At 65.9% G+C, this 57,531-nt stretch carries 50 protein-coding genes (1 of these 50 only partly in view); 22 read left to right on the top strand and 28 right to left on the bottom strand.

Annotated elements, in window-relative coordinates; genetic code table 11:
• The 3 genes from paaI to D3I60_RS06325 form a co-directional block, all read left to right on the top strand.
• Positions 1-473 (top strand): hydroxyphenylacetyl-CoA thioesterase PaaI (gene paaI, locus D3I60_RS06315; RefSeq protein WP_262775291.1); only part of this gene is annotated, 473 nt, incomplete at its 5' end.
• A 174-nt stretch (positions 474-647) separates the two neighbouring features.
• Positions 648-1,943, top strand: coding sequence for a phenylacetate--CoA ligase PaaK (gene paaK, locus D3I60_RS06320; protein ID WP_262775292.1), 1,296 nt, complete (start codon positions 648-650; stop codon positions 1,941-1,943).
• A 107-nt stretch (positions 1,944-2,050) separates the two neighbouring features.
• Entirely contained in the window at positions 2,051-2,752 is a 702-nt protein-coding gene (locus tag D3I60_RS06325; protein ID WP_262775293.1) for a TetR/AcrR family transcriptional regulator, read from the top strand.
• 31 nt (positions 2,753-2,783) lie between these two features.
• Here the strand turns inward: D3I60_RS06325 and D3I60_RS06330 are convergent, their stop codons facing one another.
• Positions 2,784-3,527 (bottom strand): TetR/AcrR family transcriptional regulator, encoded by a 744-nt coding sequence (locus tag D3I60_RS06330; protein WP_262775294.1) that lies wholly within the window; start codon positions 3,525-3,527, stop codon positions 2,784-2,786.
• Positions 3,528-3,594: 67 nt separating this feature from the next.
• On the opposite strand from D3I60_RS06330, the gene D3I60_RS06335 reads away from it, so the two are divergent.
• The 3 genes from D3I60_RS06335 to D3I60_RS06345 are packed head-to-tail and all read left to right on the top strand — an operon-like array spanning position 3,595 to position 7,813.
• Positions 3,595-5,199, top strand: a complete 1,605-nt coding sequence (locus D3I60_RS06335) for a glycerol-3-phosphate dehydrogenase/oxidase (protein ID WP_262775295.1) — start codon at positions 3,595-3,597, stop codon at positions 5,197-5,199.
• A gap of 5 nt (positions 5,200-5,204) precedes the next feature.
• A complete protein-coding gene (locus D3I60_RS06340; protein WP_262775296.1) occupies positions 5,205-6,851 on the top strand; it encodes an FAD-binding oxidoreductase in 1,647 nt (548 codons plus the stop codon).
• The gene (locus D3I60_RS06345) at positions 6,848-7,813 is read left to right on the top strand and encodes a diacylglycerol/lipid kinase family protein (RefSeq protein WP_262775297.1); all 966 of its coding nucleotides are present in this window, start codon (positions 6,848-6,850) and stop codon (positions 7,811-7,813) included. Before D3I60_RS06340 ends, D3I60_RS06345 begins: the two co-directional genes overlap by 4 nt.
• Positions 7,814-7,908: 95 nt before the next feature.
• Here D3I60_RS06345 and paaZ read toward each other — a convergent pair whose 3' ends face one another.
• Positions 7,909-9,945, bottom strand: coding sequence for a phenylacetic acid degradation bifunctional protein PaaZ (paaZ, locus tag D3I60_RS06350; RefSeq protein ID WP_262775298.1), 2,037 nt, complete (start codon positions 9,943-9,945; stop codon positions 7,909-7,911).
• Positions 9,946-10,299: 354 nt separating this feature from the next.
• Between paaZ and D3I60_RS06355 the strand changes: the two genes are divergently transcribed.
• Entirely contained in the window at positions 10,300-11,664 is a 1,365-nt protein-coding gene (locus D3I60_RS06355) for an MFS transporter (RefSeq protein WP_262775299.1), read from the top strand.
• Between the two features lie 145 nt (positions 11,665-11,809).
• The gene (locus D3I60_RS06360; RefSeq protein ID WP_262775300.1) at positions 11,810-12,757 is read left to right on the top strand and encodes a threonine/serine dehydratase; all 948 of its coding nucleotides are present in this window, start codon (positions 11,810-11,812) and stop codon (positions 12,755-12,757) included.
• 7 nt (positions 12,758-12,764) lie between these two features.
• Here the strand turns inward: D3I60_RS06360 and D3I60_RS06365 are convergent, their stop codons facing one another.
• From D3I60_RS06365 to D3I60_RS06375, 3 genes are all read right to left on the bottom strand, one after another.
• Positions 12,765-12,956, bottom strand: coding sequence for a hypothetical protein (locus D3I60_RS06365; protein WP_039211572.1), 192 nt, complete (start codon positions 12,954-12,956; stop codon positions 12,765-12,767).
• An 82-nt stretch (positions 12,957-13,038) separates the two neighbouring features.
• Positions 13,039-13,836 (bottom strand): ABC transporter ATP-binding protein, encoded by a 798-nt coding sequence (locus D3I60_RS06370; RefSeq protein WP_262775301.1) that lies wholly within the window; start codon positions 13,834-13,836, stop codon positions 13,039-13,041.
• A 193-nt stretch (positions 13,837-14,029) separates the two neighbouring features.
• Positions 14,030-14,611, bottom strand: a complete 582-nt coding sequence (locus D3I60_RS06375; RefSeq protein WP_262775302.1) for a dihydrofolate reductase family protein — start codon at positions 14,609-14,611, stop codon at positions 14,030-14,032.
• Positions 14,612-14,725: 114 nt separating this feature from the next.
• On the opposite strand from D3I60_RS06375, the gene D3I60_RS06380 reads away from it, so the two are divergent.
• The 5 genes from D3I60_RS06380 to D3I60_RS06400 all read left to right on the top strand — a co-directional run bounded on the left by D3I60_RS06380 (position 14,726) and on the right by D3I60_RS06400 (position 19,230).
• Complete coding sequence (locus tag D3I60_RS06380) at positions 14,726-15,649, top strand: IclR family transcriptional regulator (RefSeq protein ID WP_262775303.1); 924 nt, start codon at positions 14,726-14,728, stop codon at positions 15,647-15,649.
• 171 nt (positions 15,650-15,820) lie between these two features.
• On the top strand, positions 15,821-16,393 hold the full coding sequence (locus D3I60_RS06385; protein WP_262775304.1) for a TetR/AcrR family transcriptional regulator: 573 nt from the start codon (positions 15,821-15,823) through the stop codon (positions 16,391-16,393).
• Entirely contained in the window at positions 16,390-17,775 is a 1,386-nt protein-coding gene (locus D3I60_RS06390) for an MFS transporter (protein WP_262775305.1), read from the top strand. The genes D3I60_RS06385 and D3I60_RS06390 overlap by 4 nt, the downstream gene beginning before the upstream one ends.
• Before the next feature lie 184 nt (positions 17,776-17,959).
• Positions 17,960-18,160: a hypothetical protein gene (locus tag D3I60_RS06395; protein WP_262775306.1), complete on the top strand. Its 201-nt coding sequence runs from the start codon at positions 17,960-17,962 to the stop codon at positions 18,158-18,160.
• Between the two features lie 80 nt (positions 18,161-18,240).
• Entirely contained in the window at positions 18,241-19,230 is a 990-nt protein-coding gene (locus tag D3I60_RS06400) for an Ldh family oxidoreductase (protein WP_262775307.1), read from the top strand.
• A 76-nt stretch (positions 19,231-19,306) separates the two neighbouring features.
• Here the strand turns inward: D3I60_RS06400 and D3I60_RS06405 are convergent, their stop codons facing one another.
• From D3I60_RS06405 to glyA, 10 genes are all read right to left on the bottom strand, one after another.
• On the bottom strand, positions 19,307-19,594 hold the full coding sequence (locus D3I60_RS06405; protein WP_262775308.1) for a hypothetical protein: 288 nt from the start codon (positions 19,592-19,594) through the stop codon (positions 19,307-19,309).
• A gap of 9 nt (positions 19,595-19,603) precedes the next feature.
• Positions 19,604-19,981, bottom strand: coding sequence for an FAD-dependent oxidoreductase (locus D3I60_RS06410; protein ID WP_262775309.1), 378 nt, complete (start codon positions 19,979-19,981; stop codon positions 19,604-19,606).
• A gap of 397 nt (positions 19,982-20,378) precedes the next feature.
• Entirely contained in the window at positions 20,379-21,047 is a 669-nt protein-coding gene (locus D3I60_RS06415) for a GntR family transcriptional regulator (protein ID WP_262775310.1), read from the bottom strand.
• A 157-nt stretch (positions 21,048-21,204) separates the two neighbouring features.
• Positions 21,205-22,059 carry a formyltetrahydrofolate deformylase gene (gene purU, locus D3I60_RS06420; protein ID WP_262775311.1) on the bottom strand — a complete coding sequence of 285 codons (855 nt, stop codon included), beginning with the start codon at positions 22,057-22,059 and terminating at the stop codon, positions 21,205-21,207.
• Positions 22,060-22,141: 82 nt separating this feature from the next.
• The gene (locus D3I60_RS06425) at positions 22,142-23,650 is read right to left on the bottom strand and encodes an L-serine ammonia-lyase, iron-sulfur-dependent, subunit alpha (protein ID WP_262775312.1); all 1,509 of its coding nucleotides are present in this window, start codon (positions 23,648-23,650) and stop codon (positions 22,142-22,144) included.
• Positions 23,650-24,372, bottom strand: coding sequence for a sarcosine oxidase subunit gamma (locus D3I60_RS06430; protein WP_262775313.1), 723 nt, complete (start codon positions 24,370-24,372; stop codon positions 23,650-23,652). The genes D3I60_RS06425 and D3I60_RS06430 overlap by 1 nt, the downstream gene beginning before the upstream one ends.
• On the bottom strand, positions 24,365-27,292 hold the full coding sequence (locus tag D3I60_RS06435; protein WP_262775314.1) for a glycine cleavage T C-terminal barrel domain-containing protein: 2,928 nt from the start codon (positions 27,290-27,292) through the stop codon (positions 24,365-24,367). The genes D3I60_RS06430 and D3I60_RS06435 overlap by 8 nt, the downstream gene beginning before the upstream one ends.
• Positions 27,289-27,579, bottom strand: a complete 291-nt coding sequence (locus D3I60_RS06440; RefSeq protein WP_262775316.1) for a sarcosine oxidase subunit delta — start codon at positions 27,577-27,579, stop codon at positions 27,289-27,291. Before D3I60_RS06440 ends, D3I60_RS06435 begins: the two co-directional genes overlap by 4 nt.
• A gap of 22 nt (positions 27,580-27,601) precedes the next feature.
• Positions 27,602-28,819, bottom strand: coding sequence for a sarcosine oxidase subunit beta family protein (locus D3I60_RS06445; RefSeq protein WP_262775317.1), 1,218 nt, complete (start codon positions 28,817-28,819; stop codon positions 27,602-27,604).
• Positions 28,819-30,210 (bottom strand): serine hydroxymethyltransferase, encoded by a 1,392-nt coding sequence (gene glyA, locus D3I60_RS06450; RefSeq protein WP_276584436.1) that lies wholly within the window; start codon positions 30,208-30,210, stop codon positions 28,819-28,821. The genes D3I60_RS06445 and glyA overlap by 1 nt, the downstream gene beginning before the upstream one ends.
• Before the next feature lie 136 nt (positions 30,211-30,346).
• Here glyA and D3I60_RS06455 point away from each other — a divergent pair, with 136 nt between their 5' ends.
• Positions 30,347-31,009 (top strand): GntR family transcriptional regulator, encoded by a 663-nt coding sequence (locus tag D3I60_RS06455; protein ID WP_262775318.1) that lies wholly within the window; start codon positions 30,347-30,349, stop codon positions 31,007-31,009.
• 186 nt (positions 31,010-31,195) lie between these two features.
• A complete protein-coding gene (locus D3I60_RS06460; RefSeq protein WP_262775319.1) occupies positions 31,196-32,317 on the top strand; it encodes a YkvI family membrane protein in 1,122 nt (373 codons plus the stop codon).
• Between the two features lie 18 nt (positions 32,318-32,335).
• Here the strand turns inward: D3I60_RS06460 and D3I60_RS06465 are convergent, their stop codons facing one another.
• From D3I60_RS06465 to D3I60_RS06490, 6 genes are all read right to left on the bottom strand, one after another.
• Positions 32,336-33,034, bottom strand: a complete 699-nt coding sequence (locus tag D3I60_RS06465) for an IclR family transcriptional regulator (RefSeq protein WP_262775320.1) — start codon at positions 33,032-33,034, stop codon at positions 32,336-32,338.
• 28 nt (positions 33,035-33,062) lie between these two features.
• Entirely contained in the window at positions 33,063-34,316 is a 1,254-nt protein-coding gene (locus D3I60_RS06470; RefSeq protein ID WP_262775321.1) for an aminopeptidase P family protein, read from the bottom strand.
• Positions 34,317-34,384: 68 nt separating this feature from the next.
• Positions 34,385-35,734: an MFS transporter gene (locus tag D3I60_RS06475; RefSeq protein ID WP_262775322.1), complete on the bottom strand. Its 1,350-nt coding sequence runs from the start codon at positions 35,732-35,734 to the stop codon at positions 34,385-34,387.
• A 255-nt stretch (positions 35,735-35,989) separates the two neighbouring features.
• The gene (locus D3I60_RS06480; RefSeq protein ID WP_262775323.1) at positions 35,990-38,467 is read right to left on the bottom strand and encodes a cytochrome b/b6 domain-containing protein; all 2,478 of its coding nucleotides are present in this window, start codon (positions 38,465-38,467) and stop codon (positions 35,990-35,992) included.
• 1 nt (position 38,468) lies between these two features.
• A complete protein-coding gene (locus tag D3I60_RS06485; RefSeq protein ID WP_139906505.1) occupies positions 38,469-39,446 on the bottom strand; it encodes an electron transfer flavoprotein subunit alpha/FixB family protein in 978 nt (325 codons plus the stop codon).
• Positions 39,447-39,457: 11 nt separating this feature from the next.
• Positions 39,458-40,234, bottom strand: a complete 777-nt coding sequence (locus D3I60_RS06490; RefSeq protein ID WP_262775324.1) for an electron transfer flavoprotein subunit beta/FixA family protein — start codon at positions 40,232-40,234, stop codon at positions 39,458-39,460.
• A gap of 418 nt (positions 40,235-40,652) precedes the next feature.
• On the opposite strand from D3I60_RS06490, the gene D3I60_RS06495 reads away from it, so the two are divergent.
• Positions 40,653-41,108, top strand: coding sequence for an Lrp/AsnC family transcriptional regulator (locus tag D3I60_RS06495; RefSeq protein WP_009883814.1), 456 nt, complete (start codon positions 40,653-40,655; stop codon positions 41,106-41,108).
• Positions 41,109-41,118: 10 nt separating this feature from the next.
• Here D3I60_RS06495 and D3I60_RS06500 read toward each other — a convergent pair whose 3' ends face one another.
• The 4 genes from D3I60_RS06500 to D3I60_RS06515 all read right to left on the bottom strand — a co-directional run bounded on the left by D3I60_RS06500 (position 41,119) and on the right by D3I60_RS06515 (position 47,046).
• Positions 41,119-42,132 carry an ABC transporter substrate-binding protein gene (locus D3I60_RS06500; RefSeq protein ID WP_262775325.1) on the bottom strand — a complete coding sequence of 338 codons (1,014 nt, stop codon included), beginning with the start codon at positions 42,130-42,132 and terminating at the stop codon, positions 41,119-41,121.
• 69 nt (positions 42,133-42,201) lie between these two features.
• Complete coding sequence (locus tag D3I60_RS06505) at positions 42,202-44,094, bottom strand: siderophore-interacting protein (protein WP_262775326.1); 1,893 nt, start codon at positions 44,092-44,094, stop codon at positions 42,202-42,204.
• Positions 44,095-44,316: 222 nt separating this feature from the next.
• Positions 44,317-46,266, bottom strand: a complete 1,950-nt coding sequence (locus D3I60_RS06510; protein ID WP_262775327.1) for a hypothetical protein — start codon at positions 46,264-46,266, stop codon at positions 44,317-44,319.
• A 165-nt stretch (positions 46,267-46,431) separates the two neighbouring features.
• On the bottom strand, positions 46,432-47,046 hold the full coding sequence (locus D3I60_RS06515; protein ID WP_262775328.1) for a TetR/AcrR family transcriptional regulator: 615 nt from the start codon (positions 47,044-47,046) through the stop codon (positions 46,432-46,434).
• 110 nt (positions 47,047-47,156) lie between these two features.
• Here D3I60_RS06515 and D3I60_RS06520 point away from each other — a divergent pair, with 110 nt between their 5' ends.
• The 4 genes from D3I60_RS06520 (at position 47,157) to D3I60_RS06535 (ending at position 51,409) form a co-directional block, all read left to right on the top strand.
• The gene (locus tag D3I60_RS06520) at positions 47,157-47,672 is read left to right on the top strand and encodes a YqeB family protein (RefSeq protein ID WP_262775381.1); all 516 of its coding nucleotides are present in this window, start codon (positions 47,157-47,159) and stop codon (positions 47,670-47,672) included.
• Positions 47,673-47,835: 163 nt separating this feature from the next.
• Complete coding sequence (gene pdhA, locus D3I60_RS06525; RefSeq protein WP_262775329.1) at positions 47,836-48,942, top strand: pyruvate dehydrogenase (acetyl-transferring) E1 component subunit alpha; 1,107 nt, start codon at positions 47,836-47,838, stop codon at positions 48,940-48,942.
• On the top strand, positions 48,939-50,057 hold the full coding sequence (locus D3I60_RS06530; protein WP_440588565.1) for an alpha-ketoacid dehydrogenase subunit beta: 1,119 nt from the start codon (positions 48,939-48,941) through the stop codon (positions 50,055-50,057). The genes pdhA and D3I60_RS06530 overlap by 4 nt, the downstream gene beginning before the upstream one ends.
• Complete coding sequence (locus tag D3I60_RS06535; RefSeq protein ID WP_262775330.1) at positions 50,057-51,409, top strand: dihydrolipoamide acetyltransferase family protein; 1,353 nt, start codon at positions 50,057-50,059, stop codon at positions 51,407-51,409. The genes D3I60_RS06530 and D3I60_RS06535 overlap by 1 nt, the downstream gene beginning before the upstream one ends.
• Before the next feature lie 128 nt (positions 51,410-51,537).
• Here D3I60_RS06535 and D3I60_RS06540 read toward each other — a convergent pair whose 3' ends face one another.
• Positions 51,538-53,229 carry an ABC-F family ATP-binding cassette domain-containing protein gene (locus D3I60_RS06540; RefSeq protein ID WP_262775331.1) on the bottom strand — a complete coding sequence of 564 codons (1,692 nt, stop codon included), beginning with the start codon at positions 53,227-53,229 and terminating at the stop codon, positions 51,538-51,540.
• Between the two features lie 382 nt (positions 53,230-53,611).
• Between D3I60_RS06540 and D3I60_RS06545 the strand changes: the two genes are divergently transcribed.
• Complete coding sequence (locus D3I60_RS06545) at positions 53,612-53,845, top strand: DUF3311 domain-containing protein (RefSeq protein ID WP_262775383.1); 234 nt, start codon at positions 53,612-53,614, stop codon at positions 53,843-53,845.
• Entirely contained in the window at positions 53,842-55,356 is a 1,515-nt protein-coding gene (locus D3I60_RS06550; protein WP_262775332.1) for a sodium:solute symporter family protein, read from the top strand. The genes D3I60_RS06545 and D3I60_RS06550 overlap by 4 nt, the downstream gene beginning before the upstream one ends.
• Positions 55,357-55,382: 26 nt before the next feature.
• On the opposite strand, the gene D3I60_RS06555 is transcribed toward D3I60_RS06550, so the two are convergent.
• Positions 55,383-56,588, bottom strand: a complete 1,206-nt coding sequence (locus D3I60_RS06555) for an acyl-CoA dehydrogenase family protein (RefSeq protein WP_262775333.1) — start codon at positions 56,586-56,588, stop codon at positions 55,383-55,385.
• A protein-coding gene (locus tag D3I60_RS06560) for a beta-ketoacyl-[acyl-carrier-protein] synthase family protein (protein WP_262775334.1) crosses the window boundary here: on the bottom strand, positions 56,585-57,531 show its 3' portion. It continues 457 nt past the right edge of the window; 947 of the gene's 1,404 nt are visible here — the last part of the coding sequence; its start codon lies off the right edge, out of view; its stop codon occupies positions 56,585-56,587. Before D3I60_RS06560 ends, D3I60_RS06555 begins: the two co-directional genes overlap by 4 nt.

Consider the following 57,531-nt stretch of genomic DNA (forward strand, 5'->3'; position numbering starts at 1 on the left):
CCCCCGCCGAGGCCGCTCCCCAGCCCGGTCCCACAGGATCCACCGAGGCATCCACCGCCGGGGCAGTCCCACAGACGGAACTCACCGGTGCGGCCGCGATGTTCGCCAATGATCGCGCCTCCCAGCACCTGGGCATCACCGTCGATGACCACGGACCCGGGTGGGCGCAGTGCTCGATGACGGTCACCGACATCATGACCAACGGCCACGACATCACCCACGGCGGCTACGTCTTCCTCTTCGCCGACACGACCTTCGCGATGGCCTGCAACTACCCCGGCTCGATCACCGTCGCTTCCGGCGGAGACATCGACTTCCTCAAGCCCACGTACCTCGGCGATCAGCTCGTCGCCCGCGGCCATGAGGTCATCAAGCAGGGTCGCTCGGGCATCTACGACGTCACCGTCACCCGCGGCTCCGACATCATCGCCACCTACCGCGGCCGCTCCCGCACACTGCCCGCCCGCAAGTAGACCCGACCAGCCCCGCAACCGCCAACCCCACGACCTCCCGACCCACGTCCGGCACCCAGCCGATCCGGACCACCCCCACCGAACCACCCGTCGACGACCGGACACCGAAGAACGGTGGACCACCTCGGCGGTCTTTGGATCTGACACACAGAAGAGATTCGCAAGGAGACGATGATGACTGAGACCGACCTCGACGCCGGCGAACGGATGAGCCTGGACGAGCTGCGCTCCGGCCAGCTGAAGAACCTCAAGACGACGGTGTCCTCGGTGTACGAACGGGTGCCGTTCTACCGGAAGGCCTTCGACGACCTCGGCGTGACGCCGGCGGACATCACGAGCCTCGATGACATTGCGAAGCTGCCGTTCACGACCAAGCAGGACCTGCGCGACAACTACCCGTTCGGGCTCTTCGCCGTCCCGCAGGAACAGGTCGCGCGCATCCACGCCTCCTCGGGAACGACGGGCCTGCCGACCGTTGTCGGGTACACGATGGGCGATCTCGATCGGTGGGGCAGCCTCATCGCGCGGTCCATCCTCGGTGCCGGCGGCAAGCGCGGACAGATGATGCACAACGCCTACGGATACGGCCTGTTCACCGGCGGACTCGGCGTCCACGGGGCGGAGCGTCACGGGTTCACCGTCGTCCCGATCTCCGGCGGTCAGACCCCGCGCCAGGTGCAGCTCATCCAGGACTTCAAGCCGGACATCATCACGGCCACCCCGACCTATCTGCTCACCATCCTCGACGAATTCCACAAGCAGGGCATCGACCCGACCTCGACGAGCCTGAAGACCGCGATCTGCGGCGCCGAGCCGTGGACGGACGAGATGCGCAAGGAGATCGAGAACTCCTTCAACATCAACGCCGTCGACATCTACGGCCTCTCCGAGGTCATGGGACCCGGTGTGGCCTGCGAGTCCGCAGTGACGAAGGACGGCCCGACGATCTGGGAGGACCACTTCTACCCGGAGATCGTCGACCCCTTCACCGGCGAGGTGCTGCCCGACGGCGAGGAAGGCGAACTCGTCTTCACCTCGCTGACGAAGGAAGCGCTGCCCATCATCCGCTACCGCACGCACGATCTCGCAACCCTGCTGCCGGGCACTGCGCGCCCGAACTTCCGCCGCATCTCGCGCATCACCGGTCGCTCCGATGACCTCATGATCATCCGCGGCGTCAACGTCTACCCCGCGAACGTCGAGACCGTGCTCTTCGAGTTCGCACCGCTGAGCCCCCACTTCCAGCTCATCCTCACCCGCCCGGGCCGGATGGATGAGATGACCGTCGAGGTCGAGGCCCGCGAAGGCGTCGGTGCCGTCGAGCTCGAGGGCCTCGACAAGCTCGTGGCCGCTCGCATCAAGGAGCGCCTCGGCGTCTCCTGCGCCATCGACATCAAGCTGCCCGGGGATCTGCCGCGCTCGGTCGGCAAGATGAAGCGCATCATCGACCGCCGCGAGGGCGTGCGCTGAGATGAGGCGCAGGGCATGCGCTGAAGCGGCGCCGCGGACGTGCGCCGAGGTGAGTGCTGTGACGTGGATCGCGGCACTCACCGAGGCCGCCGATTAGACTGATGCGCATGCCCGAATCGTCCTCACCTGCGTCGACAGCCCCGGACTCGACGACGTCGTCCGCGGAATCGACGACCGCCGCGTCGACGCCCCCGACGACCCCCGCCGAGGCGGCCGCCCCCAAACGCTCGCGCCGCGGCCGTCCCGGATACGACCGGGAGACGCTCATCAACAAGGCGACCGAGGTCTTCGTCTCCCGCGGCTACGATGGCACGTCGATGGACACGGTCGCCCGTGAGCTCGGCATCACGAAGTCGGCGATCTACCATCATGTGAAGTCGAAGGAAGAGCTGCTGCATCTCGCGATCAGCCGCGGCATCCGTGCCCTCGATTCCGCCGTCGAGACCGAGAGCCTGCGCGAGAATGTCACCGCGCTCGAACGCCTGCAGCTGGCCGTGCGCGCCAGCGTGGTCATCCTCATCGAATACCACCATTCGGTGACCCTGCTGCTGCGCGTGCGCGGAAACTCACCATTGGAACGCGAGGCCCTCGAAGCCCGCCGCAACATCGATGCGAAGGTCCGCGCCCTCGTCGAGGCCGCCATCAGCGAGGGCGGTCTGCGCTCGGACTTCACCCCCGGGCTCATCACCCGTCTGCTCTTCGGCATGGTCAACTCGATCACCGAGTGGTACCGGCCCAGCTACCCCGTCGATCCCGACACCATCGCCGAGGCGGTCACGACGATGGCCTTCCAGGGGCTGGAGTCCTGAAGCCTGAAGGTCGGGCCCTGACACCCGAGGCTCAGCCTTCCCCGATCGCTCCCGCAGTCAGAACCCAGCCGAGTGTCGATTCGATCTCGGACAGCAGCTCCTGCCTCGGCGGCTGATAGTCGCCGATCACCCAGTCGACGACGATCTGGATACCGGCGCCGACGAGCAGGTCCCCAAGCACTCTTTGCCGCGTGCCGGTGAGTACGGTGCCCGAGACGGCCACGCAGAGCGCATCGGCGAGTTCGCCGCCGATCACCCGACCGTGCCGACGGTAGAGCTCGTCGATGCGCGCACTGACTCCGAGCACTTCGAAGAGGTGGACTCGCGCGAAGACCGGGTTCTCCTGCGCCCAGCCGAGAAACCCGCCCATGAATCCGCGCAGCACCGCCATGGCCTCGGCGCCGGGTGTCGCGGCGATCTCGACACCGGGCGTCGCCGTGGTGTCGGCCCCTGATGCTGTCGTCGACTCGCCACCCTGCGCCTTCGTCGCAGTCTCAGAGCACCCTGCATCGGCCGCACCACCGGCCAGCACCGCGGCCCGCAGATCGGCCACCACCCGCTCGTAGACCTCGACGAGGAGATCCTCCAAGGTGGCGAAGGATTCGTAGAAGTAGCGCTTGTTCAGCCCTGCGGTCTCACAGATCGCGCCCACTGTGGCCGCCCGGTACCCCTGAGTCCCGAACAGTTCGATCCCTGCTGCGATGATCCGCTCCCGGCGAGCACTCTCCCGTGCCTCGCGGCTGGCTCCCGCGTAGGGGCGTCCTTCTTTAGTCACAGTGTGATCTTGACAACACTGATCGCCGAATGCAAACTGGTACGGCATCGTGCCAGAAAGAGCGGGAATGACCTCCACCAATGCGGACCACGGCCCCACGGCCTCGGCGGGACTCGGCTCCCAAGCCACAGCGAGCACCTCGTCCCTCAGCGCCGCTCAGCGCGAACGTGACATCGCGGCCGCCTCGGCGAATATCTCCGACGTCGTCGTCATCGGCGGTGGATTCACCGGCGCCGGCGTCGCTCTGGACGCGGCCAGCCGCGGACTCTCTGTCACCCTCGTCGAACGCGGTGACCTCGCCTCGGGCACGAGCAGCTGGAGCTCGAAGCTCGCCCACGGGGGACTCCGCTACCTCGCGAAGGCCGACGTCGGGATCGCCTGGGAGTCGGCCGTCGAACGCGGCCGGCTGATGAACACCATCGCCCCGCACCTCATCCGGCCGCTGCCGATGATCTTCCCGCTGCACCCGGGGATCGGCCGCGTCGAGGCCGCCATGACGAACACCGGCTTCCACGCCGGCGATCTCCTGCGAATGCTCGCCCGCACCCCGAGGGAGCTCCTCCCCCATCCCCGCCGCGTCTCGGCCGCCGAAGTCCGGCAGCTCGCCCCGACGACGGCGACCGACGGTCTGCGCGGCGGACTGCTCAGCTGGGACGGCCAGCTCATCGACGACGCACGGATCGTCGTCGCCTTGGCCCGGACCGCCGCCGAACACGGTGCGGGTGTCATCACCTATGCCGAGGCGACCGAGATCGAACCCACCCGTGTTCACATCAGGGACCGCCTCACCGGACAGGAGCACACGCTGCGCGCCCGACAGATCGTCAATGCCGCCGGCGTCTGGTCGGACACTCTCTCGGACGAGGTCGAACTGGCACCGAGCAAGGGTTCGCACATTCTCGTTCCCGCCGCCCGCCTCGGCGACCCACAGGCCGCGATCACCGCCCCGGTGCCCGGTCACTTCGGCCGCTACGTCTTCGCCGTGCCGTGGCACAACGGTCTGGTCATGATCGGCCTCACCGACGATCCGCACCACGGTCCGATCCCGGACCGTGCCCTTCCCGACGGCGATGAGGAGGCGTTCCTCCTCGACACGATCAACGCCGTCCTCGACGACAAGCTGACCACTGACGACATCGTCGGCGGCTACGCCGGCTTCCGCCCGCTGATCAAGACGAGCGACACCTCGAGCAGCGCCGACCTCTCCCGCAGACACGCCCTGCTGCGCGACTCCCGGACCGGGGCGCTGACGATCGTCGGCGGCAAGCTCACCGCCTACCGACGCATGGCCGAAGACGCCGTCGACGACGTCGTCAAGGTCGGCGGACTGCGCGCCGGAGCATGCCGGACGACCGAACTCGGCCTCGTCGGCAAGGGCACACCTGCACCCGGCCTGCCCGACCGCCTCGTCGCCATCTACGGAACCGACGCGGCGAAGGTGGCAGCCTACGGCGATGCCGACCCCTCCCTCAACGAACCCGTGCGCGAGGGCATCCCGCTGACCGGCGCGGAGGTCCGTTTCGCCGTCGAACACGAACTGGCGCTGACGGTCGTGGACGTCATCGACCGGCGGACCCGGTGGGGACTCGTCGACGCCGACCGCGCCGACCTCTATGACGCTGTGGCCCGGCTCGCTCCGGAACTCACCACCGAATCACGACACGAAGGATGACGACCATGGACAAGCCGCGTATGCGCTGGTGGGGCTGGGGCGAAGACGGCCACGACGGCCCGGTCAAACCCGGCGCGAAGGTGATACTGAGCAAACACTGCGGGTGGCCGGCCGGAGTCGACAGGCCGCATGTGGCGCTCGAGGACGTCGAGCTGCCCGAATCAGTCCTGCCGTCCGCAGTCAGGGCCCGTTTCGCCGAGGCGGTGGGCGACGAATTCGTCCGCGACGATCGCGCCGTCCGCGTCTCCCATGCGGCCGGGCGCAGCCTGCCCGACCTCATCCGGCTGCGCAGCGGCGAGCTGGTCACCGCTCCCGATGCGGTGCTCTACCCGGCTTCGAACGCCGAGGTGGACGCCCTCCTCGCGCTGTGCGCCGAGGAATCCGTGGCGGTCGTTCCCTTCGGCGGCGGCACCAGCGTCGTCGGCGGCATCGATGCCGTGCGCGTCGAGTTCGCGGCGGTCGTGAGCATCAGCCTGGCCCGCTTCGACCGGATCATCGACATCGACGAGGAGTCGCTGACAGCCACCGTCCAAGCCGGAGTCTTCGGACCCGACCTCGAGGAGGCGCTGCAGGCTCGCGGCTTCACGCTCGCCCACTATCCGCAGTCCTTCGAGTTCAGCACCGTCGGCGGCTGGGTCGCCACCCGCTCGGCCGGTCAGCAGTCGACCGGGTACGGCCGCATCGATGAGAACGTCTACGGTCTGCGCTGTTCGACCCCGAACGGTCCCGTCGAGCTGCGCACCACCCCGGCGACGGCGGCCGGACCGAATCCACGCCAGCTGTTCGTCGGCTCCGAAGGAACGCTGGGCATCATCACCGAGGCGACCCTGCGGATCCATCGCGTGCCGAAAACAGTGCAGGGCGACTCCTGGTTCTTCCCGGACTTCACCTCGGGCAGCGCAGCACTGCGAGAGATGGAGCAGTCGGGACTGCACCTCGACATCGCCCGTCTCTCGGATGTCAACGAGACCGCGTTCGGTCTCGCGCAGCTCGGCAGCGAGCTGCAGCGCAAGGGCGTTCTCGCTTACCTGCGCGCCCGCGGCCTCACGACCCCCTGCCTCCTCGTCGTCCGCTACGACGGCACCCCCTCCGATGTGCGTGCGCGTCGCTTCCGGGGCCGTTCGATCGTGCGCAGGCACAAGGGCGTCAACCTCGGCGCGATTCCGGAGACCTCGTGGGAGAAGCACCGCTTCTCGACTCCGTACCTGCGGGATCAGCTGCTGCGTGAGGGCATGATCGTCGAGACGATGGAGACCTCGGCCCCATGGTCGAAGGTGAATGACCTCCACGGCACGATCAGCGCCGGAATCGAGAAAGCGATGGCCGAGCGCGGCACTCCTGCATTCGTGCTCTGCCACGTCTCGCATCTCTACGCCACCGGCTGTTCGCTGTACTACACGGTCTTCGCCAAGCAGGAGGTCGGGTCGGAGATCGCCCAGTGGAAGGCGCTGAAGTCCGCGGCCAGCGACGCCATCATGGCGGGCGGCGGAACGATCACCCATCACCATGCCGTCGGCACCGACCACGCTCCGTGGCTGCCCGCCGAGACCGGTCAGATGTGGCTGCGGATGCTGCGCGCAGCCAAGGCCGAGGTCGACCCGACCGGCATCATGAACCCCGGCAAGCTGATGAACGGACCGGATCGACTGTGAGCGGCATCGAAGGCAACGGCGACTTCGGCACGGATCCCGCAGAACAGGGTTGGGCACGGCGGGTCGCCGATCCGGCAGTCGTGCCCGTGATCCTCAATCCCACGGCACGGCGCGGAGCGGTGCTCAGACGCATCGATCCGCTCGTCCACGCCTTCGCAGCACACGGCCTCGAGGCGCGGCTTGTGAGAAGCACGAGCGAGGAACATGCGAAGGAGCTCGCCGCAGCATTCGCCGCCGAGGGCGCCAAGGTCGTCGGCGCACTCGGCGGTGACGGGTTGGCGAGGGCGGTCGCTGCCGGCCTCGTCGATACGGACACGGCGCTGGGCGTCATCGCCGGTGGCCGCGGCAATGACCTCATCGGCAAACTCGGCATCCCGAAGGACGTCGAAGAGGCCGCAGCCACGATCGCCGACGGCCGCGATCGAGTGATCGACGTGCTCGATCTCAATGGCACGATCAGCCTCGGCAACGTCTGCCTCGGCCTCGACTCGACCGTCCAGCGGCATGCGAACTCGACCAGGGTCGTCCGGGGCCAGTGGGTGTACCTGTACGGGATCCTGCGTGCGATCCTGCCGCCGAGGAGCATCGACCTCGAGCTGACAGTCGACGGACAGCGCCTCGACTTCCGGGGCCTGACCGCGGGGTTCGCGAATTCCGGCCGCTACGGGGGCGGGCTCACACTGTCACCGGAGGCGGCGATCGACGACGGACTCATCGACGTCGTCCTCCTCAAGGAGTCGTGGCTGCCGAAGCTCGCCGTCGAGCTCGTCGCGTTCATGTCCGGCAAGCACGACCATCATCCGAGCATCCATCTCAGCCGGGCTCGCGAGATCCGCATCGACACTCCCGCCGGGGCCGCGCCGGTCGAGATCGTCGCCGACGGCGACGCGGTCGCGCAGACCCCGGCAACAGTGACGATCCGCCCGTCCTCCCTCAAGGTCCGCGTCCCCCGGGCCTCTTAACCGGCGATGCCCGCGGTTTGAACGACGGATGCCCCGCGTCGAGGATCTGCATCCTCAGCGCGGGGCATCGTCATACCTGGCGGTTCAGCCGGCCCTCAGTACTCCTTGGCCACGAGGGTGAGCACGTCGTAGTTCGCCACGGGTTCGTCGTTCTGGTTGACGACCTGCGCGTCCCAGCGGACCTCACCGTATTCGTCGGTCTCACGCGGAGTGATGCGCTTGGCGGTGAGCGTCACCTTGAGCTTGTCACCTGGGGAGACAGGCGTCATGAAGTTGAGTCCTTCGAGCCCGTAGTTCGCGAGCACCGGGCCCGGGTCCGGCTGGACGAAGAGTCCGGCGGCAAAGGACACGATGAGGTAGCCATGCGCCACGCGTCCCGGGAAGAACGGATTCGCGGCTGCTGCCTCTTCGTTCATGTGGGCGTAGAAGGTGTCCCCGGTGAAGTTCGCGAAGTGCTCGATATCGTCGAGAGTGACTTCCCGCCATTCCGAGTCGAGTGTGTCGCCGATGCGCAGGTCCGCAAGCGACTTCGTGAACGGATGATCACCGAGGCGGCGCTCCGATCCGTTGACCCATTCCCCGCCGATCGCGGTGAGCATGTCCGGGGAGGCCTGGATCGCGGTGCGCTGCATGAAGTGCTCGACGCCGCGCAGTCCGCCCATCTCCTCACCGCCGCCGGCCCGTCCGGGGCCGCCGTGGATGAGGTTCGGCAACGGCGAACCGTGACCGGTCGACTCTTCGGCATCGTCACGATCGAGTACGAGCACACGGCCGTGCCATGGGGCGATCTTCCGGACGAATTCGGTCGCGAACTCACGGTCGTGGGTGACGACGGAGCCGACCAGGGAGCCGCGGCCGCGGGCGGCCAGACGGACGGCATCCTCGGTGTCGGAATAGGTGATGATCGAGGTCACGGGACCGAAGGCCTCGATGTCGTGGACGGCATCGGACCAGGCGTCATCGGCCTGGAGGACGGTGGCCGCGACATAGGCGCCACCGTGCTCGGCAGCCAGACGATCGGATTCCTCACGCCCGCCGGTGAGCACGCGGGCTCCCCCGGCGATGATCTGGTCGACCGCGTCGAGGACGTCGGTGCGCTGTTTGTCGGAGACGACGGGGCCCAGACGAGTGGACTTCTCGCGCGGATCGCCGACGCCCTGGGTGGCGAGCTTCGCGGTGATGGCTTCACCGACCGCCTCGGCGTGGGCTTCGGGCACGAAGGTGCGGCGGATCGCGGTGCACTTCTGTCCGGCCTTGACGGTCATCTCGGCGACGACGCCGGAGACGAAGAAGTCGAACTCCTCCGTGCCGGGTGCGGCATCGGGACCGAGCAGGGAGAAGTTGAGTGAGTCCGCCTCGGCGAAGAAGCGGGTGCCGCGCTGGGTCACGCAGTCGAGGGCGGACAGCGTGCGGGCGGTGTTCGCGGAACCGGTGAAGGCGATCGCGTCCTGTTCGGCGAGGTGGTCGAAGAGCGGGGTGACGTCACCGGAGACCAGCTGGATTGCGCCGGCAGGGAGCAGACCGGATTCGATCATGTCAGCGACGACCGCATGGGTCAGGTGGGCGGTGTCGGTGGCGGGTTTGACGACGACGGGGACGCCGGCGACGAACATCGGCCCGAACTTCTCGAGCATGCCCCAGACGGGGAAGTTGAAGGCGTTGATCTGCAGCGCGAGGCCCCGCCGGGAGGTGAGGATGTGGCGGCCGACGAAGGTGCCGTTCTTCGACAGGCGCTCGACTCCGCCGTCGAGGTGGACGGTCGAGTTCGGCATCTGGCGGCGGGCGACGCCGGAGTAGGTGAAGAGTGTGCCGATTCCGCCTTCGATGTCGACGAAGGCGTCGCGCTTGGTGGTGCCGGTGGTGAAGGAGATCTCGTGGTAGTCCTTCGTGCGCTCCATGAGGTAGGTCGCAAGTTTCTTGAGGATCACGCCGCGCTGGTGGAAGGTGAGCTTCTGCAGTTCGGCGATGCCGGTGGTCCGGGCGTGGTCGGCGACGGCGGCGAAGTCGACTCCGGCCGAGCTCACCGAGTGCAGGAGGTCTCCGGTGCCGGCGTCGCGGACGGGCCGGGCGGACTCGGTCGCCGCCGGTGTGTGCCAGGTTCCGGCCACATAGGAACTGAGGATTTCGGTCATGCTTTGCTCTCCCTGGTGAAACGACGTCTCCCGGTCCACGGCGGCCGCATTCGGCACCGCTGCCGATTCCTAGACATATACTAACCAATCGGTCGGTAATTGTCATGGGCTGTCTCGACCAAGGCGATCGGATGGAACCGCGGCACATCCTCGGCGCGCCTCGTCGATTCACGAGTGACACGGGGGTGCATTCTGACCTATGATCGTTCTCAATTACTGACCAGGCAGTCAGTCGAGGCGGACGTCCATCGGTCCGCCGCCAGACCCGAGGCACCGGCGATCACTCAGAGTCGAGGACCACCGCCTCCGGAGACGGCACCCGGCAAAGTCGCCCAGCAACAGAAGGTTCCGCTCATGTCCTCCACCGCTTCAGGCCCGGTCACTCCGAATCCGGCCACCCCACATACGACCACCCGCGAGGAACGTAAGGTCCTCGCCGGCACTCTCGTCGGCACCACCATCGAGTGGTATGACTTCTTCATCTACGCTCAGGCCGCGGGCCTCGTCCTCTCCGCTCAATACTTCGGCCCTTTGGCCGCGGACAATCCGGCCCTCGGTCAGATCATGGCGTGGGCGTCTCTGGGCATCTCGTTCCTCTTCCGCCCGTTGGGCGCGATCATCGCCGGCCACCTCGGCGATCGGATCGGGCGCAAGAAGATGCTCGTGCTCACGCTCATCCTCATGGGGGCCGCGACCTCGCTCATCGGTCTGCTCCCGAACTACGCGATGATCGGCGTCGGCGCCCCGATCCTGCTCACCCTGCTGCGGATCCTGCAGGGCTTCTCCGCCGGCGGCGAATGGGGTGGGGCCGCACTGCTGTCGGTCGAACACGCTCCGATCTCCAAGCGCGGCATCTTCGGTGCCTACCCGCAGATCGGCGTGCCGGTCGGCATGATCCTGGCCACCGGGGTCATCTGGGTGCTCACCACGGTCCTCTCCCCCGAACAGTTCGCGAGCTTCGGCTGGCGGATCCCGTTCCTCTTCTCCGTCGTCCTCGTGATCGTCGGCTATTACATCCGCCGGCAGGTCGAGGAGTCCCCGGTCTTCGCCGAGCTCGCCGAACGCAAGGCCGAGTCCTCGGCTCCGCTGGGCACCCTGTTCAAGAAGAACACGAAGGAAGTCGTCCTCTCCGCGCTCATCTTCATCGGCAACAACGCCGTGGGCTACATGATCATCGCGTTCTTCGCCGCCTACGCCTCGCGCCCCATCGCCGAGGGCGGTTCCGTCGGCCTCGACCGTGCACCCGTGCTGTTGGCGACGACGCTCGCGAGCTTCGGCTGGCTGGTCTTCACCATGTGGGGCGGTGCGCTGTCGGACAAGCTCGGTCGCGTGCGGACCTTCCAGATCGGGTACGTCCTGCTCATCGTGTGGCTCATCCCGACCTTCCTCATGATCGATATGGCCAACATCTGGATGTACGGCATCGGCATCTTCGTCCTCACCGTCGGCATGGGCCTGTCCTATGGCCCGATGTCGGCGATGTATGCGGAGATGTTCCCTGTCGAGGTCCGCTACTCGGGCGTCTCGATCGGCTACGCGCTCGGCGCGATCCTCGGCGGTGCTTTCGCCCCGACCATCGCCGAGACCCTGCTCGCCGAGACCGGAAAGTCGATCTCGATCGCGATCTACATGATCATCGTGTGCATCATCTCGCTCATCGGCGTCAGCCTCGTCAAGGAGACCAAGGGCAACGACCTCGGCCTGACGAAGCATCACTGAGACTGCCGCGAACCCCTGGTTCCTCACCTGCACTTCGATTTCCTGGTCGATCCACGGTGATTCCTCCGCCTGAAACGCCGTGGATCGACCCAACAATCCACCGAGGCGGCGCACCCACTCAGCAGCTCTCGCATAGGCTGATGGGATGACTGAGCTGACGTATCCCGATATCGAAGCCGCCGGCGCACGGATCGCCGGCCGGGTGCGCCCGGTGACCGTGGCCCCGGCTGGTGAGGACGGCCTGTTCTTCGCCCTCGAGTTCATGCAGCACACCGGCACGTTCAAGGCCCGCGGTGCGCAGAACTTCATCCAGGCTCACCTTGCCGAAGGCACCTTCCCCGAGGCGGGAGTCACGATCGCCTCGGGCGGCAACGCCGGACTCGCGTGCGCATGGGCGGCACGTGCCGCCGGTGTGCCGGCGACCGTCTTCCTGCCGACCACCGCGCCGAGCGTGAAGGTCGAACGGCTGCGTTCGTATGGCGCGCGAGTGGAGTTGGTCGGTTCCGAATTCGCCGAGGCGGCCGCCGCCTGCCAGGAATTCGTCGACTCATCGGGGGCGCTGGCCTCGCACGCCTACGACCATCCGCTCATCGCTGCGGGTGCGGGCACCCTGATGACCGAGATCCTGGTGCAAGTGCCCGATCTCGACACGGCCGTCGTATCGGTCGGCGGGGGCGGACTATTCGCCGGAGTTGCGACGGCCGCGACTCATCACGGGGTGCGAACAGTGGCGGTCGAGCCGGAGAACTGTCGAGCGCTGAGTGCAGCGATCGAAGCGGGCGAACCGGTCGACGTCACAGTCGATTCGGTAGCCGCAGATTCGCTCGGTGCCAGGCGCGCCACATCGCTGGCACTGGAGGCGGCACGGTCGGATCTGGTCACATCGGTGCTGGTCAGCGACGACGTGATCGTCGAAGCACGGCAGCGACTGTGGGACGAACACCGACTGGCGGTCGAGCATGCAGCGGCAACTGCCCTGGCAGGAGTCCGCGGTGCCGATGACGGAAATTCAACTGGCGGCTATGTGCCGGCCGCGGGAGAGAAGGTCTGCGTCGTCCTCTGCGGGGCGAACACGAGCCTCGGTGATCTCTGAGACGCAGTCAGCGCGTTCGGTCGCGGTCCTTCGATTTCAGCGAGGCCTTGATAAGGCCGAAGATCGCAAGCGCCACGACGACGGTGATGATGGCCTTGACGAGGAACCACGCAATGGAGAACGCGACGTTGACCACCCACCACGCGATGATGATGGCGATGATCGCGCCGATGATGCTCCACACGGTACTCATCTTCATAGCCCAAGCCTAGGCCCGAGTGCACAGCCGTGCAATGCGCACGGTGATCGTCCCAGCCGATCCTTAGCACGGACGCAGTTCGTCAGCCGAGCACTGCGGCGGCACGGACAGCCCGGGCGGACCAGCGACGGTCGGCGAAGCCCACTTCGATCGGGTGGTCGAAGGCGGCGGAGATCTGCTGAGAAGTGAGCACCTCGGCGATGGGACCCGCCGCGGTCAGCCGCCCGTCGGAGATGAGCGCGGCATGCGTGGTCGTCTCCGGGATCTCCTCGAGATGGTGGGTGACCAGCAGCGTCGACAACTCCGGCGAGCGCACCGACAGGGCGTCGATGGTCTCGAGCTGCTGTTCGCGAGCGGCCACGTCGAGTCCGGTGGTCGGCTCGTCGAAGAGCAGCAGCTGAGGGGCGGCAATAAGCGACCGAGCGACGAGCGCACGCCCGCGCTCCCCCTGTGACAGCACCTTCCACCCGGCGTCAGCGCGGGACGTCAGCCCCACCTCGGCGATCTGGGCATCGGCCTTCGCAACATCCTCCGGTGAGGGCTCCCACCGCATCGGACGTTCAACGGTGCCGGTCAGCCCGGTGAGGACGACCTCGCGGACGGTGAGGTTCGAGCGCAGCGGATGGCGCGGATTGACGTGTCCGATGAGGCGGCGCAGCGCGGCGAGCTCGACTCGGCCCATGCGTGATCCGAGGATATCCACGGTGCCCGAGGTCGGGAACACCTGCGCCGAGGCGAAACTCAGCAGGGTCGACTTCCCCGCCCCGTTCGGCCCGATGAGCACCCAGTGCTCGCCGGCGTCGATGCGCAGATCGATGCCGTGGAGGATCTGCGTCTGCCCCCGCCGGAACGTCACATCAGCGATATCGAGGACGGCCATTGCCACGTCTCACTCACCCTTCCGAACCGGACCCTGCCTGCGGGCGCCGGGATCGTCGGCTCTCAGATCGATGGCCCCACCGTCTGGTGGGGCCGATCCGATTCTAGGGCCCACCTCGCCGAGGCGGCCGCCGGGTCGAGAGACCGGCGTTCCATATCCTGGACCGCTGGAACGAGCCGATGCCGGGTTCCAGTCAGTGCAGTCTCGGCCGGTAGATGAGTTCCTGAATGCTTCCGTCGAGCAGCGTCGATTCGAGAAGGTCGAGGTCGAAATCCGCGGCTCCGGCGAAGACCGGCTGAGTCCCGGTCTGACCTGTGATAACGGGGTAGACGGTGACTTGAACTCGGTCGACGAGTCCGGCGGCCATGAGCGCTCGGTTCATCGACAGGGATCCGTGGGAGCGGATCGGCACATCTGATTCGTCCTTCAGCGCAGCGACCACATCGGCGGCGTCGCCACGAGCGATGGTGGCGTCGGGCCAATCAAGCGGCTCGTCCAGAGTGGTCGAGACGACTGTGGTCGGGCTCTGTCTCATGGCCGTCACCCAGGGGTCGAGCACATCGGGGAACTCGTCAGCAGCGGCGAGCATGGCGGCGAATTCGCGGAAGGTGGTGGCACCGAGGACCAAACGGCAGTCGTCACTGTAGGTTCGCAGCCGGTGGTCGAGCAGTTCGGGGCCCTGTTTGCCCCAGTAGCCTCCCCAATCGCCTTCGGGGATGATCGAGGCGAACCCGTCGAGGCTCATGAAGACATCGAAGGTGTAGGTCGCGGACATGGTCGCTCCTGTCAGAACGCACCCCGAAGTGGGTGCGGTGGTCCAAGTGTGCGCTTCGGCGGCCGCGTACACCACCCCCGAGCACCGGTTCCGACGACGGTCCATAATGGAGACATGCACAACGGCGCCGATTCGAATGAGGACCTCCGCGAGGAATATCGCATCAAGATGCGCGGTCGGCTGCTGCGTCGGTCCGCTTCGTTCAATGTCGCCCACGCCGTCGACAGCCTCGAACCGGGCACGGGCGCTCAGAGCATCCAACGCGCGCTGACGCTGCTCAACCTCGTCGGGCTCATCGCCGGGGAGCGGCGCGAGGGAGCGAGCCTGTCCGAGCTCGCTTCGATCAGCGGCCGCCCGAAAGCCAGCGTCCACCGCATGCTCCAGGCGCTCATCGCCATGGGATACGTCGAACGCCTCGAAGAGGGCGGGTACCGCCTCGGCGTGCAGTCGCAGATCCTCGGTCAGCTGGCCCAGAAATCGGTGGACCCGCTGGTCACGGAGTCAGAGTCGAGTCTGCTGCGCTTGGCCGAGCTCAGTCAGGACACCGTGTTTCTCACTCTGCGCACGGGCAGCTATTCGATCTGCGCCCGCCGCGAGGAGGGCTTCGGTGAGATCTTCAACAACGCACTGTCGGTGGGCGACCGCCACCCGTTGGGCATCGGCGCCGGATCGCTGGCGATCCTCTCCGAGCTCTCCCCCGCCGAAGTGGACGCCCAGTTCGAGGCCAACGCCGAGATCCTCGCCGAGCGGTATCCGAAGGTCTCCGTCCCGCACCTGCGCGACATCATCGATCAGGCCCGCGTCGACGGCTTCGTCCACAATCCGGGGCTCTTCGCCAAAGGGTCGTGGGCGGTCGCGGTTCCGCTGCGCATCCGCGGCTCCCGACCGCGTGCGGCCCTGTCGATCGCCTCGATCGCCGACCGTGTCACCGGTTCCCGGGTCGAACGCCTCGTCGCTCTGCTGCGCCGTGAGTCGAGGGCCATCGCCGAGGCGCTGAGCTCCCAGTCCGATCTCGCCCCGGACTCCGGCGACCTCTGAGGCGCGCTCTGCTCCTCTCGCGCATGACTCCTGCGGGTGGATCCACCTCGAATTCCGCTGTTGGATAGAGATAGATCCACCCGCAGGAAGCACCCCCACCGTGAAAGCGACCAACTCGCATCTTCGTGGCAGCACCTTTAGTTACTAGTCACTAACTGATAATTTATTCCCATGGCACAGAGGATGAGCGGCGCAGATCGCCGCAGACAGGTTCGCGAACTCGCTGCGAAGGAATTCGCCGAACATGGACTGCACGGCGCATCGACTGACGCGATCGCCCGGGAGGCAGGGATCACGCAGGCGTACATCTTCCGCATGTTCGGCACGAAGAAGGCACTGTTCCTCGAGCTCGTCGCCCAGTCCTTCGACCGGGTCAGCGAAGCCATGCTCGCAGCCGCCGAGGGGAAGACCGGTCGACAGGCGCTCGAAGTCATGGGTTCTCAGTACTATGATCTGCTCACCGATCGGCATTCGCTGCTCCTCCAGTTGCAGGGGCTCGCGGCCTGCGGAGACGCCGAGGTCAAGAGGGCAGTTCGCGAGAGATTCGCTCACATGTGGCAGGTCGTCGCCGACAGCACCGAGCTCGATCCGGTCACCGTCAAGACCTTCCTCGCCTTCGGCATGCTGCTCAACGTCGGAGCGGCTCTGGACATCAATGAGGTCGACGAAGACTGGGCCGGCGGCATCCGCACTCTGATTCACCCCGGTCTGTTCGACCACATCGATAATCAGACGAACCGATGACCTCCCCGAACAGCAGCCCCACCGAAGGAACACTTTCGCGTTCCATCATCGTCATCGCCCTCCTCGGCGCTGTCATCGGCGGAGTCGGTGCACCGCTCATCACCTCGGCGGCACTCGGTCTCAACGTGCCGCTCGAGGTGGCGCAATGGACACTGACGATCACCCTCTTCACCGGCGCGGTCACGGCACCGGTGCTCGGCCGCCTCGGCGCTGGTCGACAACGTCGGGCGACGGTGCTCATCGCCTTGGGACTCGTCGCCCTTGGCGGACTGCTGACCGCAGTCCCCGCCCATTTCGCCGTGCTCATCATCGGTCGCGGACTTCAGGGACTCGGTCTCGGAGTCACCCCGCTTCTCATGAGCATTGCGCGCGATCACCTGAGTGCTTCTCGTGCCGAGTCAACGATCGCGACGGTGTCGGTCGCGTCCACAGTGGGCATCGGCGTGGCGTACCCACTGATGGGCTTCGTCGATGAAGCGGCAGGTCTGCGCATCGCCTATGGCCTCGGTTTCCTGCTGTCTCTGACCGCCTTCGTCCTCGCTTGGTTAGCCCTCCCGGGCAGCAATTCGCGGCAGAGAGTCCGCATCGACTCTGCGGGGGCGCTGCTCTTGGCGCTCGGCATCCTCGGCGTGCTCATGGTCGTCGCTCAGCCTTCGGTGTGGCAACAGCCGTGGATCGGCGCACTGATACTCATCGCGGCCATTGCCGCTTTCGCCGGCTGGGCGGCAGTCGAGCGCAGAACGACATCACCGCTCGTCGACCTGCGTCTCTTCCTCACGGGCAATGTGCTGCGCGCCAACATCGCCATGCTCGCCTCCGCAGTCGCGATGTATCTGCTGTTCTCGCTGTTCACCCGCTATGTGCAGACTCCGGCGAATTCGGGATACGGTTTCGGCCTCACCGGAGCCGCTGCCGGAGCTGCGCTCATTCCCTTCTCCGCACTCGGGTTCGTCGCGGGTCGGGCCACCCCGTCCCTGGCGGAGAAGACATCGGCGCGGTGGACCTTTGCGATCCATTCGGCAGCTGTCATCGCGGGGATGGCCGTATTCGCCTTCTCTCCGGACTCGCTCATCGTCGTACTGATTGCGATGAGCCTGCTCGGCTTCGGCGTGGGCGGCGTCTCAGCGATCATGCCGCGGCTCATCCTCGACGGTGTGCCGAAATCCGAGACCTCAAGTGTCCTCTCGATCAATCAGATCGTTCGTGCCAGCGGTTTCAGTTTCGGCAGCGCTCTCGCCGGTCTGCTGTTGGCGACCGCAACCCCTGCTGACTCGCTGGTGCCAGACGAGTTCGGTTATACGGCCGCTGGATTCCTGGCCATTCCGCTTGTTGCACTGAGCATCGCCGTTGTTGCGATTCGGCGGCGCCCGGCGAGCAGATGACACACTCCGTCCTCGGTGGCGGACGCGGGAATCTGTGGCGGCTGATGAGCTGATGGACAATTCTGTCAACTGCGCGCGTCTTCCGGGAGCTCGCGCTGCTCTTCACGGCAGTCCCGCATCACACTATTGTCATTGTGACACCTGCCGTGGCGGCGGAGGTCGCGGACGAGAGAAAGGGGGCGCCATGAGATTCGGTATGCGCAAGCCATCGTTGAAACGCTCACTGAAGGCACGAACCACCGGACGTGCCAAGCGCGCCGTCAAGAAGGCGGTCGTACCCGGCTATGGTCAGCGCGGAATGGGCGTGGTGAAGAACCCCAAGCGTGCCGCACGCAACGCGGTCTACAAACGCACTACGTTCAGCATCTGGGATCTGTTCAGGTAGGCTGCTCAGCCAAGTGAGCCGCCCCGCTCCCATGCCAGACTGTTCCCCTCGAACACCCGGACTCCGGTAGCGTGAAGGGCATGCCGGAGACTTCTGATTCCTCGACCGCGTCCCTGACAGTTACCGAACTGCGTGATTTGTGCATCGCAGCGATCACCGCGGCCGGCGGGTCACCCGCGATGTCACAGTCTCTGGCGGACGCGACCCTGGCGGCCGAGCGACGGGGCAAGACCGCCGTAGGCACGGCGCACCTCGTCGATTATCTCGACGGCCTCGAGGCCGGCCGCATCAACGGGCAGGCGCAGCCAAAGGTGACTAACCAATTGCCGGCAGCACACCACGTCGACGCCGATCGCGGCACCGCGCAGCTCGCGTTCGACGCAGCCATCGACGACTTCGCCTCGTCAGCCGCGACGCTCGGCATCTCCGTCCTCAACATCGCCAACGCCTTCACCGCCGGAGAGCTCGGCTACTTTACGACGCGACTGGCCGAACGAGGCCTGGTGGCGTTTGCCGGGGCCAACTCACCGGCGCTGATGTCGCTGTTCGGCGCACCGGGATCGGCGACCGGAACGAACCCGTTCTCGTTCGCCGTTCCCCATGCCGACGGCCCGCGGATGTTCGATCAGGCTACAAGCGCGACCGCGTGGGTCAACGTCCGTGACGCCGCCGATCGGGGAGAGACGATCCCCAACGGGTGGGCGCTCGCCCCCGACGGAGCGGCCACGAACGATGCCGAGGCCGCCCTCGCCGGTTCTCTGCTGCCGTTCGGCGGGGTCAAGGGCAGCAATGTCGCACTCATGATCGAACTCCTCGCCGTCCACGGCGGGGGCCGCTTCTCCGTCGATGCGACGGCTTTCGACTCGGGGCATGAGAGTCCGGGGACGGGACTGTTCGTCATCGCGATCGCGGCAGATGCCTTCGACCCTGACTATTCGCAGCGGGTCGCCGAGCATCTTGACCGTCTGCATGCACGGTTCGGCTTCGATTTCGGCCGCAAACGCAGCCTCGAAGTCGTCGAGCTGCCGGAGGAACTCCACTCAGCGTTGCTCACCCGCAGCCGCGCCTGAGCCGCCGACCGCTCAAGTTACCGTCGAGCGCTCACCACATAACTCGCTACAGCGACGGCAACTTGAGCGGTCGGCATCAGTGGCTGAAGCCGGAATGAGCGCTCGACTCGATGAGGTTGGATGGTCCCCCGCCGATGCTGCGGTTGAGACCCTGGCCGATGTTCCACACGAGGCTGAAGTAGCCGATGCCGGCACCGGCGGCGAGCTCATCGGGGTCAGCGGCCGAACGGGTGATCGTCGGGCGGAACATCGCCTCGGCGTCCTCGGACAGTTCCCCGATGTAGTCGGCGAAGGATCGGTCGTTCTCGAAGTCGTAGATCCTCTGCTGACGCATCTCCGAGCTCTCGTTCGGGCGCAGTCGCACGGCGTTGGCCTAGCGGAGGACGTCGGCGGAGACCTTGACTCCGGCCTTGATCATCGAGGCCCGATCCTTCAGTGACATGGGTATCCTGAACGGATACGACTGGACTGGTCCGTCGATGAGCAGCTTGCCGTCCATCGACACCGCAGACAGCGATCCGGGGATCTCCGACGAGCGGGTCTGTGTCTCGGTGATGAGTGAATTCGTCGCTGTCTTGCCTCCGGCGAACATGTGTCCGCCCCAGTTGAGGAAATAGCGTCCGCGGTTCTCCGAACGGATCCGACCGCCGACTCGGGAACCCGATTCCAGCAGCGTCACATCCCAATTGCGCAGTCGCCATGCTGCTGACAGTCCGGCGAGTCCGCCGCCGACGATGACGGCATCTTTCATGGGGAGCACCCCCTCTCTTCTCTGAGCGTCCGCGCATCTTCACGCGGATCATCTGCACACAGAATAGGATGTGATCACATTCATCTGCAAGTGTTTGATCACATCCGATTTCGAGGGACCTGCTTCGGGCGAAATCTCACGGTCGCCGACTTCCGAAATCAGCCATGCGGATCAGTCATGCACGCATGGCTAACCCTGCGCCGAAACTTGGGTCGCTATCGGATAGTTGCGCCGAAATATAGGTCGCTACTGGACACTTCTCGGCAGGAAAAGTATCCGATCGTGACCTATATCTGCTGGAACCTCTCCGAAAGTGACCACTAGCCGCCTGCCTGGCCCCCAGCCTGAGAGGATCGTCCCCTAAGTCTGAGCGGATCCGCCCCGCAGCGTTCGACCTTCAGTCGCCCAACCCGGCACGGATGCGGCGGACGGCGTCGTCGAAGGACTCCTCGGTCACCTCGGCGGCCGCCCCCGGGTCACCGGCGTCGACGGCATCCATGAGTCGACGCTGGTGCTTGAGCAGCGGCGCCTTGGCGTCGGCCGCGATCTCCCGCCTGGCACCGACGAGTTTGTACGCCCGGCAGCGCAGCCACAGGGTCCGGATCGTCTCGACGAGGACGGGATTGCCCGAGGCGGAATAGATCGTCGCAAGCAGCTCTTCGTCGTGATCGAGATACTCCGAGGCATCACCGGAGTCGAGAGCCGCCTCCATCGCCGCGAACTCCTCATCGAGTCGTGCCCGTCCCGTCTCATCGAGCTTCTGCGCACCCTGGCCCGTCGCTTCGACCTCGAGGATGCGACGCACCGAATAGATCTGCAGAAGCTCCTCGGCGGAGAATTCCTTCACCACGGCCCCGCGGTGCGGGCTGGTCTCGACGAGTCCGACCTCCTCGAGCCTGGCCAGCGACTCCCGCACGGGCATGACGCTTGTACCCAAGGATGCCGCGAGCTGGCGGATCCGCAGTCGATCTCCGCTGCGATATTCGCCGGAGAGGATGCTCGCCTGGAGCGCTTCGAACACCTGGTCGCCGATGCGCGGGCCGATCTCGGTCTGGGTCTCGCTCATAGTCGACAGTCTATCCACGCCGAGGCGGCTTGCAGTGGTTTCATGGGCTCCGTCCCCTCGGCACCGTGGATACGCCGACCGCTCAGGTTGCCGTCGACCGCTCGCCGCGTAACGCGGTACAGCGACGGCAACCTGAGCGGTCGGCGCCACAGAGGTTCTAGCGCAGGACGATCGTCCTCTTGCCCGAGAGGAACACGCGTCCGTCGCAGTGCCACTTCACGGCATTGGACAGCGCCTTGCACTCGGCATCGCGGCCGGCGGCCACGAGGTCCTCGGGAGCGAAGGCGTGGTCGACCTCGACGAGCTGCTGGGCGATGATCGGCCCCTCGTCGAGTTCGCTGTTGACGAAGTGCGCGGTCGCCCCGACGGTCTTCACTCCGCGCTCCCACGCCTGGTGGTAGGGCTTCGCCCCCTTGAACGACGGCAGGAACGAGTGGTGGATGTTGATGGCCCGTCCGGTGAGTTCGCGGGCGAGGTCATCGGAGAGGATCTGCATATAGCGGGCGAGCACCACGAGGTCGACCTCGAAGCGGTCGACGAGTTCGAGCAGCTTCGCCTCGGCCTCGGGCTTCGTCTCCTTCGTCACGGGGATCCGGAAGAAGGGGATGTGGTGCCATTCGACGAGCTCCCGATGGTCGGGATGGTTCGACACGACCGCGGCGATCTCGATCGGCAGCTCGCCGACCCGTGCCCGGAAGAGCAGATCGTTGAGGCAGTGCTCGAACTTCGAGACCATGATGAGCACCCGCCGCTTCTGCCCCTGCGGCCACAGCTGCCAGGTCGCCCCGAACTCCTCGCCGAGCGCCTCGAAGTCGCTGCGCAGCGCTTCGATCCCGTTGCCGGGCTCGTCGGAGACGCTGAAGTCGATGCGCAGGAACAGCTGCCGCGTCGACTGGTCGTCGAACTGTTTGAGTTCCTTGATATCCCCTCCGTGGGTGAGCAGGGCACCGGTCACCGAGTGGAGGATGCCGGGGCGCTCTGCGCATTCGAGGGTGAAGATGTAGTCCTGCATGTCTGAATCTTCCTGTTCAGTAGTGCTGAGTCCGGGGTGGTGCAAAATCTGAAGGCGGCCCGAAAACCGGGAATCGTGCCGATCAGCATTCGACGACGTTGACGGCGAGTCCGCCGCGCGATGTCTCCTTGTACTTCGATTTCATATCGGCTCCAGTCTGCCGCATGGTCTCGATCGCCTGGTCGAGGCTCACCCGGTGGGAGCCGTCGCCGTGCATGGCCAACCGGGCCGCATTGATCGCCTTCACCGAGGCGATGGCATTGCGTTCGATGCACGGCACCTGCACGAGGCCGCCGACCGGATCGCAGGTGAGCCCGAGGTTGTGCTCAAGTCCGATCTCCGCGGCGTTCTCCACCTGTTCGGGAGTTCCGCCGAGTACGGCGCACAGTCCGGCGGCAGCCATCGCGCAGGCCGATCCGACCTCTCCCTGGCAGCCCACCTCGGCGCCGGAGATCGACGCATTGCGTTTGAAGAGGATCCCGATCGCCCCGGCGGTGAGCAGGAACTTCACGACGGCATCGTCGGCAGCACTCGCACCAGCGGAGGCGCCAGCGCCGTCTTCTGATGCGCCCGCATCCGCGCCGTCGGAGCCGGCTCCCTCGTCACCGGTGACGAACCGGTCCATGTAATGGAGCACCGCAGGGATGATGCCCGCGGCCCCGTTCGTCGGAGCGGTGACGATCCGCCCACCCGAGGCGTTCTCTTCGTTGACGGCCAGTGCATAGAGGTTGACCCATTCGAGGGCGTCGAGCGATCCCGATGCCCGGTAGCCTGCGGTTTCGAGCTTCGCCTTCAGCTCCGGGGCGCGGCGACGCACCTTGAGTCCCCCGGGCAGCGTCGTCTCCTCTCGCGTGCAGCCGTTGTGCACGCATTCGGCCATCACCGACCAGATCTCGAGCAGTCGGGCCCGCAGGGTCTCATCGGTCTGGCGGGTGCGTTCATTGACGGTCATGAGTTCGGCGATGCTCAGGCCGCGGATGCGGCACTGCTCGAGCAGCTCATCGGCCGTGGAGAACGGGATGACGTCCCCGTCTCGACCGCCCGCACCAGGACCGTCACCGCCGGATCCAGCCTCGTCCCCGGCTGCGTCGATCGCTTCGGCAGCGTCCTTCTCCGCGGCGAGTTCGTCGGCGGTGACGACGAATCCCCCGCCCACGGAATAATACTCGCGCTCGATGAGCTCCCCGGCCGCTTCGGCGCTGATGCGCATCCCATTGGGATGGCCGGGCAGGGATTCCCGCAGGTGCAGGGTGAGATCTGACGCAACGTCGAAGGGCACATCGGTTCGACCGCCGAGGCGGAGCGACCCTGTCTCACGGATCTCCGCGACCAGCGGGCCCATGGAGACCGGATCGAGCGTTTCGGGTTCCTTCCCGCTGAGCCCCGCGAGCACGGCGGAGTCCGAACCGTGCCCGATGCCAGTGGCACCGAGGGAGCCGAAGAGTCCGACGCGGACCGTATCGACACGCTCGAGGAGACCCGCCTCGGCGAGTTCATCGACGAAGCGCACCGCCGCCCGCATCGGTCCCACCGTGTGCGAGGACGAGGGCCCGATGCCGATCGAGAACAGGTCGAGGACCCCGAGGCTCATCAGCCGGCTCCCTCGGCTTCAGCTCCAGGCGTCTGCCCGTCGGCGAGGAACTCCGCCATTCCATCGAGCAGCCAACGGACCGTGAAGTCCGCGAAGCTCGCCCGCGGGTAGACGCGGTAGGTGTCCTCACCGCTGTGGTGGAGGATGACCGGCACGGGACCCAGCGCCGTGACGATCGCGGATCCGACTCCGAAAGCGCGGGGGTGGAGATCGGCGCGGCAGCTCTTCTCGAGCACGTCCCGTGCCTTCTCCCCTGTCAGTTCGAGGATCGTCCGGTTGGCCGAGAGATCGACGGCCTGTCCGGGCAGTCCCTCGAGTCCCGCCTCGGCGACGATCGTCTCTCCTGGCTGCTGGCAGCGAGAGACGTCGACGGCGAGGAATTCGTCGGGGCTCAGCCACAGCACGTGCTGGGCCGCCGGGTCACCGGTGACTTCGCCGACGCTGCGCGGCAGGCTGAGGCCGAACGTGTCTTCGAGCGACGTCCACGATGCGGAGTCAGGCTGTGCCCGCAGGCCGATCTGCACCGTGAAGGGCAGTTCGCGCAGGCCGACGCTGCGGCCGCCGGCGGCACTCGCCTCGGACATCAGCCCGGCGAGGTGCGCGGCCGGCGAGACCCGCAGGTCGTCGAGTCCGCTCGACCCGGTGCCGGTGTGGGCAGCCTGCGTCTCAGCCGTCGAGGGGGACTGTGCCGTCCCAGGGGTGGAGTAGGTGGTGTCAGCCATCGCGGCGGTTTCCTTCCGGATCGTAGAAGACGGGCGAGGTGATCTCGACGTCGACGAGGGTGTCGCCGAAGGGAGACTTGACGATCTCACCTTCGCGGTTGCGGCCGTTCTCGACGAGTGCGAGACCGAACGGCCGGTCGAGGCTCGGAGAGATATAGGACGAGGTGACGTGTCCGATCATCGGCACCGGTCCGTCCTCCGGTGTGACGGGCGTGCCCGCCGCAATGAGCTGGGCGCCCTCGGCCAGACGCGTCGTACCGTCGACCGGCAGGACTCCGACGAGGTGCTTGCGGTCCTCGCGGGCCGTGTCGACTCGGGAGTAGGAGCGTTTGCCGATGAAGTCCTTGACCTTCGAGACGATCCATTCCATGCCCGCGTCCTGCGGGGTCACGGTGCCGTCGGTGTCCTGCCCGACGATGATGAAGCCCTTCTCGGCACGCAGCACGTGCATGACCTCGGTGCCGTAGGGGGTGATGTCGAACTCGGCACCCGCCTCGGCGACGGCCTCCCAGACGGCCAGCCCGTAGAACGTGTCGACGTTGATCTCGAAGGCGAGCTCACCGGAGAACGAGATCCGGCAGATGCGAGCGGGAATGCCGTTCGCCAGGGTGGTCTCACGGAAGCCCATGAACTCGAAGGCCTCGTTCGACACGTCGAGGTTCGGGGCGAGCTTGGCGATGACATCGCGCGACCGGGGTCCGGCGACGGCGACGGTCGACCACTGTTCGGTCACCGAGGTGAAGACGACGTCGAGGTCGGGCCATTCGGTCTGGTGCCATTCCTCGAGCCATTCGAGGACGGTCGCGGCCCCACCGGTGGTCGTCGTCATGTAGTAGCGGTCTTCGGCCACGCGCAGGGTCACTCCGTCGTCGAAGACCATTCCGTCGGGCTTGCACATCAGCCCGTACCGGCCCTTGCCGACCTTGAGCTTCTTGAAGCCGTTCGTGTAGATCTGGCCGAGGAACTCCCCGGCGTCGGCCCCGCGGATCTCGATCTTGCCGAGCGTCGAGGCGTCCTGGAAACCGACGGATTCGCGCACGGCCTTGCCCTCGCGCAGCACCGCCGCCTCCATGTCCTCACCCGGCTTCGGGTAGTACCAGGGCCGCTTCCACTGACCGACGTCTTCGAACACGGCACCGTGGGCGACGTGCCAGGGGTGGATCGAGGTGACCCGGGCCGGGTCGAAGAGTTCACCCTTGCGCCGTCCGGCCAGCGCCGCGAAGGGCACCGGGGCGAAGGGGGCGCGGAAGGTCGTGTGCCCGACCTGACCGAGGTCGTCGGCCTCCCCCAGCACCGAGGCGATCGCGCCGATCGCGTTGACCGCTGAGGTCTTGCCCTGATCGTTCGCCGTCGAGATCGAGGTGTAGCGCTTGATGTGCTCGACCGAGCGCATGCCCGCGCCCATCGCCCGCTGCACATCGGCGACGGTCTGGTCACGCTGGAAGTCGATGAAGTGAGTGCTCAGGTTCTGGTGATCGTCCTGCGCCGAGGTGACCAGCCACAGCGGGCGCGCCGGGGCGTACGCCATCGGCGAGGCGGCGGGGACGGCGAGCGCGGCCGGGAAGCCGGAGCGGTTCGCCGCCTGGTTCCCCGCCTCGGCGCCCTGCCGCAGCGCCGCTTCGAGCGAGTAGTCCCCAGTCACGGCGCCGACCGTGAACTGGTCGCGCACGGGCTCCGTCGGCACGAAGGCCGCGATGTCGCCGTTCCAGTGGATCTTGCCCTTGCGCTGACCGTGCAGGTGGATGACCGGCGAATGTCCGCCGGAGACCGCGAGCAGGTCGACGGGAATGCTCTCACCGTTCTCGGCTGCGACGCCGTCGTCATCGAGTCCGGCGACAGTGATGGCGCTGACCCGTCCGGCTGGCCCTTCACCGGCGGTGCCGGTGACGGCGGAGCCGAGGATGAGCCGGGTGCCCGTGGCCGCGGTGACGGATTCAGCGATCGCCGAGGCGGTCGGACGGGAGTCGATGACCGCGGGGACGGTGATGCCTGCCGCGTGGAGGTCTGTGACGAGATCGTAGGCGGAGTCGTTCGTCGTCGCCACGACCACATCGTCACCGGCGGCCACACCGTAGCGGCCGAGGTAGGTGCGCACGGCCGAGGCCAGCATGATGCCGGGGCGGTCGTTGTCGGCGAAGACGATCGGACGGTCGTGCGCACCGGTGGCGAGCACGACCTGACCGGCGCGGATGTGCCAGACCTTCTGGCGCACTCCGCGGCCACCGGCCGCGGCGACGGCGTCGGTGCGGTCTTCGAGAGCGACGAAGTAGTTCGAGTCGTAGCTGCCGAAGACGGTCGTGTTCTTCACGTAGGTGAGCTCTTCGTGCTCAGCGAACCCGGCGACGGTGGTCTCGACCCAGGCGATGGCGTCGACGCCGTCGATCGTTTCGGCCGTGGCCGGTCCCGCCGACAGCAGCGAGCCGCCGGGCAGCGATTGGTCGTCGAGGAGCAGGGTGCGCGCACCGGACTTGCCGGCTTCCCGGGCCGCGGCGAGTCCGGCGGGGCCGGCGCCGACGATGAGGACGTCGGTGTGCACGTGCTTGTGTTCGTAGGTCAGTTCGTCCTGGCCGGGGTCAAGGATGCCGAGTCCGGCGAGGTAGTCGGCCTCGAGCCCTTCGGCGATGGCGACGCGGGTGGCGGGCAGCATCGATTCGGAGACGTCTCCGGGGAACCGGGAATGCACGCGCACGAGCGCATTGGACTCCTCGACGCCGGAACCGAGGATGCCGCGAGCGCGTCCCAGGTAGGTCGAGTTGCCGCAGTCGATGCGGCCGGAGGCGATGAGCGCACTGGCGATCGTGTCACCGGCGAAGCCCGAGCAGGTGGCTCCGTCGACGGAGAAGTCGATCGGGCGGGTGGTGTCGATGCCGGTGGCAGAGGACAGTCGAGACGCGGAGTGCAGACGGGTGGTGTTCGTCATCGAACCTCTCCTTGGGTGTCGGGACGGGGCGAGCCGATCGGGTAGATGGCGGCGAAGTCGTAGGTGGCCGTGTCGCGGACGGCGTTGAACCACTTCCGGCAGCCGGCGCTGTGGCTCCACATCTCGGCAAAGGCGCCGCGACTGTTCTCACGGTAGAAGAGGTACTCGGCCCATTCCCTGTCGGTCAGGGCGTACGGGTCTTCGGGGTAGGGAACGTGGGCCTGTCCGCCGTAGTGGAATTCGGTTTCGTCCCTCGGCCCGCAGTTCGGGCAGTGGATGAGCAGCATGTCGGTGTCTCTTTCCTTCCGCTCAGTGGGCCACGGCGGCAGCGCCGTGTTCGTCGATGAGGTGGCCGGTCTCGAAGCGGTCGAGGGCGAAGGGGGCGTTGAGCGAGTGGGGTTCGTCGTTGGCGATGGTGTGGGCGTAGGTGAAGCCCGCCGCAGGAGTTCCCTTGAACCCGCCGGTGCCCCAGCCGCAGTTGGCGTAGAGTCCGTCGACTTCGGTCTTCGACACGATCGGTGAGGCGTCGAGGGTGACGTCGACGTTGCCGCCCCAGGTGCGCAGCACATGGGCGCGAGCGAAGATCGGGAACAGTTCGACCGCGGCGGCGAGCTGCTCCTCGATGACGTGGAAGCCGCCTCGTTGACCGTATCCGTTGTAGGAGTCGACCCCGGCGCCCATGACGAGTTCGCCCTTGTGCGCCTGTGAGACGTAGACGTGGACGTGGTTGGACATGACCACGGTCGGGTGCACGGGTTCGAAGAGTTCGGAGACCAGGGCCTGCAGCGGGTGGGTCTGGATCGGCAGGCGGATCCCGGCCATGTCGGCGAGCACCGAGGAGTCACCGGCCACGGCCAGTGCGACCTTCTCGGTGGCGATCGGTCCGCGGTTCGTCTGGACACCGACGACCTGATTGCCGATGCGTTCGATGCCGGTGACTTCGCAGTTCTGGATGATGTCGACACCCATTTCGTCGGCCTTGCGGGCGAAGGCCCAGGCGACGTGGTCGTGCTTGGCGATGCCGGCGCGCGGCTGATAGGTGCCGCCCATCACGGGGTAGCGGAGGTCGTCGCCGATGTTGATGATCGGGCAGACTTCCTTGACCTGCTTGGGATCGAGCCATTCGGCATCGACGCCGTTGAGCTTGTTCGCATTCACCCGGCGCTGGGATTCGCGCACGTCCTGGAGGGTGTGGGCGAGGTTGAGCACGCCGCGCTGGGAGAAGAGGAAGTCGTAGTCGAGCTCTTCGGGCAGCTGCTCCCAGAGCTTGAGGGACTTCTCGTAGATCGCGGCGGATTCGTCCCAGAGGTAGTTCGATCGGATGATCGTCGTGTTGCGGGCCATATTGCCCCCGGCGAGCCAACCCCTCTCAAGAATGGCGATGTTCGTCATTCCGTGGTTCTTCGCCAGGTAGTAGGCGGTGGCGAGTCCGTGTCCGCCGCCGCCGACGATGACGGCTTCGTAGGACTTCTTCGGCTCCGGATTGCGCCACAGGAAGTCGGGGTGTTCGGGAAGCTGGTCAGCCATCAGCGTGCTCCGATCTCGGTGAGAGTGGGGTACAGGGGGTGGTCGTTCGCCAGTCGGGTGACGCGTTCGCTCAGTTCGGCGAGGGTCTCCGGGCTCGCGCCGTTCTCATCCGTGCCGGCTTTGAGCACCTCGGCGATGATGTCGGCTGCTTCGGCGAATGCTTCGCTGCCGAATCCGCGGCTGGCGAGCGCCGGGGTGCCGATCCGCAGACCGGAGGTGACCATCGGTGGTCGGGGGTCGTCGGGGACGGCGTTGCGGTTGACGGTGATGCCGATCTGGGCGAGCATATCTTCGGCCTGGGCCCCATCGAGGGTCGAGTTGCGCAGATCGACGAGGACGAGGTGGACGTCGGTGCCGCCGGTGAGGACGGAGATTCCGCGTTCGGCGACGTCGTCTTCGGTCAGGCGGCGGGCGAGTTCGCCGGCCCCGGCCAGGGTCCGCTTCTGCTTGTCGACGAAGGTGTCGGTGGCGGCGAGCCCGAAGGCCACGGCCTTGCCGGCGATGACGTGCTCGAGGGGTCCACCCTGCTGTCCGGGGAAGACGGCGGAGTTGATCTTCTTCGCGATGTCCGCGTCATTGGTGAGGATGATGCCGCCTCGGGGACCGCCGAGGGTCTTGTGCGTCGTCGACGACACGACGTGGGCGTGCGGGACCGGTGAGGGGTGGAGTCCGGCGGCGACGAGACCGGCGAAGTGGGCCATGTCGACCATGAGGTAGGCACCGACCGAGTCGGCGATGCGGCGGAACTCGGCGAAGTCGAGCTGTCGGGTGTAGGCCGACCAGCCTGCGACGATGAGCTTCGGCTGGTGCTCGTGGGCGAGGCGTTCGACCTCGGCCATGTCGACGCGTCCGGTCTCGACGTCGAGGCCGTAGGGGACGATCGAGTAGAGGCGACCGGAGAAGTTGATCTTCATTCCGTGGGTGAGGTGGCCGCCATGGGCGAGGTTGAGGCCGAGGACGGTGTCGCCGGGACGGATGAGTGCGTGCATGACCGAGGCGTTGGCCTGGGCGCCGGAGTGCGGCTGGACATTTGCGTACTCGGCACCGAAAAGTGCCTTGACGCGGTCGATGGCGATGCGTTCGATCTCATCAACGTGTTCGCAGCCGCCGTAGTAGCGGCGTCCCGGGTAGCCCTCGGCGTACTTGTTCGTGAGCACCGACCCTTGAGCTTCCATGACGGCCGAGGCGGTGTGGTTCTCCGAGGCGATCATCTCCAGGCCCTCGCGCTGCCGGGCCAGTTCGGCGTCGATGAATCCGGCGATCTGCGGATCGAGTTCAGCGATCGAGGTGCTCAGTTCGACGGGTTCACGGCTGGGGAAGGCCCCAGCGGAAGCGCCCGTCGGGGCACTGGCCGTGCCGGCTTCGGCGGGATTGGCGAGTTGCTCTGTCATGGATCTCCTTCGACCTGTCGCGATCAGCTCTTCCCGACTGATCGGCAACTAATATATCAGATGCGTTCCTGTAGTGTAGGCAGAGAATTCCAGCCGATGCAATACATTTGCCGCAGAGATTATGAGGGGTCTTCTCATGAGCACATCCGCCGACGCGACGTCACCGACGACGTCCTTGGCGAATCACGCCTATGAGATCCTGCGGCACCGGCTCATCATGCTCGACATCGCTCCGGGCGATCCGATCAACGAGGCGGCCCTCAGCGCCGAGCTCGAGGTCGGCCGCACGCCGATCCGCGAGGCCCTCAAACGACTCGAACGCGATCATCTCGTCGTGTCCTATCCACGGCGCGGCACCTTCGCCACCAACGTCGACCTCACCGACCTGTCGACGATCTCCGAGATGCGCGAAGCACTCGAGCCCATCGCCGCCAGGCGCGCGGCTCGCAACCTCACGCCGGAGCGTCGCGCGGATTTCACTGCCGCGATCGCCGATCTCAAGGCACTTGAGGCGACCGACGAGCAGCGCACCCTCATGGAACGCGATCTCGACGTCCACCGCCTCATCTACAGCTCGGTGGACAATCCGCACCTATCGGAGACCCTCATCCGCCTCGACGACCTGGCCACCCGAATCTGGTGTCTCGTCATCCCGGGGATCCCGGATCTCGTCACTCACATCCGCGAGCACATCGATCTGCTCGAAGCGATCCTCGACGGCGATGAGGAGACTGTCGCCGCCCGCGCCGCCGAGCACGTCCGCGAGTTCGACAAGACCGTCCGCTCCACCCTGCGCTGAGGTCCCACTTCACCCGCTCACAGCCCCAGACCCCGCTGGAAGCCAGCCGCCCGGAGCCGCACCCTGACTGAACCTCGACCGTCTTTGACGTGATCACTTTCACACGATAACGTGCATGAATGTGATATATCAGTTGTCGACCTGACTCCGTCGACCACCTCATTCCCTCAACGACGAAGGACTTCCATGGCTGACTCCTCCACCGCCACCAATCTGGCCACGACCGAGAAGACCAGCATTCTGCGGGTCATCACCTATGCCGGGGCGATCATCGCGTTCCTCATCGGTTCGGGCTTCGCCACCGGCCAAGAGATCCTCCAGTACTACGCGTCCTACGGCTTCTGGGGCGTCTTCGGCACCGGCCTCCTGGTGCTCGTGCTCATCTCCTATGTGGCCGTCGAGCTCTTCCTCACGGGCAGGCGGGAGCAGTTCGAGAAACCCTCACACGTCTTCTATTACTACGGCGGAAAATACCTCGGCACGTTCTTCGACTACTTCTCGATCCTCTTCGTCTTCCTCTCGTTCACCGTGATGATCTCCGGCGCCGGCGCGGTCTTCGAGGAGCATTACGGACTGTCGAAGTTCATCGGCGGGATCGCCCTGGCCGCCGTCGTCTGCGCCACCGTGTGGTTCGGGTTGACCAGCCTCGTCGACGTCATCGGCAAGATCGGCCCGGTCATCGTCGTCGTCGCGATCGCCCTCGGCGTCTACGGCATCATGCGCGACCCCGCAGGCATCTCCACCGGGGTCGAGATCCTGCCGAGCCTTGATGTCACGCAGGCGTCCTCGAACTGGTTCCTCTCCGGACTGTCCTATGTCGGATTCTGCATGCTCTGGCTCGCGGCGTTCCTCGCCGCCCTCGGCAAGACCGTGAAGAACCGGCGCGAGGCCACGGCCGGCGGCTTCGTCGGAGGCATTGCGTTCTCTCTGGCCTGCATGGTCGTCGGACTCGGTCTGCTCGCCAACATCGGCGAGGTCTTCGACGCCGAGATCCCGATGCTCGTCCTCGCCAGCAGTCTCGGACCGTGGGTAGGGGCACTCATCTCCGTGATGATCCTCGCCGGGATCTACACGACGGCGATTCCGCTGCTGTGGACTGTGTCATCGCGCTTTTTCGACGACAAGACGAAGAAGTTCAAGTACGTCACGATCGCCCTTGCCGTTCTCGGAACGATCATCGGCCTCATCCTGCCGTTCTCGCAGATGGTCAACATCGTCTACGTCATCAACGGCTACGTCGGCATCGTCCTCCTCATGCTGATGATCGTCCGCACGATCCGCCACGTGGCCACCCGTCCTGCCGGTTGAGCCCTCGCCGAAGCTTCGTTACCGCTTTGAGTCACCGAGGCGCAGCGAGACCCGCTCCGCTGCCTGCACACATTGATTGGCGAGCTCGGCGATGCGGGTGGCATCTGTACGAAACTTCGGTGCGGCGATGAGGACAGCCGCGACCACCTCGCCGCGATGATCGTACACGGGCGCGGCAATGCCGACCTCGTGCGGTGAGGTCTCGGCATCATTGAGGGCATAAGCGGGACCAGTGGCGCGTTCCGCACCGCAGCTGGCGTCGCGGAACACCTTCACCGAGGCACTGCCTTCCGTCCGATACCGAGACCCCAGGCTGGACGTGTGCTTCACTGGCTCAGGACTGGGCACTTGTTCGACGGTGACCGCCTCGGCACCGTCCCATACCATCAACGCACTCGTCTCCGACGTGGCCCGCGTGAGTGACTGCAGGATCGGATACGCTGCTCGTCGGACATCGAGATCGGCCAGCAGGGGGCCGGCGATCGCAATGATGCCCAGCCCAAGTCGATACCGCTTGGAAGGAGCTTGTTCAACGATGCCCTCCTGCTCGAGTGAGGCGAGAATCCGCGACACCGAGCTTTTGTGCAGCCCCACGCGCGGTGCGATCTCGGTAACACCGAGCTCCTGCCTATCCGGCGCGAAACAGCGCAGGATGGCGACGGTGTTTTCGATGACCGAGGCACCGCGGCGTGGGTTGTCAGGCGATTGTCGAGGCATGGTGTGAGTATATTCGGCGGCGGGGGCCTCAGGCGGGAACGATGTTGTGTTCGGCCCCGAACGGGAACTTCGTGATGTCCTCGGACCCGTTCTCCCCGACGACGATGATGTCATGTTCGCGGTATCCGCCGGCACCCGGCTGCCCCTCGGGAATGGTGATCATCGGCTCCATAGAGATGACCATTCCCGGCTCGATGACGGTGTCGATGTCTTCTCTCAGTTCGAGACCGGCCTCGCGCCCGTAGTAGTGGCTGAGCACTCCGAATGAGTGTCCGTACCCGAAGGTGCGGTTTTCGAAGAGTCCGTGTTCGAAGTAGATCTCATTGAGTTCGGCGGCGATGTCCTTGCACACGGCGCCGGGCCTGATGAGTTCGATTCCGCGTTTGTGCACTTCGACGTTGACGTTCCACAGCTCGAGCGACCGGGCATCGGGCTCTCCGTAGAAGAGCGTGCGCTCCAGAGCGGTGTAATAGCCGGTCGGCATGGCGAAGCAGTTCAGGCTGAGGATGTCACCTTTTCGGATCTTCCGGGTCGTCGCCCAATTGTGCGCGCCATCGGTGTTGATACCCGATTGGAACCACACCCAGGTGTCACGGATTTCCTGGTCGGGGAACGTCCTAGCAATCTCATGAGTCATCGCCTCGGTGCCGATGAGCGCGAGTTCGTACTCGCTGATGCCTTCGGTGATAGTGGCCTTAATCGCCTCACCGCCGAGGTCGCCGATTCGAGCGCTGTGCTTGATCACCTCGATCTCCTCGGGTGACTTGATCATCCGCTGGCGCATCGACTCCTTCGAGATGTCGACGAGTTCCACTGCCGGGAAGGCATCTTGGAGCCTGTTGCGATTCTCAAGGGGCAAGTTGTCATCTTCGACGCCAAGACGGCGCGGGTTGCCGATCCCACGCTGACGCAGGCCCTCCTGAATCGCGTAGTAGTAGTTGTCACGACGCCAATCCGTGTACACGATGTTTTCCCCGTAGCTGGTCCGCCACGGCATGCCTGCATCGATGTTCGCGGTGATCGTCACCGTGTCGTCGGCCGTGACGACCATGGCATATGAGCGACCGAAGTACGTGAAGAGGAAGTCCGAGTAGTACTTGATGTTGTGATACGAGGTGAGGACAACTGCGTCGAGCTTCTTCTCGGCCATAATGGCGCGCAGCCCGGTCAGTCTCCGCTCCATCTCCGCGTCGGAGAAGGTGAGCGGAGTCTTGGATCCGTTGTGGAGGACCTTGAGCCGTTCAAGGTCAGCGACGGAGGCGTTGTCAGCAATGGTGGTCATGGGGTTCTCCTATTCGTTCGGTACCACTGCCTCGATACAGCAGCGGCGTGGTGGGGTTCTGGACGACTTCAGACGTCGCGCAGGGGTTTATGGAAGGTCTCCTTGGCACAGATGACTGCGCCGAGACAGATTGCGGCCGCAGCCATGAGGTACCACCCGGGGGCAAGATGCGAATTGGTCAGGCCGATGAGCAGAGTGGCCATAAAAGGTGCGGTGCCGCCGAACAGAGCGTTCGACACGTTGAAGCTCACGGCAAACCCGGTGTACCGGATACTTGTCGGGAACATCTCGGCAAGGAAGCTCGGCAGGGTGCCGTCGTTGAGGGTGAGCATGGCTCCGAGTCCGATCTCGACAAGGACGACGAGGGTGAAGCTGCCGGCGTCCAGCAACATGAAGGCCGGCACCGTGAGGACGATGAAAGTGACTGACGCGATGGTGAGCATCCTCTTGCGACCGAACCGATCCGAGGCCAGGCCGGTGAGCAGGATGAAACCGATATACGTGACGAGAGCGATGGTGGTGGCGACGAATGATTCAGTAGCCCCATAGCCGAGCTCGGTCGTGAGATAGGTGGGCATATAGGTCAGGACGACATAGAACCCGACGGCGTTTAGCAGCACGGCGCACATCGAGATGAGCAGAGGCCTCCAGTGGTCCCGGAACATGGCGAAGACCGGAGCTTTGATCACTTCATCCTGCTGAGCGAGTTCACGGAATGCCGGCGTGTCCTCGAGCCGGGTCCGGATATAGCGGCCGATCAACCCCATGGGCGCGGCAAGGAAGAATGGGAGCCTCCAACCCCAGCTCTCCAACTGTCCATCGCTCAGCGTCGCCGAGAGGACTGCGGCGAGCACCGATCCCAATAGCAATCCGGTGGCGGTGCTGGCTGGAACGACGGCTGCGTAGAGACCGCGTCGACGTGGTGGAGCGTATTCGACGAGGAACGCCGAGGCTCCAGCGTACTCGCCTGCGGCGGAGAATCCCTGCACGAGGCGGACGACGAGCAGCAGCACGGGCGCCAGGAATCCAGCCACCGCGAAACTCGGCAGCAGACCGATAGCAAAGGTCGAGATCGACATTATGAGAATCGAGACGGACAATGCCGAACGTCGTCCGATTTTGTCTCCGATATGACCCCAGATGAAACCGCCGATGGGGCGGACGACGAAGGAGACGGCGAAGACCGCAAAGGTGGACAGAAGCGCGAGATTGTCTTCGGACTCAGGGAAGAAGACGATCGCAATGGTCGTCGCAAAATACCCGTAGACACCGTAGTCGAACCATTCGACAAAGTTACCGACGAAGCTCGCAGAGACAACGCGCCGCAGCGTCCGCTTCTGCTCGATAGTGGGCTGGGTAGTCGCCGACGCATCTGTTTCCACAGCGTCATTGTCCTCTGGAGCGAGGTCGGACTTCATTGTCTTCTCCATCGTTGTGAACGGTGACAACGCGTGTGTTGCATTCTTTACAACTGCGTTGCAATACAGGCTATTGCGTTCCACTCAACCGGTCAAGAGATTTCTGCTCAGAACTGCGCGCAATCAGAAGGCGGAGAGCGAAATGCCCTGCCGGACCGAATGTCCGACAGGGCCTTGGAACTGTACTAACCGACACAGCGAAGCCCCGCACGACTTTTCGATCGTGCGGGGCTTCGCTGATGCGGGCGGCGTCGCCTACCTGCTCGAGACGCGTCCAAAGAGATTCGCAATCGGGGCGAGCAGCAGCGGCCTGGCGGCGAACCAACCCGCCACGACCACGACCATCGCGATGAGGAACCAGACGAGTCCGGCCCAACCGAGCATCTCGGTTCCCGCGAACATATAACCGAGGTTGTGCCGCAGTCCGGTCGTGAACACGAGGAACACGTGGACGAGGATGAAGAACACGAAGAACAGCATCGTCGGGAAGTGGATCGCCCGAGCCAGCGGCGCCGGATAGATCTTGTTCAGCGTCGCAGCGTTCTTCGGCCACCATTCGCTCATCCGCACACCCGTGATCGCAGCCAATGGGGCGGCGATGAACACGATGATGAAGTACATCAGCTGCTGGAGAGCGTTGTAGTTGACCCACGCATCTTCCATCGGCCATTCCATCGTTCCGTACTGCAGCGCCGCTGACAGCGCATTGGGGAAGACTTCCCAACTGGTCGGCACGATGCGCGCCCAGTGCCCTGAGACGAAGAGCAGCACGACGAAGACCACACCATTGGCCAGCCACAGCAGATCGAGGCTCGTGTGCAGCCAGAGGTTGATGCTGATCTTCTTCCCACCCTTCTTCGGGGTGTAGAACGCCGGAGGCTTCTGCTGGTGACGCACCTGCAGACCCGAGCGGATGATGAGCACCATGAAGAAGATGTTGAGGAAGTGCGTCCACCGCACCCAGCCCGGGAAACCGGGATCGACGAATTCCGGGATGTGGTATTCGCCAGGGTAGCGCTCGAGGAACTCCGGCACCCCCGGCAGGGTCGTGACACCGCGCGCGGCGAGGATGAGGACCCCGGCCACGACGATGAGTCCGCCGAGTCCCAGTCCGACGATCTTCGACCACTGTCCCAGCGACTTCGAACCGATCATGACCGGTTTCTTCTTCGCTGCAGGCTTCGCCGAGGCAGCACTGCCCGAACCCGACGAGGTGGCCTTCGCGGCCGGAGCCGTCTTCACGGCTGGCTTGTCCGCGGTGCGAGCCCCAGCCTTGTCGTCCGACTTCGCTGCGGGCTTGGCCATCGGTTTGCGCTGGGCAGGCTTGTCCGCGGTCTTCGCCGCAGGCTTCGCCATCGGTTTGCGCTGCGCGGGCTTCTTCTCGGCTCCGTCGGATTTCTTCTCTGAGGCCGAGGCGGCTCCCGCAGCGGCAGCACCTGCACCGGCGGCGGCTCCCGCGCCTGCGGCTGCCGCACCGACGCCGCCGATTCCGGTGCGTCGGCCCTGGGGCTTCTTCTCACCTGATTCGTCACCGGCCGCCGGCGTCGAGTCCTGCTTCGCGGATTCGCCGGACTGTGCGTCCTCGGCCGGCTTGCCTGCCTCGGCAGATGCGGAATCGGTCGACTTAGCGTCTGCGGCCTTCTCTTCAGCCGGAGCCGACGCGGCGGCCGAGCCTGCGGCGGGTTTGGCAGCGTGTGCGGGAGCAAAGCCTTCCGGCGGCCAGGGGTCTCCCCCGGCGGTGCGGGGCAGTCCGCGGCGCAGCGGCACATCGGAGAGTACTCCGGAGCCGGCACCGCTCGCGGCTGCCGCGGCCACACCGGCACCGGCAGCACCTGCGCCGGCTGCCGCAGGAACAGCCGACGAGGATTCAGAAGTTGATTCGGCTGACGTTTCAGCCGAAGCGGTTTCGGCAGAATCGGCCTGAGCAGCGGATTCCTTCGCAGTGCTCTCGGCAGGAGCGGAAGCGGCCGCTGCCGGAGCAGAAGCGCCAGCCGAGCCACCTGCAGCCTTGGCCCCGGCGCGCGCGAAGCCTTCCGGCGGCCAGGGGGCTCCCCCGGCGACACGCGGCAGACCGCGACGCAGTGGAACCTCGGCGGCAGGAGCCGATTCGGCAGCGGGAGCATCAGCGGCGGCAGGTTCTGCCGCAGCTGACTCATCGTGCGAACCGGAAGCGGCGACGGCAGCGCCGGCAGCCACTCCGGCACCAGCCGTCGCGGCAGCGGCAACCGGGGCAGCCGTGGACTGTTCGTCCGATTCAGCGGACGCCGCGTCCTCGGTCGAATCCTCGACAGCGACATCCTCTTCGACTGCAGGCTCTTCCGGAGCCGACGATTCAGCAGACGCAATGGGAGCAGCTGAGGCACCGGTGGCCTTCACTCCGGCAGGAGCAAGACCTTCCGGCGGCCAAGGCTCTCCACCCTCGACGCGCGGAAGACCACGACGCAGAGGCACCTCGGCCGAAGTAACTGCCTCAGCGGGTTCCTCGACCGAATCCTCAACGGGCTCTTCGGCTTCGTCGGAAGCCACGGTCCCCGTCGATTCCTCGGCGTCGGTCACATCGGACTCGGCCGCCTCGGCGGGGGAACCTTCATCCAGTTCCTCCGTCTCGGCAGTCTCCGGCAGCCATGACGCACCCTCTTCCAAGGGTTCGCCGATGGTGCCCTCCGGGGGCCAGGGGTCTCCGCCTTCGACCCGGGGCAGACCCGAGCGCAGCGAACTGGAATAGGTTGCCATATCAGGACTTGTTCTCGTTCAGTGATTCGATGGCCTGGGGAACGACCTTGAACAGGTCGCCGACGACGCCGAAATCGGCGATGTCGAAGATCGGAGCTTCGGCGTCCTTGTTGACCGCGACGATGGTCTTCGAGGTCTGCATACCGGCTTTGTGCTGGATCGCGCCGGAGATGCCGAGCGCCACATAGAGCTGCGGGGACACCGACACACCGGTCTGGCCGACCTGGTGCGACTGGGCGATGTAGCCGGCGTCGACGGCCGCACGGGAGGCACCGACGGCTGCGCCGAGGGTGTCGGCGAATTCGCCGACGAGCTCGAAGGACTCCTCCGAACCGACGCCGCGGCCACCGGAGACGACCTTCTGCGCGCCGCGCAGCTCGGGACGCGAGGAAGTTTCGACAACGGCTTCGAATGAGTCGATCGCGGCGGAGCGCTTACCGGAATCGGCGACCTCGAGGGCCTGCGTGTTCGCGGACTGTGCTTCTGCGCGAGCCTCGATCGAGCCCAGGCGCACGGTCACGATGGGCGCACCGAAGGTCGGGGCCGAGGAGGCGGTGTAGCCGCCGCCGTAGACGGAGTGATTGGCCACGATGCCCTCGGAGTCGCGTTCGAGTCCGGTGGCGTCCACGGACACGGCCGATCCGCTGCGCACGGCGTAGCGACCGGCGATGTCACGACCGTCGAGAGTATTGGGCACGAGAACGGCGTCGGGAGCGGTGAGCTCCGCGGCTGCGGCCACGGCGTCGACGGCCGCAGTGCCGAGGTTGCCCTCGGTGGCTGCGGCGGTCAGGGTCGCCACGGCGCCGAGTTCGGCGGCCTTCTCGGCAGCGGCGTCGGCGCTGCCGGCGGCGAGAACGAGGGCGACGGGTGAGCCGATCTCAGCGGCACCGCCGAGCAGTTCGGCGGCCGGCTTCTCCAGCTGGCCTTCGGCATCGGCGGTGAGGACGACGAGAATGGAATCCTGCGGGAATTCTGACATGACGATTCTCCTTAGGCCAGACGGTTCTTGGTGAGGTATTCGGCGAGTTCGACTCCGCCATTGCCTTCGTCGACGACCTTCTCGCCGGCTTCGCGCGGCGGCTTCTCAGCGACGGTGACCATGATCGAACGGGCCACGGACTGGTCCTCGGCGTCGATGTCGAGATCGGACAGGCTGATGACCTCGAAGGGCTTCTTCTTCGCCGCCATGATGCCCTTGAAGTTCGGGAATCGGGCCTCGGGAAGCGCCTCGGTGATGGAGATGACGGCGGGCAGTTCAGCAGACACCTGCTGCTTGCCGCCTTCGACCGCGCGGGTGCCGGAGACCTTGCCGTCGCCCAGTTCGACGGCCGTCAGGCCGGTCACGTGCGGGTAGTCGAGGTGCTCGGCGAGCATCGCCGGCATCATGCCGCCGTTGCCGTCGGTGGAGACGTTGCCGGTGACGACGAGGTCGAACTCACCGCGGCGCAGAGCGGCGGCGAGCACCTCGGCGGTCAGCCCGAGATCGGCGCCGGCCAGACCTTCGTCGGCCACGTGCACGGCGTTGTCGGCGCCCATGGCCAGACCCTTGCGGATCGTCGCGGTCGCGGTATCGGGCGCCATCGAGATGACGGTCACCTCGGTGTCGCCGTCGGAGTCCTTCTGCGTCAGGGCGACCTCGAGGGCGCGCTCACCGATCTCATCGAGGACGGCTTCCGAGGCGCCGCGATCGGCGAGCCCGGTTTCCAAGTTCAACTTGCGGTCGCCGTACGTATCCGGGACCTCTTTGACCAACACCGCGATCTTCAAGGATGACTCCTTAGGTTCGTGAAGCAGTTCCAGCTGCGTGAGACTTTCGTCTCATAATCTACAGGTGGCTGATTTCCGTCCGTTGACCGGGTCCGGGTTAGAACCGATCATGTCCATCACCCATGGTACGTGGTAGGCACCACAGATATCTCCGTTACTGTACGAACGATCGACAGAATTTGTCCAGTGCGTCGGGCTCCGCAAACTCGTGAGCTTCCCTCGCCGAGGCGGTCCCCTGTCGTCGACGACGGGACCTCGACGCGCGGCCGCTCCCTCACCGAGGCGGGGCCCTAGAATGGGACGCAGACCGACCTTTCCGCCCGGTGGACATCGCCGACTCTCCGAGCGAGTGCATCCGGGCGGGCTGGACGCAGAGGTCGCAGGCAAAACGCAGACATCAACGGTGAAGGAGCGCCCCGTGGCATTCGACCTCGACGACATCGACCGCAGCATCATCGCCGCCCTCGTCGAGGACTCGCGCCTGAGCGTGCGCCAGTTGGCCGAACGCGTCCACATCTCCCGCTCCGCCGCGCATAAGCGCTTCACCACCCTCATCGAATCGGGTGCGATCAGAAAATTCACCGCCGAGGTGGACCGCGAGGCTCTCGGCATGACCGTGACCGCGGTCGTCGTCGTCAAGATCGGCGAGCGCCCCTGGCCGCAGGTCCGTGACGACCTGGCAGCCCTTCCGTTCGTGGAGAAGGTCCAAGCCGTCAGCGGGGACATCGACGCCCTGGTGACGGTCAATGCCCCGGATAACACTGCACTGTCGCAGGTGATCCTGCGCCGGATCCACGAAGTCCCGGGCGTCGTGTCCTCCCGCTCGCTCCTCATCCTCGATGAGGCCGAGGGCCACCGTCCCGGCGCAGGCTGAGTCGTGTGGCTCAGTGCTTCTGGTACTCGGTGATGGCTTTCTCGGCAAGGTCGAGACCATAATCCGCGTCGGAGTATCCGGCGATTGTGGCTTTGCCGATCGGATAGACGTGTCCGGCCCGGACAGCCGGGAGGTCTTTGAACACGGCAGAGTCCATGAGCGCCCTCGTCAACGAGTCATAGTCGCCGCGCAGGTCCGAGTTGACGAAGATGATGTCGGCATCGGACAGACTGCGGTCGAGGACTTCCAGCGAGATCTGAGCTTCGGGCTCGACGGTGCCGGACTTATTGCCTCCCTGTTCGGCCTTCCCGTACTTCTTCACCATGGCGTCCTCGTCGGCTGACCAATCGAACCCGAGCGGGGACAGAATAGTGCCGAGCATGTTCTCACTGCCCCACAGATATGCCGAGTTGTCCTCGAAGGAGGACACCACTCCGATCGTGGTGCCCCCGGTGACCTCGGAGTGCTTTTCGCCGAGCTGCTTCTGCCGAGCCGTGAATTCTCTGTCGAGTTCGTCGAGCTGATCGGTCTTGTTGACGGCGTCTGCGACTTCCGCAACACGCTGCTGCCAGTTCGCGCGGTCTCCGCCGCGCAGGGTGAACTGGTAGACGGGTGCGATCTCCTCAAGCTGCTCGATCATCTCCGGTTCGAAGATGTTCGGGGACAGGATGAGGTCGGGTTCGGCCTCGGCGAGCTTCTCGAGGTCCGGCTCCTGCTGACTGACTGCAGGGATGCCTTCGAGTTCATCGAGCCACTCCTCGGGCACGGCCGGATCCTGGTACTCGCCCTGCGCCACGGGAGGCTCGTCAAGATCCATGAGGGTCTCGGTGGCGGCATAGTGCAGTGTCGCGACGGCTTTCGGAGCCGCGGGCACTTCGACCTCCGAGCCGGTCGCATCGGTGACGGTGCGCGTCTCGGAGGCAGCGCCCGGGTTCGCTTCCTCACTGCCGCCTGCGCATCCGGCGAGGAGGGCGAGGCCGGCGGCTCCGGCGATGACAGCCGCGGTCAGGCGCGTCAATGACATACGTTTGTCCTTATTCTTCTTTGTTCTGTTGAACGTCCGGGTGAGGCGGCCGGGCCCCGGAGAGGCAGTTCAGGAGCGTGCGGCGATCACGGCCGATCGGAACCGGCCGAACCCCCATCCGATGTCTCTCACCTGTACGTGCGCGGCTCCGAGCTTGTGCAGATCGATGACGAGCTCGCCGCTGGTCAGCGACGGATTCCCGGTGGTGGCCAGGACCGTGATGAGCTCTTCGGCCTGATGGTCATCGGTCTCGGCATCGTCGGTGAAGGGTTCGACGATCACCACGGTCCGGCTCGCGGCGAGCATCCGGTCCAACAACGAGGTCACCTCTGTCCGAGATCGCCCCGTCAATCCGGCGATCACGAGGGTGCAGTCGACGTCCGGCCAGGGTCGTCGACCGGACAGGCCCTGTGCGCCGGGAGTATTGATCGTCCGCCCCGAATGCGAGGCCTTCCTCGTCAGGGCGGCGGCCGCCTCGGCGTCGACATCACCGACGACGGCGAGGCTCTCGGCCGAGGCCACGGGTTCGAGGTCGAGGATGAGATCGAGGACATACTGCAGGTGGTCGAGGCTGCGTCGCCGGTGGGCGGAGTCGAGTTCGGGGTCGGCGTCGCGCTGGGCATGCCAGGTGGGAGCCTGAATCGTCGAGGCGCGCGAAGTGCGGGAGGCGAACCCGCCGCTGAGCACGTCGACGAGGTCGACGAGGGAGAACAGGTCGAGCAGCGCCGGATCGCTCAGGTCGAGCCCGTCGGAGGCACCCTCGCCGGTGAGAACCGCTCCGGTCGGGGTGTTGCGGTAGATCTCGTCCTCGCGAGATAGGAGCCCGAGGGAGCACATGGCTGTCAGCACCGGCCGCACGCGGTCGGGGTCGAGGCCGAGTTCGGCCGCGATCGCCTCGGCGGTGGCGATTCCGCCGGCGATGAGGTCGTTGATGCCGAAGGTGACGGCTGTCCGGGTGATGATCGCTGGGAGCAGTTCGGTCATTTCGTGGACCTGGTGGAGGACCTCGAGAGTTCCGTCCGGTTCGGCGCTGCCCTCGCCGCCGGCTGCTGCAGAAGGGGCCGAATTATCGGCCGGGGCGGGTTCGGCCCCAGATCCCTCGAGCGTGGCCTCGGGAGTGGAGGCGACTGCCGCACTTGGCGCGGCGGGACGAGTCGGCATCTTCCGCCAGTAGCCGACGACCTCGACGTCCTCTTTGGGAAGGCCGATCTCCCGGCGCAGATAGCGGCGGATGGGGGCGATGGTCAGCGTCTCGCCCGCACACCAGGCGAAAGTGCGGCCTTCAGGCAGGTCGAGATTCTTCACGGCGTCGACCATCAGGCGCGATTCGCCCGGTGCGGTGGATCCGCGGATGAGCCAGTCGATTTCGACATCGGCTTCGGTGGTGATGTCCTGGATGTCGTCGGAGGTGGGCACTTCGACGATGATGTGACCGCGGGTGCCCGCAGGTGCCTCTTCGAGCCAGCGCCCGACAGCGGGCAGCGCCGTCTCGTCAGCGACGAGGAGGTGGAAGTCGATGTCGTCGGCCAAGCCGGCGCAGGTCTTCGGTCCGGCGAAGCTGATCCGATCACCGACCGCGACGCCGAAAGCCCAGTCAGAGGCCAGTCCGGAGTCATGGCGAACGATGTCGATGCTGAAGGAGTTCGTCTCGTGGTCGACGCTGCGAACGGTGTAGTCACGAGCACGGTTGAGCGCTTCGCGGTTCCAGTTGAAGCGGAACTCCTCCTGCTCGCCGATATCGAGGGATGAGCCGTCGGGCGGGGGAATGACGAGCTTCACGTGATCGTCGAAACCCTCGGAGCGGAATGCAGGCCGTACGGTCTCGCCGACCCCACCGGCCGCCAATTGATCGCCTGAAACTGTCAGGCGTCGCATGTTCGGGGTGATGTCGGCGATGCCCGTGACTTCCACCTCGCGCAGGATGATCGGCAGCACCTGCAGAGGCCTGGAAGTGCGCGGCATATATTCAGCTCCGAGGGTTCTTGACGTATGAAACAGCGAGAAACAGAGAAGCCGGACCCACAAGTTCAAGCAGGTGTGTCAACTGCCTTAGGCAAGACCGATATTCCCTATATCTCATAGGTGAGCCTAACCTGGGATCGCAGCAGGTGCAACCACTTATTTTCAACACCGACCAGAGGCCGCCACCTCGGTTCGCTCCGACTCCTCGGATATCGCTTCGTCCTATTCGCGCGGTCCCGACAGCAGCATGAGCGCGGCACCGGCGACGATGCGCTTGTACACCGGCTCGACAGACAGCGTGTCTCCATCTGCCGTGAGGAGCCCGAGCTCGGTGAGCTCCTGCAGTTCGTCCGCCAAGAGCGTGGAGAGCCGCTCGGCGCGCACCTCGCCGAGGTCGAGTTCGGGGCGTTCGGGTGCCGAGTCAGGAGCGAGGATCTCGATGAGGCGCTGGGCGATCGTGATCGCCGGGGCGCCGTAGTCCTCCCCGGGAACGAGGTTGATCACGTCGAGCAGCCGCTCGTAGATGAAGGCGCCGATGACCGGCAGTGCGGTATCCGCGCTCACCTCGCCCTTCTTCCACTCGTCGGCGGTACTTCCCGGGCGGACCTTGGTGCCGGTGATCTCGGTGATCTCGGCGCTCTGCATCACGGCCCACATCGCCTCGAGGACGGGCACCTCGTCGGCGCTGCGCGCATAGTTCACGCCGTCTTCAAAACGGGCGTTCGACGCGACTCCGACGGCGTTGATGCCGAACTTTCCGGCCGCCTCGGCGATATCGGCTCGCTTCACCCGCCCCGTACCGGTCAGCGGGCGGGAGTCGCCGATCCAGTCGAGAATGCCGACCACGCCCTCGACGAGGCGGTTGTTCGGAATGGGCTGCGCGAGCCGCTCCTCGCTCAGTGCATTGGCTTCGACTGCAGCCATCAGAGCAGAGGGCAGCGGATCGGTGCGCATGCTCGCGGCCTCGGCGCGGGCGCGGGCGGAGTGCCAGCGTTCGGGGTTCTCGTCGGTGTCCGTGCGGAAACGGAGATAGTTGTCGAGAGCTTCGAGGCTGTCGAGGAAGATCACCGTCGACGGCGATTCGCCATCGGTCTTCTCGGCCTCCTCCTGTCCGTCGACCGCGAAGCTTTCAAGGACGTCGAGGAGGTCGTCGATTCCCTCCGGTTCGTCGATATCCGCACGGGAGGACACGGCGATGCAGAACAGGAGGTGGGCGATATCGAAGACCTCTGAGTCCTCGTCGACGTCGTCGTAAGTCTCGGCCAGCCAGTCGCGGAAGCGCTGGTAGAGGGGCATCTCGTAGACGGTCTTCTCGACCTCGTCCATTCGCGCATCGATGCCCTGCGGGTCAGGGTTGGGATTCGCCTGTGCACTCGCCTGGGCGCTCGATCCGCCGAGCCACTCCGGCAGGTCCTGTTCTGCGGCAGGGCCGTCCTGGGCTTCCTGGACGTCTCGGCTCACGCGGCCGGTGGAGCCGTAAGTGCCTGCAACCGGTTCCGGATAACCGTCGAGTGGCATGAGCTCGTCGACGACGTCCTGCTCCGAGACCTTGTTTCGCTTGGTCAGCCGCACGACCGCGGCGGCTACGGCGAGCATGGCCCCCTCGAGGACGGGACGTCCGCTGTTGCTGGTGATGAGACGGTCGAGGCTGTCGACGACGCGCCCCTTCTGTGCCAGGGCCAGGATGTCGCGAGCCACGGCGCGAGACTTCTTCGCCGACCACTTCGGTGCCATCACTCCGCCGAGCTTCGGTCCGTGCACGTCGTCTGTGAACCATTCGTCGAGGAGCCCCATCGCCGCCCCGGTCACCTGCGCGACGCTCGGGCTGAAGTCCTCGGGACCGGAGGGCAGAGAGGCCACAACAGCCTCGGCGCGCTTGATATCGTCTTCGGCGAAGGCAAGGGAGAAGGAGCGCAGCTTCCCCAGAGCCAGTCCGCGGTGGGCACCGACCGGGGTGAATAGGCGGCGGTTGTATTCCACCTGCGCCTTCTCCATAGCTGCGTGGAAGTCAGCCTCGGTGAAGTCCGCATTCGGATCATCGATGTCAACGCCTTCGGCCTTGAGGAACGGCGCCAGCTCCCGCATCATCCGATCGCCCGTGCCGGGGTTGCGGCTGACTTTGCCGCCCGCTGCCATACCGTGGAATTCGGGACTGTCGATGAAAGAATACACGCACTGCTCCTGCCGAGGATGGACTGAAGCAATAACGGTAACAAGTCCGACCTCCTCCGCCATACACCTGCCCCGGCATGGCCCCGCGGCTTTGCCGAGATCACATTTCGGGAGTCGGCGGTACCGCACACAGCGCTGCGGGCCCGGTCGGTGCTCAAGCCCTGGTCAACGCTCAGCCCCTGACGAGGCGAGGGTCTTCCGCACCGCCCTGATGGTCAGCTCGAGAGACTTGGCGCGCGCGGTCGGATCGTCGACGCCGACGCTCACGCTGTAGAGGTGTCCGGAGCCGATGGTGAGGTAGACGAATGCTGCCGCCCATCCGATCGGCACGTCCTCATCGATGGAACCGTCAGCCTGTCCTCTCGCGATGACGGCTTCGAGGGGATCATCTTCGTCGCCCGCAGATTCAGCGCCCGCACGGGACTCGGCGGCCGCCTCGGCGAAGGTCTCATCGGTGATGATCGGATTGTCGGCGAAGAGCAGGGTGAGCACATCGGGCAGAGTGAACATCTCCGCACAGATCCGCTCGAGCGCAGCCAGCCCGGTCCCCTCGCCGGGACGGGCCTTCATAACCGCCTCACCGAATCGCCGGGCACCGAGCCTCGCCGCCGCGCCGACGAGCGCCTCCCGATCACCGAAATGTCGGTAAAGAGTGGTGCGGCCGACGCCGATCGACTGCGAGAGCTCGATCATCGACGCCTGCGGATTCGCGGCAAGGTGGGACAGTGCCTCGCTGACCAGGGCCTCTCGGCCCAATCGACGCATACCCTGCACCGGCACACCCCCTCCCCTGACTCTGCGAACGATACAGAGCAGTCTACTTGTGGAACACCAGTGTTCCACTTTGGTATCATGGAGTACCGACTACGCCCTCGAGGATCGAGCAAGTGATGGATCAACCCCAGCGGAAGAACGACTCGGCAACCCAGCAGCCCCACGCCCCTGCGACGTTCGCGCTCAGTCGGACCGACGTCGTCGTCATCAGCCTCGTCTGCATCGGCATCGGGGTGGCGCTCGGCTTCTTCCTTCCGGCCCTCGGGTCGATTGCCGCGACTTTCCCCATCCCCTTCGGTGACGTCATCGAGAAGCTCAGCCGCTTCGACCAGGCGTGGGTCGTCATCGCCCGACCGATCATCGGCGGGGCGCTCGGACTCATCGCCGCCTTCTTCATCACCGCCTCGACGACTCCCCTGGTCGTCGATGAGCACGGAATCACCATCGGGCGAGACGACGACCATCCGCTGCGCATCTCCCGCGCCTCGTTTTCGACCGCATACTTCGCCGACGGCAAGCTCGTCGTCGTCACCGAAGGCGGGCATCAGGCCTTCAAGGGCGATGTCGAAGGCAAGAAGGCCGCTATCGCCGAGGCCTTCACCGCCCGTGGATATCGGTGGGGCGAGATCTGAGCAGTCCGAAAACGGATTCTGCGCCCCCTCACTGTCCAGCCAAACGTCCACTCGGCCTGCCGGAACCGGCCCCTTCGTCCCGAGTTAGCGACACGTTTGGCCGCCCGTCCTCACCTGCACGTAAGCCATGGAATCGTGACTCGGCTCACGCCATTATGGGGCCATGACCATTGACGTTCCCACCACAGGCCGCTCACTGCCCCAGCTGCAGCCGATCAGCTTCATCGGCGCAGATGGCCGGCTCACCGACACTCCGACCGAAGGGCTGCGGATCCCCAGCGATGCCACCCTCACCGGTCTCTACCGGCAGATGGTCCTCGTCCGCCGGTTCGAAGCGCAGGTCACGCACCTGACCCGGCAGGGTCGACTCGCGACCTATCCTTCCGCGGCAGGTCAGGAAGCCGCCGAGGTGGGGGCCACCACCGCGCTGGCCCCGAATGATTGGCTGTTCCCCACCTACCGCGACTCGGCAGCGCTGCTGACTCGCGGAGTGCCCGTGGCCGAGATCCTCGCCGCCTTCCGCGGGGACTGGCACTGCGGTTTCGACCCGCACGAATATCACGCCTCACCTGCGGCGACACCGCTGGCGACCCAGACCCTGCATGCCACCGGATTCGCGATGGCCGCGAAGCTCAAAGGCGAGGATGCCGCAACTCTCACTTTCCTCGGCGACGGCGCCAGCAGCGAAGGCGACACCCACGAGGCCTTCAACTTCGCCTCCGTCTGGCAGACCCCGACGGTCTTCGTTCTGCAGAACAATCAGTACGCGATCTCCACTCCCCTGCGAGAGCAGACGAACGCGACGATGCTCGCCGACCGGGCCGCCGGCTACGGTATGCCGGGCCTGCGCGTCGACGGCAATGACGTCGCCGCCGTGTTCGCCGCCGTCTCCGCGGCCCTCGAGCGCGGTCGGAACGGGGACGGTCCGACCCTCATCGAGTGCCTCACCTACCGGATGGAGTCGCACACGAACTCCGACGATCCGACGAAGTACCGCGACGCCGAGGAGGTCGAGCACTGGAAGCAGTTCGATCCCATCGATCGTCTCGAGAAGTATCTGCGCCAGTCCGGGGCCCTTGACGATGCGAAGGTCGCAGAGGTCGCCGAGGCGGCCGAGACCCTGGCAGCGTCCGTCCGCGATGCGATGAACCAAGAGGCTGAGGTCGATCCCCGTGAGCTCTTCGCCCACGTCTATGCGACCCCGCGCACGGCCCTTGCCGAACAGCAGCAGGTTCTTGAAGCCGAACTCGCCGCGGCAGGCCACGCATGAGCGTCGAAACGGGCACCGACCCGACGACCGACCCAGCCACTGATTCGACTGAGGTGGACGACGAAACCGCCACGGCCGCCTCGGCACAGGGCGACACCGCAACCGGCACTGCGCGGGCCCCCGAGGCCGGCCCCGCCGCGTCATCGGTGACGATGACGAAGGCCCTCAACCAGGCGCTGCGGGATTCCCTGGCCGATGACGACACTGTGCTCGTCTTCGGTGAGGATGTCGGCCGCCTCGGCGGGGTCTTCCGTGTTACCGAAGGACTGCGGGCCGAATTCGGGTCGAACCGAGTCTGGGATTCCCCGCTTGCGGAGTCCGGCATCATCGGCACCGCGATCGGCATGGCGATGAACGGCATGCGACCCGTCGTCGAGATGCAGTTCGACGCCTACGCCTACCCCGCGTTCGAGCAGATCGTGTCCCATGCGGCGAAGCTGCGGAACCGGACGAAAGGCCGGGTCAGCCTGCCGATCACGATCCGGATTCCCTATGCCGGCGATATCGGCGGTGTCGAGCACCACTCGGATTCGTCCGAGGCCTATTGGACGTCGACACCGGGTCTGACCGTCGTCACGCCGTCGAATCCGGCCGATGCGTATTCGCTGCTGCGCGAGTCGATCGCCGCCGATGATCCAGTCGTGTTCATGGAGCCGAAGTCCCGGTACTGGATGAAGGAGACGCTGAGCCTGCCCGTGACGACGGCGCCGATGAATCGGGCGCAGGTCATCCGCGAGGGCACCGACGTCACCCTGCTCGCTTATGGTCCGACGGTGCAGACGGCGCTCGAAACTGCTGAGGCCGGGGCCGAGCACGGACTGTCCATCGAGGTCATCGACCTGCGCACGCTGTCTCCGTTCGATGATGAGACGGTGTCTGAGTCGGTGCGCAAGACCTCGCGCGCGGCGATCATCCACGAGGCCGCGCAGTTCGGCGGATACGGCGCCGAGGTGGCCGCCCGCCTCACCGAGCGCAACTTCACTTACCTGTCGGCCCCGATCCTGCGGGTCGCCGGGTTCGATGTGCCCTACCCGTCGCCGAAGCTCGAGGAGTTCTACTTGCCCACCGTCGAACGCGTGCTCGATGCGCTCGAGTCCTGGGATTGGGAGCTGTGATGAGTGCTGATCTGAATACCGGGATGCGCGGGACTGGCACGCGCGAGTTCATCCTTCCCGACCTCGGCGAAGGCCTCACCGAGGCGGAGCTGATCTCCTGGAAGGTCGAGATCGGGGACGAGGTCCACGTCGATCAGATGGTCGTCGAGGTCGAGTCCGCGAAGTCCGTCGTCGAGCTCCCCTGCCCGTACGCCGGGCGGATCGTCAGCCTTCACGCGAACGCCGGGGACACCGTCAGTGCAGGTCAGGCCCTGCTCTCCGTCGCCGAGGCGGGGGCCGAGGCCGACGACGAGTCCGCAGCAGCCGACGACGGGGACTCGAGCGGAGCGAACCTCATCGGCTACGGCACCTCCGGACCGAAGACGCGGTCGAGTAAGTCGCGCTCATTCGGGGGCAGGCACGCGGCCGCTCCCGCCACTGCGCCCGCTGAGCCTCCCGCACCCACACCGTCACCGGACGGCCGGGTCGCCCCCGTGTCCTCACCGCTCGTGCGCAAACTCGCGAAGGATCACGGAATCAGCGCCAAGCATCTGCCCGGCACCGGACCCGGCGGCGTCGTTACCAGGGCCGATGTCCTCACCGCGATCGAGGCCGGGACAGACACGAGTCGCAGTGCCCCGTCCGCACACGTCCCCGCGGGGACGTCACCGCTCGCCGGTGATCGCGATACCCGCACCCCGATCACGGGGCTGCGGAAGGTCGTGTCCGAACGCCTAACGAAGTCGCGGCAGGAGATCCCCGAAGCGACGATCTGGCTCGATGTCGACGCCACCGAGCTGCTTAACACGAAGCGCGCACTTGAGGCGCGCACGGGTGAGAAGTATTCGCTGCTGTCGCTCGTCGCCCGCTTCGTCGTGGCCGGATTGAAGAAATATCCGATCATCAACTCCTCGATCGACACGGCTGCCGGCGAGATCGTCACTCATGGTGACATCAACCTCGGCCTGGCCGCGCAAACCCCGCGCGGGCTCATGGTTCCCGTCGTCCACGGAGTCGGCGAGATGAGCCTGCGGCAGCTGCGCGATTCCGTGTCCGAGACCGTCGGGAAGGCCGCCTCGGGGAGGTTCGATCCGTCGGAACTCTCCGGCGGCACGTTCACCTTGAACAACTACGGAGTGTTCGGCGTCGACAGTTCGGCCCCGATCATCAACCTCCCCGAGGTGGCCATGCTCGGCCTCGGCCGGATCAAGGACCGGCCGTGGGTCGTCGACGGCGAGCTGACTGTGCGCAAGGTGATGTACTTGTCGTTCGTCTTCGACCACCGGGCGTGCGACGGTCAGGAGCCGAGCGAGTTCCTCACCTTCGTCGCCGACTGCATCGAGAACCCGATCTCACTGCTCCCCGAGCTCTGACGAGCCCTCGATCAACGCCGAGGTGGACTCAGCCGCCAAGCGGCCAGGCGTCGTTCAAGCGTCAGCGCACTTGTCGATAGGTACACCGTTCGACAAGTGCGAGCCGCCTTGAACGAGAGGACCTCGGTTCAGTGTGCTCGGTCCCCGACCACTGCTCTTCCGATGTCGAGACCCGGCCAGTCCGCGAGATCCGCCAACATCTGCCGGTCGTGGGTGACGACGATGAGCGCCGCCGAGGCGGTCCCGAAGTCCTCTGTGAGTTCGTCGACCAGCGAGGCGGACAGGTGGTTCGTCGGCTCATCGAGGATGAGCACGTCGGGTTCGACCGCCAGGCACATCGCCAGCTGGAGTCTGCGCTGCTGGCCCTGCGAAAGCCGGTGAACCGGTGTCATCGAGTCATCCGCCGTGAGCAGCCCGAGGTCCTGCAGAGTGAGGTCCTGCGAAGCGAGGTCATCGGACAGTGAGGCCCGCAGTACATAGTCCTCGAACACACGGGCGGCGGTGTCGGCGGCGTTCCATTCGGGAACCTCCTGGCTGAGCAGCTCCACCCGTGCCTGCGGATGTTTCCGCACCTGACCCGAACTCGGATCGAGACGACCGGTGAGCACGTCGAGAAGCGTCGACTTGCCGGTGCCGTTCGCCCCGGTGATGAGCAGACGCTCACCGGGAGCGATGCTCAGAGACACCGTCTGCCGCATCCGCCCTTCGACGGTGACCGATTCCGCAGTCAGCAGTGAGCCGCCTTCCGCTTCGCACCGCTCGTCATCGGATTCCGACACGTCCGGCCACTGCAGGCGCAGGGGTGGTTCGGGTACTTCCACGGCGTGCCGTTCGAGGTCTTCGACGCGACGGTTGAAGGCCTGCACGACGCCGGCGGTCCTCGTCGCTCGGACGTGCTTGCCGGTTCCTTTCGGTGGACGCCATCCCGTGCTCAACCGGGACCGGGCATCATCGGCAGCATCGGACAGTCGGGCGTGTTCGGCCACCTCGGCGAGGTAGTCCTGCTCCCACTTCTCGCGGTCCCGACGCTTCCCTTCCACCCATCCCAGGTAGCCGCCGGAGTAGTTCCGGGGCCGTCCGTCGCGGCTCGGGTCGAGATCGAGGAATTCGTCGGCGACGTCGTGAAGCAGCGCCCTGTCGTGGCTGACCAGGGCGAATCCGCCGGGTCGGGTGCGCAGTCGTTCGGTGAGGAACGCCAGTGACTGGGCGTCGAGGTGGTTCGTCGGTTCGTCGAGGAGCAGGATGTCGGCGCTCGAGCCGAGGACGACGGCCAGACGCACCCGGTACCGCTGGCCGACCGAGAGGCTGGCGAGGCTCCGGGTCCGGTCCGAGCACGCGGAGAGTCCCGCTAACGCCGTGTCGATGCGACGCTCACCGTCCCATGCGTCGAGGCGGGTCGCCCATTCGAGGGCGTGGGTGAAGGCCTCGTCTGCTCCGGGTTCGTCTCGTGCCATCGCCTCGCCGGCTGCGTCGAGAGCGGCCAATGCGGCCTTCTCCTGGCTCAGGGACGCATTGATGAGGTCGCCGACTGTCCGATTGTCGTCGGCGTCGAGCGCCTGTTCGAGCAGCGTGACGGTCCCTGATCGCCTCAGCATTCCCTGGTCGGGAGGAAGCGTGCCGGCGAGGACATGCAGCAATGTCGTCTTGCCGCTGCCGTTCTCGCCGACGACAGCCAGTCGCGAACCGACGGAGACCGTCAGGTCGAGACCGGTGAGGATCTCGCGGTCGCCGCGCATGATGTGAATGCCTTCGGCACGGATGTGTGCGGCAGATCCTGCGGACAGGTCGGGTTCGGGGGATGAAGATGTTGATTTCGGCATCGTGGTCTTTCAGCTCGTCGTGGAGCCGGACAGCATGAAGCCACCGTCCGGCGAGGGCCAGGACGGCGCACGAGAGTGATGTGGAGGTTCCCGCCGCCGTCAGCGGCGGCTGCGGAGCCTTCTGGAGGGCATACCGAAATTCATGGCATCAATTGTATCAATCACCGTCGAGCAGTGCGGCCGAGCACATCGGACCGGCGGCAGGAGCATCCGGTTCCACACTTCGGACGGCCATTTCTTCTGTGACTCACAGCACTAACCTTGCCGAGGCTGCCGACCGGCTGCCGGTGTCGAGAGTGAAAGAAGGTCGCTCAAGTCGCAAGCTCACGATTCGGCCCCAACGTCAGGGCCGCCTCGGCGGCGGTATTCGCTCTTCCTCCTCATCGTTCCTGTGGTCCTCTACGTCCTCACCCCGGTCGTGGCGAACTCGGTCGAGCCGCGCATCGCCGGATTGCCGTTCATCCTCGCCTATACGATCGCGGTCACGATCCTCACCTGGTTCTTCGTGTGGATGTCCGCTCGCGGTGACCGGTACTACCGGCACGATCTGCCCGAGCACATCCCTTCCGATGTCGCATTCGGTGAGGATCACGAGATCGAGGAGGCCGGGAAATGAACACCTCCGCGATCATCGCCTGCATCATCTTCGGCCTCGCAATGCTCGCGACCATCGGCATCGGCATCTGGTCCGGCCGCGGTCGGGAGAAGTCGCTGGACGAATGGTCGGTGTCCGGACGTGGGCTCGGCTTCGTCTTCATCCTGCTGCTCATGGCAGGCGAAACGTATACGAGCTTTTCGTTCCTCGGCACGGCCGGTTGGTCCTACTCCTACGGTGTGCCGATCCTCTACCTCATCGGCTACCTGAGCATCGGTCTCGTCGTCGCCTACCTCGTCGGCCCACTGTTCTGGACCTATGCCGCCCGGCACAAGCTCGTCAGTCTCTCCGACATCGTCGAACACCGGTTCCGCTCGCGTGGGCTGGCGATCCTCGTGGCCGTCCTCGCGACGATCTTCATCGTCCCCTACATCCAGCTGCAAATCCAGGGAATGGGTGCAGTCGTCAACGCCATGAGCTACGGCGCGATCGACCTCAAGGTCGCCGCCATCGTCTCCTTCATCGTCGCCGAGGCGTTCATCCTCTTCTCCGGACTGCGCGGTTCCGCCTGGGTCAGCGTCCTCAAGGACGGACTGGTCATCCTCGCTGTCGCTTTCCTCGCGATCTACGTGCCTCTGCACTATTTCGACGGCCTCGCTCCTCTGCTTGACCGCGTCGTGAGCGAGAAGTCGCAGTGGCTGACCTTCCCCGGTGCAGGAGATGGCATCTACGGGGGTGCCTGGTTCATCTCGACGATCATCCTCAACGGGATCACGATCACCGTGTTCCCCACGTCGATCGCCGGCTATCTGTCGGGCACCTCGGCAAATGCTCTGCGACGCAACTCGATCATTCTACCGTGGTATCAGCTTCTGCTCCTCGTACCGATGATGGTCGGGGTGGCTGCACTCTTCGTCGTCCCTGCCCTCAAAGACGCCGACCTGGCCCTGTTCTCCGTGGTCATCGATTCCCTGCCCGCGCCGATCGTCGCGATCATCGGCGTCGCAGGCGCGCTCTCGGCGATCGTGCCGATGAGCGTGTACATGCTCTCGATCGGCTCGATGTGGGGACGGACCGTATTGTGCGGCGGCTTGGCCGGACCGAAGGACGCCGCTTCCATGACGCCTGAGCAGCTGAACGCACGGGGCCTGCGGCAGAAGACACTGTCCCAGTGGGTGTGCCTGGTCGTCGGCATCATCGCCCTGATCATGAGCCTGCTCATGCCGGATGCGCTCGTCGAGCTCTCCGTGCTCAGCTACGAAGGCCTGGCACAGGTCGTGCCAGCCGCGCTGCTGTCCCTGTACTGGCCGCGCATGAGCAAGCAGGCGGCGGCTGCGGGTCTCATCGTCGGCTCCGTCGTCATGGTCGCCCTCCACTACACGGGGCTCGACCCGCTGCTCGGAATCAACGGCGGTCTCTGGGCTGTCGCAGCGAACCTCATCGTGGTCGTCATCGTCACTCTGGCCAAGCCGGACCCACGGTGGGTGCCGTCAGCCCAGCGGCAGTTGCGCACCGAGGCAGCAGCTTTGTAGGTGCGAGCCTCTCGATCAGCGCGACCTCACCCGTCGAGCAGTGCAGCCGCGTACATGGGACGTGCTGCGTCGGCGCTCGGCGGGTGGAAGAGTCCGGCCGTGGCATCGCGGAAGAGGCGGGAGAGTTCGTGCTGGTTGCCGAATCCGCTGCCGCTCGTGCACATCAGTGCGGTCTCTGCGTTTCGGCGGGCCGCCTCGGCGGACTTGATCCTCGCTCCCACCAGGCGCAGCGGCCACCCGGCGCCGTGGTCGATGAGGTCGTCGAAGTCCCGAGCGTAGGCGTCGATCATCGCCGTCACGGGCATGAAGTCGAGATGCGCATCGGCCAGGCGCGTCCGTGCCTCGGGTACCTCGGCGAAGGTGACACCGGACTTCGCGGACTTCCGCTTGTGCAGCCCGGCGGCGCCCAGCTCGAGCGCACGGGCCGCGACTCCGGCATAGACGGCGGCGATGAGCAGCTGGAAGTTGCTCGTGATCGCGAAGGTGAGCAGGTCAGGGTGCTTGCCGGCGGGGATGACGCGTGAGACCCGTTCGGGTTTCATCGGCACGTGGTCGAGGATCGTCGCCCGAGACTGAGAGGCCCGCATTCCCAGCACATCCCACTCGTCGGAGACCGTGATCCCGGGCGCATCGCGTTCGATGAATCCGTAGACGAGCTGCCCCTCGGCCGGCTCATCCGCATCGGGACCGGCGATCCCGTCGTCGTCGGAGGCCACGGCACCGTGGACGATGAGCCGGGTCCACACGGGTGACAGCGAGGTGAAGATCTTCACCCCGGTCAGTTCGTATCCGCCGTCGGCCGTCGGCACCGCCTCGGTGTTCGAGCCCTGCAGGACCCAGTCGTTCGAAGGCTCCGAGATGCCGAAGGCGAAGATCTCACCGGCCCTGACCTCGTCGAACACCCAGTTCAGCGAGTCGTCGCCGCGGTCGGCCAGCGCCTTGACCACTCCGGTGGTCATGAGGTGCATATTGATCGCCAGAGCCGTTCCGGGCGCCGCCGCTGCCAGCCGCTGCTGCAGTCGGGTGACCTCGAACAGGCTCAGCCCCGGCCCGCCATTCGACTGCGGGACGAACAGCTGAAGATAGCCGAGTTCCTTGAGTTCGGTGAGATCCTCGTCGAAGAATCGGTTCTCCCGGTCATAGACGTCCGCCCGCTCCCGGAAGCGTTCGAGCACATCATCGGGCAGGTACCGCGCGGCGAGTTCGCTCACGCGCGTCTCACGGTCGGTCATCGTCTCTCCTTCGTCGAGTGGTCATCCGCGTCTGTCGAGGGGTCATCTGCGTCTGTCGAGGGGTCGGTCACCTCTGCTGAGGGAGTCGCGGCGGTGCGGCGCAGAATGATCGCGCCGTTGTGCCCGCCGAAGCCGAACGACGTGGACAGCACAGTGTTCACGGCCGCCTCGGCGAGGTTCGGTCCACCGCCCATCTCACGGGCGTGACCTGCGACGATATCCCATTCGGGAAACTCGTTGTCGTCGAGGTTGAGCGTCGGTGGCAGCGTCTGGTCACGCATCGTCAGGGTCGCGATGATCGCCTCGATGACCCCCGATGCGCCGAGCAGGTGCCCCGTCGTCGATTTCGTGGCCGAGATCGGGATCGTCCGTCCGACCTCCCCCAGGGCGGCATCGAAGGCAGCGAGTTCGGCTCGGTCGCCGGCTGGTGTGCTCGTCGCGTGGGCGTTGATGTGGTCGATATCGCCGGGTTCCAGCACTGCGTCTCTCACCGCCTGGACCACCGCCGAGGCGGCTCCCCGTCCCTGCGGATGCGGGTTCGTCGGGTGGTGGGCATCGCTGGCGGCACCGAATCCGGCGAGCTCGGCCAGCCACGTAGCCCCACGTGAGGCCGCCGAGTCGGCGGATTCGAGGAGGATCGCGGCCGCACCTTGGCTCATGACGAAGCCGTTGCGGGTCCGGTCGAAGGGGCGGCTGGCGGCGGCCGGATCGTCTTCGAATCCGGCGGCGAGCGCGCGCATGTTCGCGTTCGAGGCGAGATTGACCGGGCCGAGGCAGTCCTCCATGCCGACGACGAGCACGGCGTCGGCGTAGCCGTGGCGGATGCGGCGCATCGCCTCGCCGAGGCCGATCGCCCCGGAGGCGCACGTCGCCGAGACTCCCTGTCCGGGTCCGCGCAGGTCGAAGCGCTGGCTGATGAGCGCCGCCGCGGAGTCTGGTGCTC

Origin of the sequence: Brevibacterium permense (assembly GCF_025506275.1) — a bacterium.
GTDB classification, from domain to species: domain Bacteria; phylum Actinomycetota; class Actinomycetes; order Actinomycetales; family Brevibacteriaceae; genus Brevibacterium; species Brevibacterium permense_A.

Excerpts from the sequence above, each read along its gene's own strand:
- paaK (WP_262775292.1), top strand. The coding sequence starts at position 648 with ATGACTGAGACCGACCTCGACGCCGGCGAACGGATGAGCCTGGACGAG.
- D3I60_RS06325 (WP_262775293.1), top strand. The coding sequence starts at position 2,051 with ATGCCCGAATCGTCCTCACCTGCGTCGACAGCCCCGGACTCGACGACG.
- D3I60_RS06335 (WP_262775295.1), top strand. The coding sequence starts at position 3,595 with ATGACCTCCACCAATGCGGACCACGGCCCCACGGCCTCGGCGGGACTC.
- D3I60_RS06340 (WP_262775296.1), top strand. The coding sequence starts at position 5,205 with ATGGACAAGCCGCGTATGCGCTGGTGGGGCTGGGGCGAAGACGGCCAC.
- paaZ (WP_262775298.1), bottom strand. The coding sequence starts at position 9,945 with ATGACCGAAATCCTCAGTTCCTATGTGGCCGGAACCTGGCACACACCG.
- D3I60_RS06355 (WP_262775299.1), top strand. The coding sequence starts at position 10,300 with ATGTCCTCCACCGCTTCAGGCCCGGTCACTCCGAATCCGGCCACCCCA.
- D3I60_RS06360 (WP_262775300.1), top strand. The coding sequence starts at position 11,810 with ATGACTGAGCTGACGTATCCCGATATCGAAGCCGCCGGCGCACGGATC.
- D3I60_RS06365 (WP_039211572.1), bottom strand. The coding sequence starts at position 12,956 with ATGAAGATGAGTACCGTGTGGAGCATCATCGGCGCGATCATCGCCATC.
- D3I60_RS06370 (WP_262775301.1), bottom strand. The coding sequence starts at position 13,836 with ATGGCCGTCCTCGATATCGCTGATGTGACGTTCCGGCGGGGGCAGACG.
- D3I60_RS06375 (WP_262775302.1), bottom strand. The coding sequence starts at position 14,611 with ATGTCCGCGACCTACACCTTCGATGTCTTCATGAGCCTCGACGGGTTC.
- D3I60_RS06380 (WP_262775303.1), top strand. The coding sequence starts at position 14,726 with ATGCACAACGGCGCCGATTCGAATGAGGACCTCCGCGAGGAATATCGC.
- D3I60_RS06385 (WP_262775304.1), top strand. The coding sequence starts at position 15,821 with ATGGCACAGAGGATGAGCGGCGCAGATCGCCGCAGACAGGTTCGCGAA.
- D3I60_RS06390 (WP_262775305.1), top strand. The coding sequence starts at position 16,390 with ATGACCTCCCCGAACAGCAGCCCCACCGAAGGAACACTTTCGCGTTCC.
- D3I60_RS06395 (WP_262775306.1), top strand. The coding sequence starts at position 17,960 with ATGAGATTCGGTATGCGCAAGCCATCGTTGAAACGCTCACTGAAGGCA.
- D3I60_RS06400 (WP_262775307.1), top strand. The coding sequence starts at position 18,241 with ATGCCGGAGACTTCTGATTCCTCGACCGCGTCCCTGACAGTTACCGAA.
- D3I60_RS06410 (WP_262775309.1), bottom strand. The coding sequence starts at position 19,981 with ATGAAAGATGCCGTCATCGTCGGCGGCGGACTCGCCGGACTGTCAGCA.
- D3I60_RS06415 (WP_262775310.1), bottom strand. The coding sequence starts at position 21,047 with ATGAGCGAGACCCAGACCGAGATCGGCCCGCGCATCGGCGACCAGGTG.
- purU (WP_262775311.1), bottom strand. The coding sequence starts at position 22,059 with ATGCAGGACTACATCTTCACCCTCGAATGCGCAGAGCGCCCCGGCATC.
- D3I60_RS06425 (WP_262775312.1), bottom strand. The coding sequence starts at position 23,650 with ATGAGCCTCGGGGTCCTCGACCTGTTCTCGATCGGCATCGGGCCCTCG.
- D3I60_RS06430 (WP_262775313.1), bottom strand. The coding sequence starts at position 24,372 with ATGGCTGACACCACCTACTCCACCCCTGGGACGGCACAGTCCCCCTCG.
- D3I60_RS06435 (WP_262775314.1), bottom strand. The coding sequence starts at position 27,292 with ATGACGAACACCACCCGTCTGCACTCCGCGTCTCGACTGTCCTCTGCC.
- D3I60_RS06440 (WP_262775316.1), bottom strand. The coding sequence starts at position 27,579 with ATGCTGCTCATCCACTGCCCGAACTGCGGGCCGAGGGACGAAACCGAA.
- D3I60_RS06445 (WP_262775317.1), bottom strand. The coding sequence starts at position 28,819 with ATGGCTGACCAGCTTCCCGAACACCCCGACTTCCTGTGGCGCAATCCG.
- glyA (WP_276584436.1), bottom strand. The coding sequence starts at position 30,210 with ATGACAGAGCAACTCGCCAATCCCGCCGAAGCCGGCACGGCCAGTGCC.
- D3I60_RS06455 (WP_262775318.1), top strand. The coding sequence starts at position 30,347 with ATGAGCACATCCGCCGACGCGACGTCACCGACGACGTCCTTGGCGAAT.
- D3I60_RS06460 (WP_262775319.1), top strand. The coding sequence starts at position 31,196 with ATGGCTGACTCCTCCACCGCCACCAATCTGGCCACGACCGAGAAGACC.
- D3I60_RS06465 (WP_262775320.1), bottom strand. The coding sequence starts at position 33,034 with ATGCCTCGACAATCGCCTGACAACCCACGCCGCGGTGCCTCGGTCATC.
- D3I60_RS06470 (WP_262775321.1), bottom strand. The coding sequence starts at position 34,316 with ATGACCACCATTGCTGACAACGCCTCCGTCGCTGACCTTGAACGGCTC.
- D3I60_RS06475 (WP_262775322.1), bottom strand. The coding sequence starts at position 35,734 with ATGAAGTCCGACCTCGCTCCAGAGGACAATGACGCTGTGGAAACAGAT.
- D3I60_RS06480 (WP_262775323.1), bottom strand. The coding sequence starts at position 38,467 with ATGGCAACCTATTCCAGTTCGCTGCGCTCGGGTCTGCCCCGGGTCGAA.
- D3I60_RS06485 (WP_139906505.1), bottom strand. The coding sequence starts at position 39,446 with ATGTCAGAATTCCCGCAGGATTCCATTCTCGTCGTCCTCACCGCCGAT.
- D3I60_RS06500 (WP_262775325.1), bottom strand. The coding sequence starts at position 42,132 with ATGTCATTGACGCGCCTGACCGCGGCTGTCATCGCCGGAGCCGCCGGC.
- D3I60_RS06505 (WP_262775326.1), bottom strand. The coding sequence starts at position 44,094 with ATGCCGCGCACTTCCAGGCCTCTGCAGGTGCTGCCGATCATCCTGCGC.
- D3I60_RS06520 (WP_262775381.1), top strand. The coding sequence starts at position 47,157 with ATGGATCAACCCCAGCGGAAGAACGACTCGGCAACCCAGCAGCCCCAC.
- pdhA (WP_262775329.1), top strand. The coding sequence starts at position 47,836 with ATGACCATTGACGTTCCCACCACAGGCCGCTCACTGCCCCAGCTGCAG.
- D3I60_RS06530 (WP_440588565.1), top strand. The coding sequence starts at position 48,939 with ATGAGCGTCGAAACGGGCACCGACCCGACGACCGACCCAGCCACTGAT.
- D3I60_RS06535 (WP_262775330.1), top strand. The coding sequence starts at position 50,057 with ATGAGTGCTGATCTGAATACCGGGATGCGCGGGACTGGCACGCGCGAG.
- D3I60_RS06540 (WP_262775331.1), bottom strand. The coding sequence starts at position 53,229 with ATGCCGAAATCAACATCTTCATCCCCCGAACCCGACCTGTCCGCAGGA.
- D3I60_RS06550 (WP_262775332.1), top strand. The coding sequence starts at position 53,842 with ATGAACACCTCCGCGATCATCGCCTGCATCATCTTCGGCCTCGCAATG.
- D3I60_RS06555 (WP_262775333.1), bottom strand. The coding sequence starts at position 56,588 with ATGACCGACCGTGAGACGCGCGTGAGCGAACTCGCCGCGCGGTACCTG.